This is a genomic window from Actinomadura spongiicola (genome assembly GCF_003432485.1).
Lineage (GTDB): Bacteria > Actinomycetota > Actinomycetes > Streptosporangiales > Streptosporangiaceae > Spirillospora > Spirillospora spongiicola.
Genome location: NZ_QVNQ01000009.1, coordinates 167,142 through 224,643 on the forward strand (window position 1 = coordinate 167,142; position 57,502 = coordinate 224,643).

At 71.2% G+C, this 57,502-nt stretch carries 50 protein-coding genes and 1 tRNA gene (2 of these 51 only partly in view); 22 read left to right on the forward strand and 29 right to left on the reverse strand.

From position 1 onward, the window contains the following. On the forward strand, positions 1-467 hold the final stretch of the coding sequence (locus D0T12_RS26865; protein WP_117402756.1) for a globin domain-containing protein. 817 nt of this gene lie to the left of the window's left edge; the window shows 467 of its 1,284 coding nt (coding positions 818-1,284); its start codon lies off the left edge, out of view; it ends in the stop codon at positions 465-467. Here D0T12_RS26865 and D0T12_RS26870 read toward each other — a convergent pair. Next, positions 382-1,176 carry a helix-turn-helix domain-containing protein gene (locus tag D0T12_RS26870; RefSeq protein ID WP_117402758.1) on the reverse strand — a complete coding sequence of 265 codons (795 nt, stop codon included), beginning with the start codon at positions 1,174-1,176 and terminating at the stop codon, positions 382-384. The two genes, D0T12_RS26865 and D0T12_RS26870, sit on opposite strands and share 86 nt — an antisense overlap. Before the next feature lie 142 nt (positions 1,177-1,318). On the opposite strand from D0T12_RS26870, the gene D0T12_RS26875 reads away from it, so the two are divergent. Beyond that, complete coding sequence (locus D0T12_RS26875; RefSeq protein WP_117402760.1) at positions 1,319-2,560, forward strand: DUF1266 domain-containing protein; 1,242 nt, start codon at positions 1,319-1,321, stop codon at positions 2,558-2,560. 17 nt (positions 2,561-2,577) lie between these two features. On the opposite strand, the gene add is transcribed toward D0T12_RS26875, so the two are convergent. Further along, a complete protein-coding gene (gene add / locus D0T12_RS26880) occupies positions 2,578-3,603 on the reverse strand; it encodes an adenosine deaminase (RefSeq protein ID WP_117402762.1) in 1,026 nt (341 codons plus the stop codon). A 108-nt stretch (positions 3,604-3,711) separates the two neighbouring features. Between add and D0T12_RS26885 the strand changes: the two genes are divergently transcribed. Further along, positions 3,712-4,683, forward strand: a complete 972-nt coding sequence (locus D0T12_RS26885) for a helix-turn-helix transcriptional regulator (protein WP_117402764.1) — start codon at positions 3,712-3,714, stop codon at positions 4,681-4,683. A gap of 39 nt (positions 4,684-4,722) precedes the next feature. On the opposite strand, the gene D0T12_RS26890 is transcribed toward D0T12_RS26885, so the two are convergent. The 4 genes from D0T12_RS26890 to D0T12_RS26900 form a co-directional block, all read right to left on the reverse strand. After that, complete coding sequence (locus D0T12_RS26890; RefSeq protein ID WP_117402766.1) at positions 4,723-5,127, reverse strand: ChaB family protein; 405 nt, start codon at positions 5,125-5,127, stop codon at positions 4,723-4,725. A gap of 58 nt (positions 5,128-5,185) precedes the next feature. After that, entirely contained in the window at positions 5,186-6,115 is a 930-nt protein-coding gene (locus D0T12_RS26895) for an SDR family oxidoreductase (RefSeq protein WP_407642115.1), read from the reverse strand. A gap of 74 nt (positions 6,116-6,189) precedes the next feature. Further along, positions 6,190-6,336: a GPGG-motif small membrane protein gene (locus D0T12_RS36025; RefSeq protein WP_170180695.1), complete on the reverse strand. Its 147-nt coding sequence runs from the start codon at positions 6,334-6,336 to the stop codon at positions 6,190-6,192. A gap of 236 nt (positions 6,337-6,572) precedes the next feature. Then, positions 6,573-8,732, reverse strand: a complete 2,160-nt coding sequence (locus D0T12_RS26900) for an anthranilate synthase component I (protein ID WP_117402770.1) — start codon at positions 8,730-8,732, stop codon at positions 6,573-6,575. Between the two features lie 321 nt (positions 8,733-9,053). Between D0T12_RS26900 and D0T12_RS26905 the strand changes: the two genes are divergently transcribed. The 3 genes from D0T12_RS26905 (at position 9,054) to D0T12_RS26915 (ending at position 13,951) form a co-directional block, all read left to right on the forward strand. Continuing rightward, positions 9,054-9,296 carry a DUF3311 domain-containing protein gene (locus D0T12_RS26905; RefSeq protein ID WP_199487724.1) on the forward strand — a complete coding sequence of 81 codons (243 nt, stop codon included), beginning with the start codon at positions 9,054-9,056 and terminating at the stop codon, positions 9,294-9,296. 4 nt (positions 9,297-9,300) lie between these two features. Beyond that, a complete protein-coding gene (gene mctP, locus D0T12_RS26910) occupies positions 9,301-10,911 on the forward strand; it encodes a monocarboxylate uptake permease MctP (protein WP_117402772.1) in 1,611 nt (536 codons plus the stop codon). A gap of 244 nt (positions 10,912-11,155) precedes the next feature. Beyond that, positions 11,156-13,951, forward strand: coding sequence for a family 20 glycosylhydrolase (locus D0T12_RS26915; RefSeq protein ID WP_158581642.1), 2,796 nt, complete (start codon positions 11,156-11,158; stop codon positions 13,949-13,951). A 122-nt stretch (positions 13,952-14,073) separates the two neighbouring features. On the opposite strand, the gene D0T12_RS26920 is transcribed toward D0T12_RS26915, so the two are convergent. The 6 genes from D0T12_RS26920 to D0T12_RS26945 all read right to left on the reverse strand — a co-directional run bounded on the left by D0T12_RS26920 (position 14,074) and on the right by D0T12_RS26945 (position 20,395). Further along, positions 14,074-14,457, reverse strand: a complete 384-nt coding sequence (locus tag D0T12_RS26920; protein WP_117402774.1) for a phosphomannose isomerase type II C-terminal cupin domain — start codon at positions 14,455-14,457, stop codon at positions 14,074-14,076. A 12-nt stretch (positions 14,458-14,469) separates the two neighbouring features. Further along, positions 14,470-15,129 carry a TetR family transcriptional regulator gene (locus D0T12_RS26925; protein ID WP_117403018.1) on the reverse strand — a complete coding sequence of 220 codons (660 nt, stop codon included), beginning with the start codon at positions 15,127-15,129 and terminating at the stop codon, positions 14,470-14,472. A gap of 22 nt (positions 15,130-15,151) precedes the next feature. Then, the gene (locus D0T12_RS26930) at positions 15,152-16,528 is read right to left on the reverse strand and encodes a UDP-glucose dehydrogenase family protein (protein WP_117402776.1); all 1,377 of its coding nucleotides are present in this window, start codon (positions 16,526-16,528) and stop codon (positions 15,152-15,154) included. Between the two features lie 141 nt (positions 16,529-16,669). After that, positions 16,670-17,863: a hypothetical protein gene (locus tag D0T12_RS26935; RefSeq protein ID WP_117402778.1), complete on the reverse strand. Its 1,194-nt coding sequence runs from the start codon at positions 17,861-17,863 to the stop codon at positions 16,670-16,672. A 70-nt stretch (positions 17,864-17,933) separates the two neighbouring features. Continuing rightward, on the reverse strand, positions 17,934-18,968 hold the full coding sequence (locus D0T12_RS26940; protein WP_117402779.1) for a Gfo/Idh/MocA family oxidoreductase: 1,035 nt from the start codon (positions 18,966-18,968) through the stop codon (positions 17,934-17,936). Beyond that, positions 18,965-20,395 (reverse strand): FAD-binding protein, encoded by a 1,431-nt coding sequence (locus D0T12_RS26945; protein ID WP_117402781.1) that lies wholly within the window; start codon positions 20,393-20,395, stop codon positions 18,965-18,967. The genes D0T12_RS26940 and D0T12_RS26945 overlap by 4 nt, the downstream gene beginning before the upstream one ends. Positions 20,396-20,686: 291 nt before the next feature. On the opposite strand from D0T12_RS26945, the gene D0T12_RS26950 reads away from it, so the two are divergent. Continuing rightward, entirely contained in the window at positions 20,687-23,839 is a 3,153-nt protein-coding gene (locus D0T12_RS26950) for an AfsR/SARP family transcriptional regulator (RefSeq protein ID WP_158581643.1), read from the forward strand. 89 nt (positions 23,840-23,928) lie between these two features. On the opposite strand, the gene D0T12_RS26955 is transcribed toward D0T12_RS26950, so the two are convergent. The 3 genes from D0T12_RS26955 to D0T12_RS26965 all read right to left on the reverse strand — a co-directional run bounded on the left by D0T12_RS26955 (position 23,929) and on the right by D0T12_RS26965 (position 27,187). After that, positions 23,929-24,573 carry a Clp protease N-terminal domain-containing protein gene (locus D0T12_RS26955; protein WP_158581644.1) on the reverse strand — a complete coding sequence of 215 codons (645 nt, stop codon included), beginning with the start codon at positions 24,571-24,573 and terminating at the stop codon, positions 23,929-23,931. 225 nt (positions 24,574-24,798) lie between these two features. Continuing rightward, entirely contained in the window at positions 24,799-25,782 is a 984-nt protein-coding gene (locus D0T12_RS26960; RefSeq protein ID WP_117403020.1) for an AraC-like ligand-binding domain-containing protein, read from the reverse strand. Between the two features lie 445 nt (positions 25,783-26,227). After that, positions 26,228-27,187: a NucA/NucB deoxyribonuclease domain-containing protein gene (locus D0T12_RS26965; RefSeq protein ID WP_117402787.1), complete on the reverse strand. Its 960-nt coding sequence runs from the start codon at positions 27,185-27,187 to the stop codon at positions 26,228-26,230. A gap of 995 nt (positions 27,188-28,182) precedes the next feature. On the opposite strand from D0T12_RS26965, the gene D0T12_RS26970 reads away from it, so the two are divergent. Further along, positions 28,183-28,587 carry a hypothetical protein gene (locus tag D0T12_RS26970; RefSeq protein ID WP_117402788.1) on the forward strand — a complete coding sequence of 135 codons (405 nt, stop codon included), beginning with the start codon at positions 28,183-28,185 and terminating at the stop codon, positions 28,585-28,587. A gap of 262 nt (positions 28,588-28,849) precedes the next feature. On the opposite strand, the gene D0T12_RS26975 is transcribed toward D0T12_RS26970, so the two are convergent. The 3 genes from D0T12_RS26975 to D0T12_RS26985 all read right to left on the reverse strand — a co-directional run bounded on the left by D0T12_RS26975 (position 28,850) and on the right by D0T12_RS26985 (position 32,668). Beyond that, positions 28,850-30,079, reverse strand: a complete 1,230-nt coding sequence (locus tag D0T12_RS26975) for an acyl-CoA dehydrogenase family protein (protein WP_117402790.1) — start codon at positions 30,077-30,079, stop codon at positions 28,850-28,852. A 52-nt stretch (positions 30,080-30,131) separates the two neighbouring features. Next, a complete protein-coding gene (locus D0T12_RS26980; protein WP_117402792.1) occupies positions 30,132-31,115 on the reverse strand; it encodes a glucosyl-3-phosphoglycerate synthase in 984 nt (327 codons plus the stop codon). Positions 31,116-31,231: 116 nt separating this feature from the next. After that, positions 31,232-32,668 (reverse strand): helix-turn-helix domain-containing protein, encoded by a 1,437-nt coding sequence (locus tag D0T12_RS26985; protein WP_117402794.1) that lies wholly within the window; start codon positions 32,666-32,668, stop codon positions 31,232-31,234. A 149-nt stretch (positions 32,669-32,817) separates the two neighbouring features. On the opposite strand from D0T12_RS26985, the gene aceA reads away from it, so the two are divergent. From aceA to D0T12_RS27010, 5 genes are all read left to right on the forward strand, one after another. Next, positions 32,818-34,116: an isocitrate lyase gene (gene aceA, locus D0T12_RS26990; protein ID WP_117402796.1), complete on the forward strand. Its 1,299-nt coding sequence runs from the start codon at positions 32,818-32,820 to the stop codon at positions 34,114-34,116. Between the two features lie 249 nt (positions 34,117-34,365). Beyond that, positions 34,366-35,841 carry a M1 family metallopeptidase gene (locus tag D0T12_RS26995; RefSeq protein ID WP_199487725.1) on the forward strand — a complete coding sequence of 492 codons (1,476 nt, stop codon included), beginning with the start codon at positions 34,366-34,368 and terminating at the stop codon, positions 35,839-35,841. 115 nt (positions 35,842-35,956) lie between these two features. After that, positions 35,957-36,745, forward strand: a complete 789-nt coding sequence (locus tag D0T12_RS27000; protein ID WP_117402799.1) for an ABC transporter permease — start codon at positions 35,957-35,959, stop codon at positions 36,743-36,745. A 44-nt stretch (positions 36,746-36,789) separates the two neighbouring features. Beyond that, entirely contained in the window at positions 36,790-37,593 is an 804-nt protein-coding gene (locus tag D0T12_RS27005; protein WP_325050846.1) for an ABC transporter permease, read from the forward strand. Positions 37,594-37,604: 11 nt separating this feature from the next. Then, complete coding sequence (locus D0T12_RS27010; RefSeq protein WP_117403021.1) at positions 37,605-38,585, forward strand: ABC transporter ATP-binding protein; 981 nt, start codon at positions 37,605-37,607, stop codon at positions 38,583-38,585. Between the two features lie 31 nt (positions 38,586-38,616). On the opposite strand, the gene D0T12_RS27015 is transcribed toward D0T12_RS27010, so the two are convergent. Beyond that, positions 38,617-39,087, reverse strand: a complete 471-nt coding sequence (locus D0T12_RS27015) for a hypothetical protein (protein WP_117402803.1) — start codon at positions 39,085-39,087, stop codon at positions 38,617-38,619. 224 nt (positions 39,088-39,311) lie between these two features. Here D0T12_RS27015 and D0T12_RS27020 point away from each other — a divergent pair, with 224 nt between their 5' ends. From D0T12_RS27020 to D0T12_RS27035, 4 genes are all read left to right on the forward strand, one after another. Next, positions 39,312-41,390, forward strand: a complete 2,079-nt coding sequence (locus tag D0T12_RS27020; RefSeq protein ID WP_117402805.1) for a DUF6077 domain-containing protein — start codon at positions 39,312-39,314, stop codon at positions 41,388-41,390. A 92-nt stretch (positions 41,391-41,482) separates the two neighbouring features. Continuing rightward, complete coding sequence (locus D0T12_RS27025; protein WP_117402807.1) at positions 41,483-42,079, forward strand: hypothetical protein; 597 nt, start codon at positions 41,483-41,485, stop codon at positions 42,077-42,079. A 540-nt stretch (positions 42,080-42,619) separates the two neighbouring features. Next, positions 42,620-42,901, forward strand: coding sequence for a hypothetical protein (locus tag D0T12_RS27030; RefSeq protein ID WP_117402809.1), 282 nt, complete (start codon positions 42,620-42,622; stop codon positions 42,899-42,901). 71 nt (positions 42,902-42,972) lie between these two features. Next, entirely contained in the window at positions 42,973-43,800 is an 828-nt protein-coding gene (locus D0T12_RS27035) for a helix-turn-helix domain-containing protein (RefSeq protein ID WP_117402811.1), read from the forward strand. Positions 43,801-43,809: 9 nt separating this feature from the next. On the opposite strand, the gene D0T12_RS27040 is transcribed toward D0T12_RS27035, so the two are convergent. After that, positions 43,810-44,139 carry a DMT family transporter gene (locus tag D0T12_RS27040; RefSeq protein ID WP_117402813.1) on the reverse strand — a complete coding sequence of 110 codons (330 nt, stop codon included), beginning with the start codon at positions 44,137-44,139 and terminating at the stop codon, positions 43,810-43,812. Next, entirely contained in the window at positions 44,139-45,017 is an 879-nt protein-coding gene (locus tag D0T12_RS27045) for an LLM class flavin-dependent oxidoreductase (RefSeq protein ID WP_199487726.1), read from the reverse strand. The genes D0T12_RS27040 and D0T12_RS27045 overlap by 1 nt, the downstream gene beginning before the upstream one ends. A gap of 158 nt (positions 45,018-45,175) precedes the next feature. Here D0T12_RS27045 and D0T12_RS27050 point away from each other — a divergent pair, with 158 nt between their 5' ends. Continuing rightward, complete coding sequence (locus D0T12_RS27050) at positions 45,176-45,970, forward strand: class II aldolase/adducin family protein (RefSeq protein WP_117402815.1); 795 nt, start codon at positions 45,176-45,178, stop codon at positions 45,968-45,970. 58 nt (positions 45,971-46,028) lie between these two features. After that, a complete protein-coding gene (locus D0T12_RS27055) occupies positions 46,029-47,081 on the forward strand; it encodes a Gfo/Idh/MocA family oxidoreductase (RefSeq protein ID WP_117402817.1) in 1,053 nt (350 codons plus the stop codon). 45 nt (positions 47,082-47,126) lie between these two features. Here D0T12_RS27055 and D0T12_RS27060 read toward each other — a convergent pair whose 3' ends face one another. The 8 genes from D0T12_RS27060 to D0T12_RS27095 all read right to left on the reverse strand — a co-directional run bounded on the left by D0T12_RS27060 (position 47,127) and on the right by D0T12_RS27095 (position 55,704). Beyond that, positions 47,127-47,720 carry an HD domain-containing protein gene (locus tag D0T12_RS27060; RefSeq protein WP_233526308.1) on the reverse strand — a complete coding sequence of 198 codons (594 nt, stop codon included), beginning with the start codon at positions 47,718-47,720 and terminating at the stop codon, positions 47,127-47,129. Positions 47,721-47,725: 5 nt separating this feature from the next. Then, complete coding sequence (locus D0T12_RS27065) at positions 47,726-48,715, reverse strand: coiled-coil domain-containing protein (protein WP_117402821.1); 990 nt, start codon at positions 48,713-48,715, stop codon at positions 47,726-47,728. A gap of 236 nt (positions 48,716-48,951) precedes the next feature. Further along, positions 48,952-49,392, reverse strand: a complete 441-nt coding sequence (locus D0T12_RS27070) for an HNH endonuclease (RefSeq protein WP_117402823.1) — start codon at positions 49,390-49,392, stop codon at positions 48,952-48,954. A 27-nt stretch (positions 49,393-49,419) separates the two neighbouring features. Next, positions 49,420-49,490: transfer RNA gene (locus D0T12_RS27075), tRNA-Asn, on the reverse strand. Positions 49,491-49,615: 125 nt separating this feature from the next. Continuing rightward, a complete protein-coding gene (locus tag D0T12_RS27080) occupies positions 49,616-50,596 on the reverse strand; it encodes a GNAT family N-acetyltransferase (RefSeq protein WP_117402825.1) in 981 nt (326 codons plus the stop codon). Between the two features lie 79 nt (positions 50,597-50,675). Further along, positions 50,676-51,659 carry a methylmalonyl Co-A mutase-associated GTPase MeaB gene (gene meaB, locus D0T12_RS27085; RefSeq protein WP_117402827.1) on the reverse strand — a complete coding sequence of 328 codons (984 nt, stop codon included), beginning with the start codon at positions 51,657-51,659 and terminating at the stop codon, positions 50,676-50,678. Further along, a complete protein-coding gene (scpA, locus tag D0T12_RS27090) occupies positions 51,656-53,881 on the reverse strand; it encodes a methylmalonyl-CoA mutase (RefSeq protein WP_117402829.1) in 2,226 nt (741 codons plus the stop codon). The genes meaB and scpA overlap by 4 nt, the downstream gene beginning before the upstream one ends. Then, the gene (locus D0T12_RS27095) at positions 53,878-55,704 is read right to left on the reverse strand and encodes a methylmalonyl-CoA mutase family protein (protein WP_117402831.1); all 1,827 of its coding nucleotides are present in this window, start codon (positions 55,702-55,704) and stop codon (positions 53,878-53,880) included. Before D0T12_RS27095 ends, scpA begins: the two co-directional genes overlap by 4 nt. Positions 55,705-55,858: 154 nt before the next feature. Here D0T12_RS27095 and D0T12_RS27100 point away from each other — a divergent pair, with 154 nt between their 5' ends. From D0T12_RS27100 to D0T12_RS27110, 3 genes are all read left to right on the forward strand, one after another. Continuing rightward, a complete protein-coding gene (locus tag D0T12_RS27100; RefSeq protein WP_117402833.1) occupies positions 55,859-56,068 on the forward strand; it encodes an HGxxPAAW family protein in 210 nt (69 codons plus the stop codon). 69 nt (positions 56,069-56,137) lie between these two features. Beyond that, positions 56,138-57,226: a carboxylate-amine ligase gene (locus D0T12_RS27105; protein WP_117402835.1), complete on the forward strand. Its 1,089-nt coding sequence runs from the start codon at positions 56,138-56,140 to the stop codon at positions 57,224-57,226. A 258-nt stretch (positions 57,227-57,484) separates the two neighbouring features. Then, a protein-coding gene (locus D0T12_RS27110) for a sensor histidine kinase (protein WP_117402837.1) crosses the window boundary here: on the forward strand, positions 57,485-57,502 show its 5' end (the start). It continues 945 nt past the right edge of the window; only the first 18 of its 963 coding nucleotides appear in the window; its start codon is at positions 57,485-57,487; the stop codon falls past the right edge of the window.

Below are 57,502 nucleotides of genomic sequence, written 5' to 3' on the forward strand. Positions count from 1 at the left end.
GCGACGTCCACCTGATCGTCGGCGCCCGCACCGAAGCGGACCTGTACGACCTCGCGGAACTGCGTCTCCTGGAGTCGGCCTGCGCGCGGCTGCGGGTGGTTCCGGTCCTGTCGGGTTCACCCGCTGCGGAGCCGGGCGACTCGCCGGGCGAACCGCGAGATGACTCGCGGGGTGACTCGCAAATCGAATGGCACGGTCGGCTGCCCGACGTGCTGCCCGGCCTCCTGGACGGCGTTCACCGGTGGCAGGACCGCGCCGCCTATGTGGCGGGCCCTCCCCCGTTCGTCCGGCACACGGTCACCGCGCTGCACCGGCACGGGATGCCGCTCACCCACGTCCACCACGACCCGCTCACCACGGAGGAGCCGGACGCCCGGGCGGTCACCAGCCCGCGCGTGCTCGGAGAAAGTCCGTCGTCCGAGCGTCGGCCGGATAGAACGACTCGATCGCCAGTTCCGCCACGGTGATGTCGACCGGCGTACCGAAGGTGGCGATGGTGCCGAAGAACGACAGCTCACGCCCGTCCACCCGCATCCGCAGCGGGACGAACACCTCATGGGTCGCGGGCGGCGCCATCGCCTCCCCCACGTCCCCGGGGAAGCTCCGCAGCTCCCGGTAGAGCTGGGCGAGCCCCGGGTCCGCGGTCAGCGCCACATGCCGCCGCACCCGGTCGATCATGTGGGCGCGCCACTCGGCCAAGTTCAGGATGTGCTTCGCCATGCCGTCGGGATGCATGCTGAGCCGCAGCACGTTCAGCGGTGGCTCCAGCAGTTCCGGCGCGGCGCCCTCCATGAAGAACCCGGCCGCGGCGTTGGCGTCGATCAGGTTCCAGAAACGGTCCACGACGACGGCCGGGTACGGCTCGTGCCCGTCCAGGACCTGTTTGATGGCCGCGCGCACGGCGTCCATCCTCGGCTCCTCGATCGGGGTCTCCGCGAACACCGGCGCGTACCCGGCCGCCACCAGCAGCAGGTTCCGGTCGCGCAGCGGGACGTCCAGGTGCTCGGCCAGCCGCAGCACCATGTCCCGGCTCGGCGCCGACCGGCCCGTCTCGACGAAGCTCAGATGCCGCGTCGACACGTCCGCCTCCGATGCCAGCTCAAGCTGGCTGAGCCTGCGCCGCTGCCGCCACGCGCGCAGCTGCTCCCCGATCGGTTTCACGTCACTCAGCGCCATCGTCACCGCACCGACGCTACCCGCGACCTCGCTGGGACGGCGATGACGTCGGAGGTAACGCCCACGCCCTTTACATTGTAGATTTTTCGTTGACGGGGTGGAGCCGGGGCCGGGGCCGGTACCGTTGCCCGCGGAGGGGACCATGACGTATCAGGCCATGCTCGACCGGGCCAGGAAGTTCGAACGGCAGGGCAGGTTCGGGGAGGCCGCCGCCGTCTTCGCCGACGCAGCCGAGGCCATGCGGGCGCACGGCGACTGGACGTCCGCCGTCGCGACACAGGCGCGGTGCGCACGCGCGCTCGCCGCCGCGGGGCGCACCGGCGAGGCGCAGCGCATGCTCGACACGATCGACCGCACCGCCGCGTCCATGCCCGTCGAGGTCCGCGCCGGGCTCGACGCGCAGGCCGCGCACATCATGGCGGCCGCGGGCCGCACCGGCGAGGCGGCCCGGCGCGCCTGGTCGGCGATGAGCGGGTTCTGGTCGCTGCATGACGCCAAGCGCGCCGACGCGGCCGGGGCGCACGCGGCGCGACTCATCGTCAAGGACGCCGGACCGCGCGGCGCGCTGCTGCCCCTGCGGGAGCTGCTGGCGCAGATGCCGCCGGGCGGCGACGGGCACCGGCAGGTCACCGCGCTGCTCGCCGACGCCGAACGGCGCCCCGACCGTGACCACGACGTCCTGGTCACCGACCCCGACACCGCCGCCTGGGGTCGTCTCGCGGCCGCGCTCGCCGTCGGCGCGCACCTGGCCGTCGGCAACGGGGTCGCGTGGAACACCCTCACCGACCCCGACGACGCCGCCGGCGACCGGGTCCTGCTGGAACGCGATTGGGGCGTCACCGACCACGACAGCTGGCGCGAGCAGACGGACGCGCTGCTGGACGCCCGCAACAGCGACCCCGCCATCCAGATGGTCCTCGACCGGCGGGTCCGTGGACGGGACAGGCGCGTCTGGCAGGCGGCGATCGTCGACTGGTGCCGGGAACGTGACATCGCGGACGAGACCGTCCGCGAGATCGTCGAGATGTCCGAGCTGATCCTGAGGTACGAGTCGCGGTTCAGGGCCGACGGCATCCTCCCGCCGGACGGCCTGGTCGAGAGCGTGTACGGCTACGACTTCGGCCGCGCGGTGAACATGGCCCGCTGGGGGCTCGGCGCCGGGTACTGCGAAGCCGAGGAGGCCGAGAAGTGCGTCCTCACCGCCGGGCAGCGCGCCAACCAGGTCTACACGTCGTGGCGGTCGTTCTCCGCCGGATACATCCTCGGCCGGATGCTGCGGTTCGACGACGGCGAGTTCGGCGAATGGTACGAGCGGTCGTTGACCGGCCATCGGGTCCTCGCCGAGGACCCGGACAGCCCCTGGCGCCGCATGGCCTGGGGCTGACGCCCCGGGACCAGGGCTCAGACGAGGGCGTCGATGTCGGCGATGACCGCGTCCCGGGCCGCCCGGTCCATGGACGAGGCGATCACGGCGTTGCGGGCCAGGGACGCCAGGGCGTCGCGGCCGAGCCCGAACACCTCGGCGGCGGCACGGTACTCGCCGGTGAGGGTCGTGTCGAACATCGGCGGGTCGTCGCTGTTCAGCGTGACGAACAGGCCCTCGTCCAGCATCCGGGGCAGCGGGTGCGAGGCGAGCGCGGCGACCTGACCCGTGCGCACGTTCGACGTCGGGCACACCTCCAACGGCACCCGCGCCTCACGCAGCCGCGCGACGAGACGCGGGTCGTCCAGGCAGCTGGTGCCGTGGCCGATCCGCTCGGCGCCGAGCCCGTCCAGGGCCTCCCAGATCGTCTCGGGACCGGTCATCTCCCCGGCGTGCGGGAGGCTGCGCAGCCCGGCGGCACGGGCGGCGGCGAACGCGTCCCGAAAGGCGTCCCGGTGCGGCGGGCGCATCTGCTCGATGCCGCCGAGACCGAAGCCGACGAGTTCCTCCGGCGGATGGCCGAGCGCGTGGTCGAGGGTGCCGCGGGCCGCGTCGGCGCCGAACTCGCCGGGAATGTCGAAGATGTAGGCGACGCGGACGCCGAACCGCTCGCGGGCCTCACGGGCGGCGATGTCCAGGGCCTCGGTGATCGCGGGCATCGGCATCCCGGCCCGCCGGTGCGTGTACGGGGTGACGGTCAGCTCGACGTACCGGACGTTCTGGACCGCGAGGTCGCGGGCGACGCCGAGCACGAGGGTGCCGACGTCCTCCGGCGTCCTGACCAGGCTGGACACCGCGTCGTACACCTTCGCGAAGTGCGGGAAGTCGCGGAACTCGTAGAAGTCGCGCAGCGCGTCCTCGGCCACCGGGACGGGCCCGTCGGGGTGACGGCGGGCGAGTTCCAGCACGGTCGGAACGGACGCGGAGCCCACGAGGTGGACATGGAGCTCGACCTTCGGCAGGGCGTCGATGAACGCCTCGATGGAGGGGGAAGGGTTCGGCATTCCGCGACGCTAACAGCCCACTTGTCCGTGGTGACAGGGCATTTCAGCGAATCTGCCACGATCTCGTTAGAAATGACCGGTCGTCCTCCGCCTTGGTAGACAGGGTCCGTGCGGGCGGCTCGGTTGATCTCGATGGTGTTGCTCCTTCAGTCGCGGGAGACGATGACGGCGGGCGAGCTGGCGCGGGAGCTGGAGGTGTCGGAGCGCACCGTCTACCGGGACATGGAGGCGCTGTCGGCGGCGGGCGTCCCCGTCTACGCGGAGCAGGGCCGTCGCGGCGGCTACCGGCTCCTCGGCGGCTACCGGACGCGGCTCACCGGGCTGACCCGCGAGGAGGCGGAGGCGCTGTTCCTGTCCGGGCTGCCCGGTCCCGCCGACGATATGGGGCGCGGCGGCGCGGTCGCCGCGGCGGAGCTGAAGGTCCTCGCCGCGCTGCCGCCTTCGCTGCGGGACGCGCCCGCGCGGGCGGGCCAGCGGTTCCATCTCGACGCGCCGGGTTGGTTCGGTGAGTCCGGGCCACCGCCGTTGCTGCGCGAGCTCGCGCGGGCCGTCTGGGAGGACGAGTCCGTCGAACTGCGCTACCGCCGCGGGGACACCGAGATCGTGCGGGCGGCGGAACCGTACGGGCTCGTGCTGAAGAACGGCACCTGGTACCTCGTCGCGCGTGTCGACGGCGGGCCGCGCACCTACCGCGTCGACCGGGTGACCGGCGTCCGTCCGACCGGCGTCGTGTTCGACCGGGACGAGGACTTCGACCTCGCCGCGCACTGGCGCGAGCAGGCCGAGGCGTTCCTGCGCTCGATCCTGCGGGAGCGGATCACCGTCCGTCTCTCCCCCGCGGGGATGCGGATCCTGCGGTACGCCGTCGAGCCGTACGCGGCGCGGCAGGCGGCGGAGGACGCCGGGGAGCCCGACGGGAAGGGGTGGGTGGTGACCACGCTTCCCGTCGAGTCGACGCGGGTCGCGGCGGCCGAGCTGATGCGGCTGGGCCCCGAGGTGGAGATCCTGGAACCGCCGGAACTGCGTGCGCGGATGGCCGAGGCCGCCGCCCGGCTCGCGGACCTGTACGCCCCCGGCTGAGGGAGGGCCGGCGCCGGACGGCACCCGACCGCCCGCGCGCTAGCCCTGCTTGCGGGCGATCGCCTCGGCCAGCTGCTCCTTGGTCATCTTCGAGCGGCCCTGGACGTCCAGGTCGGCGGCGCGCTCGTACAGCTCCTTCTTGCTGTTGCCCTCGACGTCCACGCCGCCGTAGCTCTTGCCGTGGCCACGGCGGGCCTGCGGGTTCTTCGCCCGCGGATCCGACGGGCCCTTGCTCTTCTTCGGGACCCACCGGTCGCCGCGCTTCTCGAACTTGTGCTTGAGGGCCGAGTAGGCGGTCCGGTGCGCCCGCTGCCCCTCGCCGTAGGTCTCCACCGCGGAGTCATGGGCCTTGGCGAAGGTCTCCTGAGCCTCCTTGGGGGAACGCTTGAGCGTGTCGGGAAGCTCGTCCTTCTTCGGCTTGCCGCTCTTCGTCGTCTTCGGCATGACTCCTCCTTCGTCACGTCTCCGATTGCGAATAACCGCCCAAGAGCGCCTCAAACCGCTACCGGTATCCGGTGACGTCGGCGGGAAGCCCCGCGTGCTCCACCTCGACGATGTAGCGCCAGGCGTCCGGACGGCTGCCGTCGGCGTCGGTGAACCCGTACTCCTTGGCGAGCCCGCCGCTGGACAGCGACGCGCCGTTCCAGCGAGCGCGGTCGGGGTCGGCGGCGAGCGCCGCGACGGCGCGGCCCACGAACGTCGGGGACTCGGAGATCGCGAAGTGCGGGACCTTCTCCGTGGCGTCGCGCCACGTCTCCTCCGTCACGCCGTAGTGGTCGAGCATCGCCTCCGAGCGCAGCCAGCCCGGCGTCAGCGCCACGGCCGTCGCCCCGTACGGCGCGATCTCCACGGACTGGGCGAGCGCCGTCCGGATCACGGCGCTCTTGACGAGGTCGTAGAAGTATCCGACGTCCTTGCGGTAGTTCGCGTTGTACTCGGCGGTCCCGTCGGTCATCTCGATCACGAGGCCGCCGGGTTCGCGGATCAGTAGGGGCAGCGCGCGGTGGCTGGTGATGGCGTGGGTCTCGATGCCGAGGCGCAACATCCGCAGCCCCTTTTCCAGGGAGTGCTCCCACAGCGTCTTGTCGAACTCGAGGAGGTGGTCGGAGCCCCACACGTCGTTGACGAGGACGTCGAGCCTGCCGCGTTCGGCGTCGATGCGCGCGACCAGGGCGGCGACCTGCTCCGGGTCGAGGTGGTCGACCGGGACGGCGATGCCCTCGCCGCCCGCGGCCGTCACCAGCTCCGCGGTCTCCTCGATGGTCTCGGGACGGTCCATCTCCGACCGACGCGTCCGGGTGGTGCGTCCCGTCACGTACACGGTCGCGCCGGCGGCGCCGAGCTCCACGGCGATGCCGCGGCCCGCCCCGCGGGTCCCCCCTGCCACCAGCGCGATCCTGCCTGTCAGCACACGGTCCATGACATGGTTCATGGGAGGGATGCTGGCACCTAAACCTGTCAGTCCGCGTCAGTGTTCCGTCCCGAGACCTGGAGATCGGGGGCGCGTCAGGTGAAGATGCTCACGCCTCCGGGGCCGACGAGGAGTCCGACCACGATGAGGACGATGCCCCAGATCAGCTCACGGCGGGCGAGGATCACATAGATCCCTGCGATCACCAGGACCACGGCGAGTAGCCAAAGAAGTGTCATCATGCCGTCCGGGATCCCCACGTCAGGCGCCCGGAAACTGGTATGTCGTTTCGGATGACCGAAATCACAGATTTGTGCCGTTGTGCGGAGAGGGGATCGCTCCCCTCTCCGCCGGGATAACGGCGATCACCACACCGCTGGAGCGGCGCCGTGGCCGGTCACCCAGTCTTCCGGCGCGCACCCCACCGCGAACAGCACCCTCGGTACCATTTAGGCCCGCACGATCTCCTGCCAAGGGACTAGAACCGGCTCAGCCTAAGGACGTTGGCGACGATCCGGTGCCCCGCCCCGCCCGCCGCGGTGAGGATCGACTCCGGGTGGAACTGCACGCCCCAGCGCCGCCGCGCCGGGTCCTCGATCGCCATCACCACGTCGCCCGTCAGCGCCGTCACCTGGAAGCCCTTCACCCGGTCGGGCGTGGTGTGCAGCGAGTGGTACCGGGCCGCGGTGAACTCGTCGGGAAGTCCCTCGAAGAGCGCGCCCCCGAGCACCTTGACCTGGCCGGGCTTGCCATGGGACGGCTCGGGCAGCAGCGCCAGCGCGCCGCCGTCGTGCTCCACCATCGCCTGCAGGCCGAGGCAGACGCCGAAGACCGGGAGGTTCCGCTCGTCCAGCGCGTCCAGGAGCGGGCCGGTCGAGAAGTCCTCGGGACGTCCCGGGCCGGGCGACAGCACGACGAGGTCGGGCGCGTGCTCGTCCAGCATCCGCGTCGGGAAGCCGTGCCGGAGCGTGACGACGTCGGCGCCCTGCTGGCGGAAGTAGTCGGCGAGGGTGTTGACGAACGAGTCCTCGTAGTCGACGAGCAGCACCTTCACGCCGTCCCCCGGCCGCTCGGGCGGCGCCGACTCCCGGGACGCGGCCTCCGCGCCGCCCTCCTGCGACTCGGCGAGCGCGCCCAGCAGCGCGCTCGCCTTGAGGTACGTCTCACGCTCCTCCTCGTCGGGGTCGGAGTCGTACAGCAGCGTCGCCCCGGCTCGGACGGTCGCGACGCCGTCGCGGATCTGCGCCGTCCGCAGCGTCAGCCCCGTGTTCATGGACCCGTCGAACCCGATGCAGCCGACGGCGCCGCCGTACCAGCGGCGCGGCGACTCCTCGTGGTCCTCGATGAACTGCATCGCCCACGCCTTCGGCGCGCCGGTCACGGTCACGGCCCACATGTGGGTGAGGAACGCGTCGAGCGCGTCGAAGCCGGGGCGCAGCCGCCCCTCGATGTGGTCGACGGTGTGGATCAGCCGCGAGTACATCTCGATCTGCCGGCGGCCGAGGACCCGGACGCTGCCGGGCACGCAGATCCGCGACTTGTCGTTGCGGTCCACGTCGGTGCACATGGTCAGCTCGGACTCGTCCTTGGCGGATGACAGGATCGCGCGGATCTGCTCGGCGTCCTCCAGCGCGTCGCCGCCGCGCTTGATCGTCCCGGCGATCGGGCAGGTCTCGACGCGGTCGCCGGTGACCCGCACGAACATCTCGGGCGACGCGCCCACCAGATACTCGCCGTCGCCGAGGTTGAACAGGAACTCGTAGGGCGCGGGGTTCGTCTCGCGCAGCCGCTCGAAGAACGCGGCGGGCGCGTCGCACCGCCCGTACATGGCGTGCCCGGGCGTCACCTCGAACAGGTCGCCGCGGACGAACTTCTCCTTGGCCTCCCGCACCATCCGCGCGTACACGCCGGGGACCGGTTGCGCGGGAACCTCCGCGGGCTCCACGACCGGCGTCGGCTCGGTGGCCCGGGACAGGCCCGCGGTGCTCCGGTCCCCGACCTCGAAGTCGTACGACATGCGGTGCGACGTCTCGCGCTTGCGGTCCACGACGACCAGTTCGTCGGGCAGGTGCAGGACGAGGTCACGCTGGTCGGACGGCCTTTCCAGTCTCGTCCGCAACGGCTCGAACTGGAGCGACAGGTCGTACCCGAACGCCCCGTACAGGCCGAGGTGCGGGTCGTCGCAGGCGAACAGGCCAACCACGGCGCGAAGGGCGGTGAACACGGTCGGCTGGCGGCTGCGCTCCTCCTCGGGGAAGAACTCCCGCGTGGGCGGGACGAACACCTCGACGACGCCCGGCTCGTCCACCCGGATCTCGCCGGTGTCGCGGAGGACGGCGGCGACGGCGGGCAGCAGGACGCGTCCCCGCCCGTTGAGGGCCCGCACCGTGACGGTCCGGCCGCGGGCGACGACCTCCAGACACGGGTCGACGTAGCCCATGTGCCAGCGGCTGTAGCGGCCCGGGTACTCCATGCCGGAGCTCAGCACGCCGCCGCGCCGCTCCCCCACGGCGGCGACGAGGGCGTTCAGCACGTCGGACTTGCGCTCGGGATCGACCGGTGTGGCGGTACGGGTGACCCGTACGCCCCCGGCGGTGACGAACTCGCTGGTCAGCTGCTGCTGTGAGACGGTGTCCACCGCGGTGGCCCCTCATGTCGGGCCCTCACCAGGCGGGAGCACGAAAAAGACCGCCGGTGAGGGCGGTCGCCTGGATCTGGTCGTGCACGAACCGGCGCCGCCTCAGCGACGCCACCACCACTGGGAGGAGGCCACGGTCCGCATGCCGCGAGGCTACCACCTGTGGATCGATCCGCGTACTCGTGCCATGGCCGAGATCACACCGTGACGCGCCCATGGGTACTCTCGCCCGGCCGCGCCCATGACGCCGTGCACACGACCGTGCACGCGACGGCGCGCTTGACGGCTCACTCGACCGTGCGCAAGACAAGGAGGAACCCGTTGGCTCCCGACGACCCGAACGACTCGCGCTCGCAACCGCCACCCGTGGACCGCTCCGACCGGAGCGTCTGGAATCTCCTGCTGATCGTCCCGATCGTGGTGCCGCTGCTGACGTTCCTGTACAACGGCGAGACGCCCCGCCTGGCGGGCTTCCCCGCCTTCTACTGGATCCAGCTGGCCTTCATCGCGCTCGGCGTCACCTGCACGCTCGTCGTGTACCGGATGACCAGGAAGCGGGGGTGAACCGATGGCGAGCGACCATGTCACCGAGATCGCCGTCTTCGCCGCCCTCTTCCTGCTGGTCAGCGGGATGGGCTTCGTCGCGGCCCGATGGCGCCGCGCCGCCACCATGGACAACCTGGACGAGTGGGGTCTCGGCGGCCGCAGCTTCGGCAGCTGGATCACCTGGTTCCTGATCGGCGGCGACCTCTATACCGCGTACACGTTCGTCGCCGTCCCGGCGCTGGTGTTCGGGGCGGGCGCGGCGGGCTTCTTCGCCGTCCCGTACACGATCGTCGTGTACCCGCTGGTGTTCCTGTTCCTGATCCGGCTCTGGTCGGTGTCGCACGTCCACGGGTTCGTCACCCCGGCCGACTTCGTCCGGGCCAGGTTCGGGTCGCCGACGCTGGCGCTCGCCGTCGCCGTGACCGGCATCGTCGCCACGATGCCGTACATCGCGTTGCAACTGGTCGGCATCGAGGCGGTGCTGAAGGCGATGGGCGTGCACGGCCACTGGCCGATCATCATCGCGTTCGTGATCCTGGCGGCCTACACCTACCAGTCCGGGCTGCGGGCGCCCGCGCTGATCGCGTTCGTCAAGGACGTGCTGATCTACCTCGTGATCATCGTGGCGGTGCTGTACATCCCGGCGAAGCTCGGCGGCTGGGGCGACGTCTTCGGCGCGGCGAGGGACAAGTTCGAGGCGACGCCCAAGCCGGACGACGGGATCGTGCTCGGCTCCGCCGGTCAGCTCAACTACGCGATGCTGGCGCTCGGCTCGGCGATGGCGCTGTTCCTGTATCCGCACAGCGTGACCGGCGTGCTCGCGGCCCGGAACCGCGACTGCGTCAAGCGGAACATGGCGGCGCTGCCCGCCTACAGCCTCGTCCTCGGCCTGATCGCGCTGCTCGGGTACATGGCGATCGCCGCGGAGGTCGTTCCGATCACCACCGACGGGAAGACGGACACCAACACCGTCGTCCCGGTGCTGTTCGACCAGATGTTCCCGGACTGGTTCGCCGGGGTGGCGTTCGCGGCCATCGGGATCGGCGCGCTCGTCCCGGCGGCGATCATGTCGATCGCGGCGGCCAACCTGTTCACCCGCAACATCTACAAGGAGTACCTCCGGCGGGACGCGACCGAGAAGCAGGAGGCCACGGTCAGCAAGCTGGTGTCGCTGGTCGTCAAGGCGGGCGCGGTGGCGTGCATCCTCGCGCTCGACCCCGAGTTCTCCATCGACCTGCAGCTCATCGGCGGCGTCATCATCCTGCAGACGCTCCCGTCGGTGGGGTTGGGCCTGATGACGCGCTGGTTCCACCGCGGCGCGCTCATCGCCGGATGGGCCTGCGGCCTGGCGGCGGGGCTGTGGATGCTGTACCAGATCCCGAATCCCGCGAAGGGCAAGGAGCACTTCGGCGGCTCCGCCTACCCGCTGAGCGACCTCGGCCTGGACACCTCGTCGACGATGTACGTCGGGATGCTGGCGCTCGCCGTCAACGTCGTCGTCGCGGTCGTCGGGACGGTGGCGTGCGGGGCGGCGGGAATCGCGGACGGCGCGGACGCGACCCGCGGGGCCGACTACACCGCCGACGAGGACGACCCGAAGATCAAGGAACTGGATCTCGCGGGCAGCACCTGACCGCGTTCCGTGCGGCATAGCCGGGACGTCCGGTCTCGTTTTTCGGGCGTCCCGGCGTTTTGTCACGGTCCAAAGAAAGGTACGGGACCAGCCTCCGCCGAACGGCGTTTCGATCACTCCGGAGATCGTCCCCGTCAAGATCCATAGCCTGACCGGAGGCGGCCACCGGTACTGTGCTGCGGATTTCCGGATGGCCTGATCAGGCGTAGGGATCTTGGCAAATTATTAGGATAGTTTCCTATTTATGCCGAATAGACAAGCGGCCGCGTTGACGGCCGCCGCGCTCACCGCCGCTCTTCTGACGGTGATCCCCGCGGGCGCGGCGTCGGCGGCCTGTACCCCGGACGCACGCGATCTCATGGTCACCCACCAGCCGGTCGACCACACCGTCGCCGACGCGAAGTACCACCTCGCGCGGCTGACCATCGACAACAACGACACAAGGTGCACCCTCGGCGAGGGTGGATGGGCGATGTACTTCAACGCCGTACGGCAGCCCACCGCCGTCCTCGCCGGAGAGGTCGGCGACATCGGTCGCAAGCACCTCGCCGACCAGGCCGTCTCCGTGACCCGCGCGGACGCGGCGCAGAGCGGCGACTTCTACACCCTGAAACCGCAGAGCGGGTTCAAGCCCGTCGGTCCGGGCGAGCGCCGCTCGATCGACATCTACTTCGAGGTGTGGGCGGTCCACAAGTCCGACGCCCCGGCCGGATGGACCATCGCCTACAACGGCGGAACACCGAAGTGGGTGCCCTCCAAGGCCCTGCTCGACCCCGCCGACCCCAAGCAGACCAAGGCGTTCTCCGGTGACAACCGTCCCGTGCAGACGGCGGCCACGAGGTACGGCGAGAACACCACGCCGAAGCTCGACCTCACGCTCCAGCAGAGCCTCGTCCCGCAGCCGCTGTCGGCGACCGCGACCGGCGGCTCGGTCGCGATCGGCGGCGGGTCCCCCGTCTCGGCGCCGGCCGAACTCAAGGGTGAGGCCGACTACCTGCGCTCCGCGCTGCGCGACGTCGCACGCGGCAAGGCGGCCTCGATCACGCTGCGGGTCAACCCGCGGCTGGACGTCGACAACGACGGAAAGGCCGACGCCGAGGGCTACACGCTCACCACGGCCGAGGACGGCGTCGAGATCGTCGGCACCGACCGGGCCGGGGTCCTGCACGGCATCCAGACGCTGCGGCAGCTCATCCCGACCGACGGCTACCGGGCCGCGGCGCAGGGCCACAAGTCCTCGACGGTGGCCGTCCCGCGCGCCAGGATCGCCGACGCGCCGCTGTTCGGGTACCGGGGTCTGCAACTCGACGTGGGCCGCCACTTCGAGTCCAAGCAGACCGTCCTGAAGTTCCTCGACCTGATGAGCTTCACCAAGCTCAACAAGCTGCACCTGGGTCTGACCAACGACGAGGGCTGGCGCCTGGAGATCCCGGGCCTGCCCGAGCTGACGGACTTCGGCTCCAAGCGGGCGCTCGACCTGAAGGAGACCGGCGCGCTGCACCAGGGCATGGGGTCGGTCAACGACCTCGGCGGCGGCGACGGCGTCTCCGGCAAGGCCCGGAACGAGACCGAGGCCAACCTGGGACGCGCCCCCGCCTACCAGGGCTTCGAGCAGAACACCCTGAACTTCGTCGGCAAGGGCAGCGGCTACTACTCGGTGAAGGACTTCGAGGAGATCCTGCGGTATGCCGCCGAACGGCACATCGACGTCATCCCCGAACTCAACTTCCCCGCGCACGCCCGCGCCGCCGTCCAGTCGATGGAGCGCCGCTACCAGCGGACCAAGGACGCCACCTACCGGCTGCTCGACCCCGAGGACAAGAGCCAGCACACCAGCGTCCAGTACTACACCGACAACCTCGTCAACCCGTGCCTCGGCAGCACCTACGAGTTCCTGAACAAGGTCGCCTCCGAGGTCGCGAAGATGTACCAGCGGGCCAAGGTCCCGTTCAACCGGCTGAACCTCGGCGGGGACGAACCGCCGGGCCCGCCGGAGGGCTGGTGGTCCGGATCGCCCGCGTGCAAGACCAACCCGGACACCGCGGGCAAGTCCGGTGAGGAGCTCAAGCAGCTGTTCTTCCGGGCCTGGAACACCATCGCGCTGAAGCACGCCGGCACCACGGCCGGGTGGGAGGACATCACCGACCCGACCCACGACTTCCGTCTCAAGAACTTCGCGCCTCTGCCGTGGCAGAACGTGTGGGGCTGGGGACGTGAGGACTGGGCGTACCGGTACGCCAACGAGGGCACGCCCGTGATCCTCGCCCACGCGACGAACCTGTACATGGACCTCGCCTTCAACAAGGACCCGGACGAGCCCGGCTACTACTGGGCCGCCTACGTCAACGAGAAGAGCACGTTCACGTACCAGCCGTTCAACGTGTACGCGAACGCGACCGAGGACCGCTGGGGCAACAAGATCGAACCGAACCCGTCCTGGACGAAGCTGACCCCCGAGGGCCGGAAGAACATCCTCGGCCTGGAGGCGCAGCTGTGGGGCGAGAACGGGAAGTCCGCCGAGATCCGCGAGTACCAGGCGTTCCCCAAGCTCCTCGGCGTGGCCGAGCGGGCCTGGAACCGCAACACACCGGCACCGGACAAGATGGAAGAGGCGTGGAAGGTCTTCTCCAACACGCTCGGGCAGAAGACGTACCCGCTGCTGTCGTTCTACGAGCCGGTGGGGCTGAGCGGCGCGGGCGTGAACTACCGCGTCCCGCCGCCCGGAGCGAAGATCACCGACGGAACGCTGTCGGCGAACGTCCGCAACCCGGGCCTGACCGTCGAGTACTCCACGGAGGGCTGGCGCTGGCGGCAGTACGACGGGCCGGTGAAGGTCGGCGCGTACGCGTTGACCCGCACCCGCGCCGCGGACGGTCGCACCAGCCGCATCTCGCACGTCGGTGTCCCCGCGTGGCAGAACGGCACGTCCTACAAGTCCGGCGCTCTGGTCCTGCACCAGGGTGAGCTGTACCGCGCGGCGCGCGGCGGCAGCGGCCACGAGCCCGGCCGCTCCGGCGGTCACTGGACGCTGCTCCAGTAGACCGGCGCACCGGTAGGTCCGCGCGCCGATGGACCGCGCTCCGTCGGGTCAGCGCGCAGTGACGGCCCGGTCGTCCGCTCCCCCGGACGGCCGGGCCGACATCCGTCCGGCGCCGGCGCGGCTCAGGCGCGCCCGTACTCGTCTTCGAGACGCTCGATGTCGTCCTCGTCGAAACGGCCGAAGGCGATCTCCATGACGCGCACCGCCGGTCCGGTGGAGGCGAGCCGGTGCGTGTCGCCGGCCCGGACGAAGACCCGCTCCCCCACCTCGGGCAGGATGCGGCGCCCGGCGACCTCGAACACGGCGCCGGGATCGAGCGCCACCCACAGCTCGTCGCGGTCGCGGTGCCGTTGCAGGCTGAGCCGCTGCCCGGCCGCCACGTGAATGATCTTCACGGTGGACGCCTCGTTGAGCGTGAAGCGCTCGAAGCTCCCCCAGGGCCGCGTCTCGGTCTCCACGGCGGGCTCGGGGCGTACGTGGGTGGGCGCGTCGCTCTGCACAGTCACCTCGGGTCGTGGTCAGTCGGACGGCTGTCCGGACGGCGGGTCGGTCGGCCGGGAGCCGCGGGCGCCTGACGCGGCCGCTGGCAGCCCGCCGAGGACGAGGTCGACGAGACCGTCCACGACGCACGTGCGCGGCACCTCGTCGTGGTCGAGCCACCAGTCGCCGGCCGTCTGCACCATGCCGACGATCGCGTGGCCCCACACGAAGGCGCGGGTCCGGTCCGTCATCGCGCCCTCGGCGAGCATCACCTCGGCCAGTTCCCGGCCCGCGTCGCGGATCATCGTGCTCATCGCGCTGTGCGTGGCCGTGTCCTCCGCGCTGGCCCGGTGCATCAGGAAGCGGTAGAGGTTGAGGTTCTTGGAGATCGTCGCCAGATAGGTGTCGATGGTGGAGCGGGTCCGCGCCCGGATCGGCTCGTCGCGGGAGAACTCCTCCCGGATCCCGTCGATCAGCTTGCGGGTGTGCCGTTCGGCCAGTGCCTGGTACAGGCCGCTCTTGTCGCCGAAATGACGGTAGAGGATCGGTTTGCTGATCCCCGCCTCGGCGGCGATCGCGGCCATGGACGCCTCGGGGCCCTCCCGCTGGATGACGCGGTCGGCGGCCTCGAGCAGGGCGCGTCGGCGCCCGGGATCGCGTCGCGACCCCGGGCGCCGCCCGCCCCCCGCTCTCGTCATGGACAGCACGGTATCGGCGGTGTTACCCCGCGACAACACCGCCTGGCCTGCGCGCCGCGAGGTCGGGGTCGCGCGGCGCGGGACGTCCGACGCCCCGGCAGGACAGGCCCGCCTCGTCCAGGACGGACGCGTCCAGCACGTTCCGCGTGTCGATGACGGACTCGCCGAGCAGCAGCCCGGCGATCCGCTTCCAGTCCAGGTCGCGGAACTCGGGCCACTCGGTCAGGACGACGAGCGCCGCCGCGCCGTCCGCCGCGGCGTAGGCGGTCTCCACGACGCGGATCCGGTCCCTGTCACCGGGCGGAGCATCGGACAGGGCACCGGGTAGGGGGCCGGGGACGGCGGGGTCGTGGGCGACGAGTTCCGCGCCCTCGGCGGCCATCCGCGCGGCGACGGCGAGGGCGGGCGAGTCCCGCACGTCGTCGGTTCCGGCCTTAAACGTCAGGCCGAGCAGGCCGACCCGGACCCCGGCGAACCGGCCGCCCACCGCCTCGCGGACCCGCTCGACCACCAGGTCCCGTTGCCTGGCGTTGGTGTCGATCGCGGCGCGCAGCAGCGGGAACTCCCCGCCGAGCGCCTCCGCGGACCGCAGCAGGGCGTGGGTGTCCTTCGGCAGGCACGGCCCGCCCCACCCCGGGCCGGGCCGCAGGAACGACGTGCCGATCCGCCGGTCGTGCCCCATGCCCAGGGTCACGTCGCCGATGTCGGCGCCCGCCCGCTCGCACAGCTCCGCGATGCTGTTCACGAAGGACAGGCGGGTCGCGAGGTAGGCGTTGGACGCGTACTTGGTGATCTCCGCGCTCGCCCAGCCGGTGCGCAGGACGGGCGCGCCGAGCCCCTCGTACAGGGCGGCGACGCGGTCGGCGGCGCCGGGGTCCCGCGCCCCGATCACGATCCTGTCGGGGTTCAGGAAGTCCTCGACCGCCGACCCCTCGCGGAGGAACTCGGGGTTGGAGGCCACGGCCACGTCCGCCCGGTCCAGCAGTTCGGCGGTGCGCGCCGCCGTGCCCACCGGGACCGTCGACTTGTTCACCACGACGCAACCGGACGGCAGCAGGCCGCGAATCTCCCGCACGGCGGCCTCCACCGCGGTGAGGTCGGCGGCCCCGTCGGTTCCCATCGGCGTCGGCACGCAGAGGAAGACGACGTCGGCGGTGGGGGCCGCGGCGGCCGCGCCGAACACGAACTTCAGCCGGCTGGTCGTGAGGCCGTCCGCGACGAGCTCGCTCAGGCCCGGTTCCCGGATGCCGGTCTGGCCGCGGGCGAGACCGTCGACCTTCGCGACGTCCACGTCGGCGCACACGACCCGGTGTCCCAGTGACGCCAGGCACGCCGCCGTCGTCAGACCTACATGGCCCGCGCCGACCACGGCGACATTGGACTCGAACACTTCAGTCATCCCTTCGTTGTTTCGCCGTCCCGCGACCGAGGGAAGGCCCGACCGTGCGTTCCGGTGGTGCGGCTCGGTGAGGGGGCCCGGGGAGGGGGCTCGGTCGCGGGGCGGCGCGAGTCGGGTGGGTTCGTCCGGCGCCGGGTGCGGCTACTCGTTCAGTGGAAGTGCCCGGATTCCCTCGTGCGGGGTGTCCTTTCCGAGGTAGTCGACCGTCTCGAAGAGGCCGATGGCGTCCATCGGGAACCGGGCGCCCTCCTCGGCGACGAAAATGCACGGAAGGATGCGCTTGCGCTCCGACGCCCCGGCCTCACCGCTCTTGCGGATGTGCTTGTGCGTGTGGATGAGAATGGGCATGAACCCGCCGCCGAGAAACGAGCCGCTCTGCAGGATGGCGCCGCCGACGCAGTCGATCACCAGTCCCTTGCCGAGAATCGCGTCGCGTCCCTGGTAGTAGTACGACGGCGTGGTGAGCGTCCCGTGCTCCACATGGAAGACCCCGGCGGAAAGGCCGATGATCGAGCGTCCGCTGATTCGCAGGACCGACCGGTAGAAGTCCACCAGGACGGGCCGCACCCTGGCGTCGGGGAGTTTGAACTCCGGGCACAGCAGAACGATGCGCATCAGTTCCGCGAGCGTGAGCGCGGCGGCGCCGTCCGCACCGGGGAATTCCTGGTCCCAGGGGACCAGGTAGTCCGAGGGCGAGATCATGCCGGTGCCGGCGTCGTCGAGGATGAGACGTTCCGCCTCGGACGCGGGCGCCTCCGCCCGGGGCGCGCGGCCGAGGACGCGCCGCGCGAGCAGGAAGCGGCTCTCCAGCGTCTTCGCCCGGCTGGCGGCGGTGAGGACGTCGATCCGTCCCGCGGCGGTGTCCGGAATCTCGAAGAGGTGGTCGATGCCGTCGGTGGTGACCCCGAGCTTGGTCTCGGTGGTGCGGTGCCCCAGCGGTTCGTAGGAGTCCACCGCCTCTTCGAGGTCTCCGGTGAACGGGCCGGGGCCGAAGCGCAGGAGCTCGTCCGCGGCGAGAGCCCGGTAGTCGTACGGGATGGCCGTCGAGGTGGACAGCACGATGTCGGCCAGCGTGGCGCGGTAGCGGTCGTCGTCCAGCTCCGCGGCGGCCAGTTCCAGCGACAGGTACGGGCATTTCTCGCCGGGGCCGTGGACCCAGCTCGCCACGTAGGGGCTCTCGAACCGGCACGCCCGGCCGAACTCCTCGTAGGCGGACTCGTCGGTTCCGATGCGGCCCGCGAGCCGGGTCCGGGCGGTCTGTTCGTCGGTGACCTCGCCCAGCGTGCCGGCGGTGAGCCGTAGCAGTTCGGCGCAGTTCTGGGTCATCTGCGTCATTACATGTTTCCCATCGTCTGAATTCTGATCGATTTTCGTTGTTTCCTCGGGCGCCGCCGTGCCGGCGTCGTTAGAGGGAATGGCAGAGAACGGTGGACGTGGCCCACCCGAGTCCGGCGAGGAAACGATGCTCGGGCAGTCGCAACAGGGCGGTTCCCTCCATCGCCCTACCGAGCAGGTCGAGTTGCAGCAGCAACGCCTCCTTGAAGTGGTTTCCCGAGATCAGGAAGTGCCGCCATGACACGGCGTCCCTGATATGGACGGCATGTTTGTTCTTGTATTCGGCGTCCGCGCCGTAATGAACCTCGAAGACGAGCGTTATGTGTTTTCCCGACATGAGTTCCACGTCCGCGAACCGGTATCTGAGGTTCTCCCCGTAGGGAATGAGCGAACGGGTGATGTGACGCTTCGCGGCGGGGTCGGAGAAGGCGAAGCCCGCGAGTTCGGGATGGCCGATGACACCGGTCGAGGACGCGTACAACTCGATCTCCGGAAGGTTCTCCGCCGACGTTTTGACCCGCATTTCGGGGGTGACCTGGGCGGGAACCGTCCGCAGGTACGTCCCGTAAAGGTCGGCCGGGAGAATCGAACGGAGCAGGCTGAGCATGTGGAAGTACTCGTAGCCCGCCTCGCCGTACTGGGTGTCGACGAATCTGCCGTTGGCGACGTCGAGCTCCCGGTTCTTGGTGAACTCGACGGTCACCTTTCTGATCGGGTCGGCTCCGCCGTGCAGCCGCACCGACTCCGCGAACCGCCGCACGGCCCCGCTGTGGCCGTAGATGTCGTTGACCACGGTCCGGGACCTCGGGTGCCGGCGGACCAGCCGCGCGAGATCGGCGATCTCCGTCGGATAGCAGGCCGGCTTCTCCAGCAGGACCCGCGCGTCAGGTCGGCGCCGCAGGATCTCGCCGAGCACCGGAAGGTGGGCGGCGGTCGGGGTGGCGACGATCCAGGCGTCGACACGTGCCGGATCGGGCACCCGCGACGTCCGGTCGTGATCCGCGCCGCCCGCGGGGTCGACCGTGACGACCTCGTGGCCCGCCTCCCGGAGGTAGGTCGCGTGCCGCGATCCGATCGTCCCGTTCCCGACGACCACGACCCTCACGCCGACCTCACCGCCCGGAGCGCGTGGGCGGCGGCCGAACTTCCGGCCGCGCGGCCCAGGACGGCGCCCGCCATGAGGCCCGTGCCGGCCGGGTAGCCCTCGTCGTAGAGCCCGCCCACGATCACTCCGGCGGCGTACAGGCCCCCCATCGGCTCTCCCCCGCCACGGACCTCGGCGTTCGGGGTCACCGACAGCCCGCCGTAGGTGAACGTCAGGCCGCTCACCACGGGAACGAACAGGAACGGGGGCGAGTCCAGGCGTCTGTGCGCCCGCACGGCCCCGGCGGGCGCGGTGTTCAGCCGGTCGACCTCGGCGGTGAGCCGCTCGGCGTCGATGCCGAACCGCCGGGCGCCCTCGTCGAGCGACCGCACGGTCACCGCGGCGGGGTCGCTGAGGTAGCCCGCGGGCAGCGCATCGGTGTCGAGCACCCGCCGGTCGAAGACCTGGAAGGCGATCTTCCCCGGCTGGTCCATGATCTTCTGTCCCAGCGAGACGTAGGTGAGGTTGCTGAACCCCGCCGACTCGTCGAAGAACCGGCGCCCGTCCCGGTTGACGACGATGCCGAGGGTGTGGGCGTAACGCGCCAGCCCGTGCGACTGGTGCATCTGCCCGGGGAGCACGTGGTCGGGCAGCCCGACGCCCTGCGGCGTGGCGTGGCACTTCGTCCAGTTCCCCGCGGTGTCCGCGCCGAGCGCGAGCGCCGCCTCCAGCGGTGCGCCGTCGTTGAACGGCACGCCCCGCAGTTTCACGTCCCGCCACCGGTCGCCCAGATGACGTTCGCGCTTCTGCGGGTTCCCCTCGAAGCCGCCGGAGGCCAGCACCAGCGCGTCACAGTGGAGGGGAAGCGCCTCCCCCGACCCCTGGACGAGATAGCCGCCGCGGGCGTCCCGCTCGATGTGGGTGACGGTGTTGTCGTGGTGGACGGTCCCGCCGAGCCGCTCGAACTCGGCGAAGTTGCGGGACTGCAGGCCCTGCCCGCCGCCCTCGAAGACCACGGGCACGTCGCCCGGCAGCGGGTTCGACCTCGGTTCCCACCGCTGTCCGAACTCCCGCATCCACGCGGTGGCGCTGTTCGAGCGGCGGATGATCGACTCGATCAGGGGACGGTCGACGCGCTCGCCGGACACCCCCAGCCAGTCGTGGAGATACTGCTCCTCGCCGTATCCCGACCATCCGGCCAGGATCTCGTCGAGTCGGTGTCTGTCCGGATCTCGGAGCAGCGTGCCGACGAACGCTCTGTCGTCCCACGAGAAGCGCATGCTCTTCGTCAGCGCGCTGTTCCCGCCGCGGAGCCGCAGTGGCGCGGAGTCGACGACCGCGACTCCGCGCGCCCCCGCCTGCAACGCCGCGATGCCCGCGCAGAGGCCCGCGTTCCCCGCCCCGACGACGAGCACCTGCCACCTGTCCGATGTGCGCTGATGTGTCATGTGGGAAGCGTGGGGCGTCCGGTCCTCGTCCCGTCCCGGTCCCGTCCTCGCGGCGTCCCGCTCCGGAAGGACGACACCGGAACGGAGGCGGCGCGACACACGTCCGCACGTTCGGTGCCCGGGCGCCTACGCTCCGCCGTATCCGGTCGTCGCACCGGTGCCTTACGGGAGGTATTCGTCCGCCGGACGCCGCCGGATGACTCTCTGGCAGCAAACGGCCAGGAAATCTGTTCCGCTTGCTGCGGTCATGGCACAGGTGTGGGATGGGGAAATATCAAGACCCATGGAGGAATGACCTTGAATTTCAAGATCCTCGGCCCGCTGGAAATTCGGGACAAAGGAAATTCGGTCGACCCCGGGCCGGCGCGCCACCAGAAAGTTCTCACCGCTTTGTTGCTGTCCGCCGATCGTGTCGTGCCGCTGCCCCGCCTGATCGACGCGGCCTGGGGCGAGAACCCGCCCGCGACCGCGCGGAAACAGGTCCGCAACATCGTCTCCGATTTGCGGCGGACGTTGAACGGGGTCGGCGAGGCCGGGCTCCTACCGGTCGGGCAGGACGGTTACCGCCTGCACGTCGCCGCCGACGCCCTCGACGTGTCCGTGTTCGACGACAGGGTCGCTCGGGGCCGCCGGTACGTCGCGGAACAGCAGCTCAACGAGGCCTCCACCGAGTTCCGCGCCGCCCTTTCGCTGTGGCGCGGCCCGGCCCTCGCCGGTCTGGAGAGCCCCGCGCTCGACCCGCAGCGCGCCGTGCTGGAGGAGAGGCGCCTGACCGTGCTGGAGGAGTTCGCCGACCTGGAACTCACCATCGGCCGGCACCACGAACTCTCCGCCGAACTCGCTCAATGGGTGGCGGAATATCCACTACGAGAACGGCTCATCGGCTTTTACATGCTGGCCCTGTATCGTGCCGGACGCCAGGCCGAAGCGCTTCAGGTGTTCCAGGACGCCCGGCGCGTCCTGATCGACCAACTCGGCATCGAACCGGGCGCCGATCTGCAACGGCTGCATCAGCGGATCCTCACCGGCGACGAAGAACTCTCCGCACCGCGAATTTCCACCACCTGCCCCCAGCATTTCCTGCCGCGCGACATCTGCGACTTCACCGGCCGCGCGGCCGAGCTGGAGCGCATCCGGGCGGCGCTGCCCGCCGGCGAGGACCGGGCGGGCGCCGTGGCGGTCATCGCGATCGACGGCATGGCGGGCGTCGGGAAGACGGCCCTGGCCGTCCATGTCGCCCACGACCTGACCGACCGCTACCCGGACGCCCAGATCTACATCGATCTGCACGCCCACACCGCCGACCAGGAGCCCCTCGGCACGGCCGCCGCGCTGGACGCGCTGCTGCGCGCGGTGGGCGTCCCCGGGGACAAGGTCCCCGGGCGGGCGGAGGAACGGGCCGCGCTGTGGCGTTCCCAGCTCGCCGGGCGCCGGGTCCTGGTGGTGCTGGACAACGCCGCCGGCTCCGCCCAGGTGCGGCCGCTGCTGCCGGGCACGCCCGGCTGCCTGGTTCTGGTCACCAGCCGTCGGCGACTCCCCGACCTGGAAGGCGCGCACACGCTGTCGCTCGGCGTCCTGCCCCCGCGGGACGCGACCGAGCTTTTCACGCGGGTCGCGGGCGAGGCGCACGCCCGGGCCGACCTCGCGGCCGTCCAGGAGGTGGTGCGGGTGTGCGGGTACCTGCCGCTGGCGGTCCGCATCGCCGCGGCGCGCCTGCGCACCCGTCCCGTCTGGAGCGTCACGCACCTCATCGAGCGGCTGCGGGAGGAGCGGCGGCTCACCGAGCTCACCGTCGGGGACCGCGGCGTCGCCGCCGCGTTCGCCCTGTCGTACCGGCACCTCACCGCCGACCAGCGGCGCGTGTTCCGGCTCCTCGGCCTGTACCCGGGCGCCGACTTCGACCTCCACACCGCCGCCGCCCTCGCGGACATGGCGTTGGAGGACGCCGACCGGCTGGTGGAGCAGCTCGTCGACTTCCACCTCCTGGAGCAGCCCACCGCGGGCCGGTACCGCTTCCACGACCTGCTCCGGCTGCACGCCGTCCACCTCGCGGGCCGCGAGGTCGGCGAGGACGACCGGCACGACGCCCTGGGCCGGGTGCTGGACCACTACCGCCACACCGCCGCCCTCGCCATGAACGCGGTCGTCTGCTACGACAAGGCGTACCTGCCCTGCGTCCCGGCCTCCACGACGCCCGCCCCGGCGTTCGCCGACTCCGAGCAGGCCATCGCCTGGCTGGAGACCGAACGGCCCAACCTGCCCGCCCTCGTGGCGCACGCCGCCGAGCACGGCTGGCCGACCCACGTCACCGACCTGTCCAACACCCTGTGGTGCTTCTTCGAGCACCGCGGCAGCCACGACGAGACCCTCGACGTGTACACCAGGGCGCTCACCACCGCACGCGGCATCGGCGACCGGGACCTCGAAGGCCAGGCCCTGCACTATCTCGGGCTCTTCCACCGGCACCACGGGCGCAACGACAAGTCCCTCGCGCACTACGAGGCGGCCCTCGCCCTGGCCCGCGAGACCGGCAACCGCGTCCTGCAGGGCCGGATCCTCGGCAACCTCGGTCCGACGCTGTGGCATCTGGGGCGCGGTGACGAGGCCCTCACGCACTACCGGCGTGCGCTGGCTGCGGCGCTGGAGACCGGCGACCTCACCCTCCAGTGCCGGGTGTCGGAGGGACTCGGTTCCATCCGCCGCGGGCAGGGACGCTACGACCAGGCCCTCGGCCACTACAAGCAGGCCCTCGCGCTCGCCCGCGAGACCGGCAACTTCAGGCGCGACCCGTTCGTCCTGGCCGAGATCGGCGGCGTCTACGGGCGGATCGGACGCCATGACGAGGCGATCGACCACCTCCAGCGGGGCCTCGACTCCGCCTGCTCCACCGCGAGCCGTCTCTTCGAGGGCTTCGCGCTCTACGAACTCGGCGCCCTGCACGGACGGATCGGACACCATCACGAGGCGATCGCCCACCTCGACCAGGCGCTCGACCTGGCCCACACGACCTCCAACGGCGTGCTCCGCGCGTCCGCGCTCTGCGGGCTCGGCACCGTCTACATGCGGCTCGGGCTCCACGACGAGGCGATCGGCCATCTTCACCGGGCCCTCGACCTCGCCCGTTCGACGACGAACCGTCCGCTGGAGAACGAGGTCCTCAACGGCCTGGGCGAGACCGCCCGCCGCGCGGGCGACCCGCGCCGCGCCCTCACCCATCACCGCGAGGCCTTCGTCCTCGCCACCGAGATCGGAACCGGATACGAACTGGCGCGCGCCCTCGACGGCATCGCCCACGTCCACCACGACCTCGGCCACGACCGCGAGGCCGCCGCGAACTGGCGGCAGGCCCTGACCGCCTACACCGACCTCGGCGTCCCCGACTCCGACGACGTACGCGCCCTCCTTGACGGCCTCGGCAGCGTCAGCGGACACGGAGGCCGGTAACGATCACCGCTCCCCCGCGACCGGGCCTCCTGGACGACCGAATTGTCCACCGCAACCAGGAGGCCCGTCTCCGCGCAGGCCCTGCGCCGCTACGCTCCCGGCCCCCTCTGCGTGGGCTGGTCGTGGTAGCGGCTGATCACTCCCATGGCGTTCAGCCGGTCGACGACCTCGGTCCTGACGGCCTTGGAGGTGATCCCCATACCGGAGAGGATCCGGCAGGCGCGGCAGTCGCCGAGAGCGAGCAGGGCGAGCAGGATGTGCTCGGGCCCGACGTGACCGTGCCCGGTCTTGTCGCGCTGCCGGTCGGCGCCTCGCCCCAGCACGAACGCGGCGTTCTCGCTCCAGGGAACGTCCTTCTCCGAGGTCGCCGGCCGCGGGGGTGTCGCGGCGACGACCGCCGCCCGCACGGCCTCCGCCGTGCCCGCCAGGTCGTCCAGAATCTGGAAGGCCAGGTCGCCGGCCCTGTCATCGGTCAGCCCGAGCAGCAGATGCTCCGTGCCGACGGCGTCGTGCCCGGACGACCGCGCGTGTTCGCGCGCCCGCTCGACGACTTCGTGCGCGAGCCCGCTGAACCACTCGAAGATGATGACCGGCTGGCGCCGACGGCGGGCGGCCTCTTGATCCAGCTCGCGGGCGGCGTCGGTGTAGCTCTTGCCCGTTTCCGCCATGCGCGCCCTGATGGTCCTCTTGCGGGCGGAGTCCTTGACCATGGTCTCGGTCCTCTCAAGCGGCACCCTACGCACACCGCCGGAATGAGACGGACGGTCAGGAGTCGGGAACGCTGATCCGGTGGACCTTGTCCTCGTCGCCGGGTGGCGTAGGCACCTACGGCTCGGAGCGGGCGGAACGTCCAACCGCCACTACCGGCCAGCCTAACCGCCCACGGCAAGTTCGGCACCAGCCCGCCCACAAGTTCCGGAACCGGCTACCGGGCTGGCGTTGCGGGTGCGTCCACCTGTTCAGTTCGCGCGCACGGCCGCGCTCTGCCGGCGGTACTCGCGCGGTGAGATGCCGTAGGCGCCGCGGAACGCCTGACTGAAATGGGCGGCGCTGGTGAACCCCCACCGGGCCGCGATCGTCTGGATGGGACGGTCGGCCTGCCGGGGATCGGCCAGGTCACGCCGGCACCGCTCCAGGCGTAGTTCGCGTACCAGGCCCGCGACGGTACGCCCCTCCTCCTGGAACAGCCGGTGCAGGTAGCGCAGGGAGATGTGGTGAGCAGCGGCGATCGCATCCGGCGTCAGCCCCGCATCACCCAGGTTGTCCCGGATGAAGGCGTGGATCCGGGTCATCCGAGCCCGCCGCCTGGTGTGGGGTGGCACCGCGCCGTGAACGTCCAGCGCATCGGCGAGGGCGGTGGTCAGCAAATCGAGTGTGAGGGTCGACAGGCGCGCGGTGTCCGCCGGGCTGAGTTCGTGCATGTGCCGGGCGAGCTGCAGGAGGAACTGGGACGACAGCGCCCCGACGCCGCGGGCGCCCGGGATGCGCACGGCGCTCAGCCGCCGCAGTTCTCGCGGCGGTAACGGCAGCAGCGAGCGCGGGAACCGCAGAAGCAGCAGTTGCTGGCCCCCGGGAACGTCCGACGTGAACTCGGCGACGTAGGGGCGCGACGGGTCGTACAGGATCAGATCTCCGGCCGCGAACTCCACCTGCCGGTCGTCCTGAGTGATCGTGGCGCCGCCGCGCACGAGGCAGCCCAGTTTGAACACCTCGGGATCGGCCTGCCGGATGAGTTTGGGCGTCCGGTGGACCGAGTGCGGCACCGTGGTGATCAGTGTCGCCTGCACGGAGCCGAACTCGCTGACGCCGACCTGCGCTCGAAAGTCGCTTTCCAACCCCGGGTCGCAGCGCAACTCGTAGGGCGCCCAGAGCTTCGCGTTGAGTTCGCGCCAGAAGGCGAACCGCTCCCCCGCCCCCACCTCGGCGGTGCTGATCACGTCCATGACCCACCACATTGTCGTCGCCACGGGACCGATCCAGCATCCCCCGACAAGATCGCCAAAGCAAACCGCCTGTGGACGTCGACGTTCGTGCGGCGGTCCGCGACGACGGCGCGTCATGTCGGCGCCTTCTCCTGGCCATGCCGTTCGGATAATCGTTCGACAGTGGCAGTTCTCGATGGCTTATCGACAACGAAGTGCGCGTGGAAGCGGACCGCGGTGATTCCAAGGGGGTCGCGGACCTGGGGAGGGCCATCCGCCGTACGGGCCTGGATCAGGTGGCGCACTGGACACCGGGCGACACCGGCGCGAAAGGCTGGCCGCCCGCCGAACAGGTCGTCACCGGGAGGTTGACCGCTTCTCAATGGACCCTGGTGGTGAACTTTGCAATCCGAAAGTGGGCGGGCCGGTCACCGGCGAGCGGTGACCGGCCGTTCGGTGGAAGTGGTCAGGGGGTGCGGACGTGGAACCAGTCCTTTTCCAGGACCCGGTTCTCACGGTAGAAGGTGTTCAGCGCGCTGCCGCCGAGTTCGTTCTGTGTCGCATCGATCATGCGGGCGCTGGTGGGGTTGGTTCCTGTGGCGGCTCCTTGCCATGTGGAGGCGAAGGGATATTCGTCGCAACTCTTGCCCGGGGGGCGAGGTTGGCTGGGTGGGCAGGAGACCGCACGGTTCTTGTCCTTGAGGGTTTTGTCGGTCAGGCGTTCCAGAGCGTTGGGGGCTCCTGCGTTGACCGCGTCGGCTATATGCCGGGCGACCTCCGGAAGGGGACCTGCCATCGGGTAGTACAGGGTCGGGGTGTACTCGCGGACGACGCAGCCGGGCGAGGTGTTGTTGTCGGCAGGAAGTGCGTCGTCACACCGGAGAAAGATCCTCCCCTCGATGCCGGTGCCGCTCGCGACCCCTGGCTTCTCGACTGCCCAGAAGAGGCTGGTGTTATGGGTGAGCTTGGTTCCGTAGCCGCCTTGCCGGATGCGGTCGGAGGTGTCGAGACCGATATGCCCACCGACGGTAGTACCTGCCCTCAGCGGTTGGTCGGGGAAGTCGTGATGGATGACCTTGCAGAGGGTGAAGGGGCTGCAAGAGGCGTTGGCCGAAAGTTTTGCTCCGCTGGCTGCTTCACCCCACGCGTCGAGCACACCCATTTGCATCTGGAACTGATAGTTGGTCAGGGAAGCGGAGGTGTAGAGGTAGCTGAACTGGTTCACCGTCATCCCGCCCCGCACCGTGACCCCGGAAGTGTCCCGGTAGACCAGGTCGATCTTGAGGCGGACGATGCGGCAGGCCTGGGTGCGGGTGAACCACCACTTGCCGTCGTTGTAATGCTCATAGCACCAGCTCGGCAGCGGCTGGATGGCCTTGATCCCCGGACGGGGGGTTTCACCGGCGCGTGGCGCGGGTGAGGGCACTGATGAACGGGCGGAAGGGCGTTGAGCCTGTGGCAGGGCACGCTGCCCGGGGGTGCGGACGGGAGTCACACAGAACGCCCGAGCGTCAGCGCCACCCCTCGACGACACCGCGCGTTCTGCGAGGTCCCGCTTGACCTCGGGGCAGGTGTCGGTGGACGAGACGGGCCGAGACTGGGGCGGCCCCGAAGGCGGCAAGGACGGGCGGGTCGGCGCGGGCGCCGAGACCGGGGTCTGGGCGGTGGCGGGCGGGGCGGCCAGACACAGTCCGGCGACCAGCGCCACCACCGCGCCGATGGCCGCCCGTCTCTCGATCCGGCGCCGAACGCGGGCGAGTACACCAAGGGTCGTCACGATACGCAGTACTCCTCAAAGCGGGGATCGAAATAGCGGAGAACAATCGCCACGGCAGGGGCTGGGAACGCGCGCATATCTCACGGCGTCCGCGATCACACTGCCCGCGCGAATCTCCAGTGATCTAAGGTCGAATGAGCATCAGCGGATCGGAAGAATCGTCAATCCGCGGTAGACCAGAGGTAGGACCCGGCCGTTCACACGATGCCTACCGGGCCTCTACACGACAACGAGCACTCCCATCGCGAGGAAAACGCTCAAGCGCCATTCTTGGCCTTGTCATTCGCGTCTTTCTCATCAGAGGATGCAGGAGGCGGCCGAGCATGTCGTTACGGGAGAGCGCACACCTGTTTAGTCCGCGCGCACTGTCGCGTTCGGTCGGCGGAATCGGCACGACGAGAGACCGTGGGCAAGCTCGGTCATGCTGCTCGCACCGGAACGGGCGGCGGCGGACGAGACGGTGCCCCGCATCGAACGGCTCACAAACCTCCCGACGACCTGCGACGCGGACCGGGGCCTGCGCGACCGTCGCCTTAAGGTTGTCGTAACGGATCTCGCCGAACCGCTCCGCTCCAATATGCGGGTCTCGGTCAAGCCCTCGTGTTCGGTTGACGCGCTGGTCTTGGGGCGACGACCATCAACCGATGGACTCTTCCTCGGACCGGGCCGGCTATCGGGTGCAGATGGAGACTCGGCAATGGTTGATCATCGATGCCACGATGGACAACGAGGTGATCACCGAGGCCCAGGAAGGCGACCCGAGGGGTGTGGTCGACCTCGGGTCCAGCATCCGCCAGGCCGGCTGGGATCAGATCCCGGGCTGGCCGCACGATGCGAAGGGCTTCGAGAGCTGGCCGGCTCCCGGCCAGAAAACGACGATGACCATGACTGGTGCCCAGTGGGAGCTTGTGCTGTCGGCATTGGAGACCTGGTCGGCCGTCACTGCCGGCAGCGGCGATCCAGACAGCGCGGACGAGGTCCAGGAGGATCGAGCCATCATCGCGCTCATCCGAACTCAGCTGGCCGACCAGGGATGGTCACCCCGCTGACCGAGCCGCCGAAGAGACCGCTCGGCCCGCTTCCCCTTCGCAGTCTGTGCTCCAGGTAATGCCGCATCGTCGCGACCATCACGGCGGGGACGCGGAACTACTCCACCGCTCGAACCTCGGCCCGGTTCGGTGTCCGTCGCCGCGGCAATTCATCGGACGACCCGGCGTGGAACAGGGTGACCTCGACGGCCCGTAGTCGCGGAGTTCGCGTGGATGCCCGGCGAGGGTGACCGAGGTCCTGGTTATTCGTGCAGGTCAACCGCTAACGGATGGGGAGGTTGGTGAGGGTGCGGGCGATGACCAGGCGTTGGATTTCCGAGGTGCCCTCGAAGATGGTGAAGATCTTGGCGTCGCGGTGCATGCGTTCGACCGGGTAGTCGCGGGTGTAGCCGTTGCCGCCGAGGATCTGGACGGCCTCCTCGGTGACGTTCACGGCCATCTCGCTCGCCATGAGTTTCGCCATCGAGCCCTCGGCGTTCTCGAAGTCCTTGCCGGTGCGGGCCATCCACGCCGCGCGCCACACCATGAGGCGGGCGGCGTCCAGGCGGCATTTCATGTCGGCCAGTTTGAACGCGACGGCCTGGAAGTCGCCGATCTTGCGGCCGAACTGTTCGCGTTCGCGGGCGTACCCGAGGGCATAGTCGTAGGCGGCGCGGCCGACGCCGAGGGCCATCGCGCCGACGGCCGGGCGGGTCGTCTCGAACGTCTTCAGTGCGGCCTGTCCCTTGGCGCTCCTGCCCTCGCGGGTTCGCGCGACGCGCTCGTCGAACGCGTCCTTGCCGCCGATGATGTTGCGGCCGGGGAGGCGGACGTCGTCCAGGACGACCTCGGCGGTGTGGGAGGCGCGGATGCCGTGTTTCTTGAACTTCTGGCCCTGCCGCAGGCCCGGGGTGTTCGGCGGGACGATGAAGCTCCCCTGGCCGCGGCTGCCGAGTTCGGGGTGGACGGAGGCGACGACGATGTGGACGTCGGCGATGCCGCCGTTGGTCACCCAGGTCTTGGCGCCGTTCAGCACCCACTCGTCCTTCGCCTCGTCGTACACGGCGCGGGTGCGGATGGCGCCGATGTCGCTTCCGGCGTCGGGTTCGGAGGCGCAGAACGCGCCGAGGCGGACGTCGTCCGGGGTGCCGAACATCTGCGGGGCCCACTCGGCGACCTGTTCCTCCGTGCCGGTCGCGGCGACGGACGCGGCCGCGAGGCACGTGCCCACGATGGACAGGCCGATTCCGGCGTCGCCCCAGAACAGTTCCTCGAACGCCACCGGGATGCCGAGACCGGTCGGCTCCAACCACTGGGCGGCGAAGAAGTCGAGGGAGTAGAGGCCGATCTTGGACGCCTCCTGGATCAGCGGCCAGGGGGCCTCCTCGCGTTCGTCCCACTCCTGCGCGGCGGGACGGATGACGTCCCTGGCGAACTCGTGGACCCAGTCCCTGACCTCGCGGACGTCCTCGCTCGGCTCCAGCGAGAACGGCGTCGGCTCGGCACCCGTCATGACTCGTCGACCCCTTTGTCCAACAACACTGTTACCAACGGTAGCACCACGGTCATCCGCGACCGGACGAGTACGAGCGCGCGGCCGTGTAGGCGGGGATCCCGACCATCGGGGGCCGTTCGCCGACGGCGACGTCGACGGTGCGGGCGTCGTGACCGTCCGGGCCACGGCGGAAACGGGTGAGCGCCGTCGCCGGGGCCTCCAGGGGGATCATCCGGCCGTGGCGTTCCAGCCGCGACCAGGCGGTCAGCATGATCTGGCCGGACATCGCGCCGAGCGCCTCGGTGGACTGGTGCGCGTGGACGCGGCGGCCGAGGTCGACCTGGGCGATGGCGTCCAGGCCGGAGTCCTGGAAGACGTCCAGGAGCAGGCCGAGCTCCACTCCGTACCCCGTGACGAACGGGAGCCGTTCCAGCAGGCCGCGGCGCCCGGCGTACTCGCCGCCGAGCGGCTGCATCACTCCGGCCAGCAGCGGCCAGTGCAGGTTGATCAGCGGCCTGGCGACCAGTTCGGTGACGCGGCCGCCGCCGTCCTCGACGCGCCGGTCCCCGTCGATCAGCGGACGGTCGTAGCAGCCCTTGACGTAGCCGACGGACGGGTCGGTCAGCAGCGGCCCGAGCAGTCCCGTCACGTACGAGGAGGTGAACTCGCGCAGGTCGGCGTCCACGAAGACGATCAGGTCGCCGGAGGTGACGGCGAGGGACTTCCACAGCGCCTCGCCCTTGCCGGACATGCGGCCGTGCTCGGGCAGGACGTCGTCCTGCGCGACGACGACGGCGCCCGCGGCGGCGGCCACGGCCGCGGTCCGGTCGGCGGATCGGGAGTCGACCACGACGATCTCGTCCACCAGCGGGATCCGCTCGACCAGGTCGGTCCGTACGGCCGCGACGATCGCGCCGACCGTCGCCTCCTCGTCGCGGGCGGGCAGCACGACGCTGATCCTGGTGTCGCTCTTGGCTGCGAGCAGCAGGCGCGGCGGCCAGTCCGCGGCCGTACTCGTGCGGCGGGCCGACCACGACGCGACCTCGGGCAGCACGCGCTCTCCTCCCGTGCGGATCGTCCCGATTCGGACGTCCGTAACCGGACGTCCTCCTCTAGGGAAGGAACGCCAGATCCTCCCAAAACATTCACCCGGGTGGTTTCACCGGGCGGTCATTCGGCCGCGTGCCGGTCCAGGAACTCGTACACGTCCGCCTCGTCGACGCCGGGGAACGCGCCGGGCGGCAGGACGGACAGCACGTGCGAGTGCGCGCGGGCGGACGGCCAGGCCATGCCCTCCCACCGGTCGGACAGCTCCTTGGGGGGCCGCTGACAGCAGTCGCCGTCCGGGCAGGACGACCGGCGGCGCCGGGTCGACTCGCGGCCGCGGAACCAGCGCGAGTCCTCGAACCGGACGCCCAACGTGATCGCGAAGTCGCGTTCATGGCTGGGGTCGATGTGCGACAGGCACCAGTACGTCCCGTTCGGGGTGTCGGTGTACTGGTAGTAGACGGAGAACCGGTCGGCGGCGCCGAACACGTGCCGTCCGGCCCATTCGCGGCACATCCGCTGGCCCTCGATCGCGCCGTCCTCGTCCTGCGGGAAGGCGAGGCCGTCGTTGGCGTAGGCCTTGTAGATGGTGCCGTTCTCGTCGTTCTTGGTGAAGTGCAGTTGAAGGCCGAGATGGTGGGTCGCGACGTTGGTGAAGCGGTGCGCGGCCATCTCGTAGGAGACGGAGAAGACGTCCGCCAGGTCCTCCACGGACAGTTCCCGCGCGGCCTTGGCCTCCTCCAGGAACGGGACGACGCTGCGTTCGGGCATCAGGATCGCGGCGCCGAAGTAGTTGGCCTCGACGCGCTGGCGCAGGAAGTCGGCGAAGTCGCGCGGCTGGTCGTGGTCGAGCGCGATGTGCCCGAGCGTCTGCAGCAGGATCGTCCGGGGGGTGTGCATGCCGAGCTGTTCGCGCTCCAGGTAGATGCGCCGGTTGCGCAGGTCGGTGACGGACCGGACGGAGCGCGGCAGGTCCTGGACGTACTGGAGGCTGAAACCGAAGTGGCCGACCAGCGTCATCAGCAGCCCCTGCGACACCGCGCCGCGCCGGTAGCCGACGGAGTCGAGGGTCTGGGACGCGATCCGCTCGATGTCCGGGAAGTGGTTGCCCCGCTCGTGCATCTGGCGGCGCAGTTCGGCGTTGGCCTTGCGCGCCTCCTCGGGGCTCGCGGTCGGCTTGGTCCGGCTGCGGCGCAGTTCACCGTAGAGTGCCAGAATGTGCTCGATCGCCTCATTCGGCAGGCGTTTGCCCGCCTTGAGGTGTGACAGCCCGAGCGTCCGGTACAGCGGGTCGCGCTGCGCTTCCTCCAGCTCGATCTCCAGCTGTGCGCGGCGGCTCGGCGGCTGGCGGCGTAGCAGCTCCTCCACCGGGCATTCCAGCGCGGTGGCGAGGGACTGCAGCAGCGACAGCTTCGGCTCACGCCTGCCGTTCTCCAGCAGCGACAGCTGGGACGGGGCGCGTCCGACGCGGGCGCCCAGCTCCGACAGCGTCATCCCGCGGGCGCGGCGCAGATGCCGGAGCCGCTGGCCGAACGTGACGAGATCCACGTCTCTCGTCAAGTTGAGGGGTTCTTCTGGCCGCAAGGTCGTCACAGATTCATGATAGCGGAAATATCGCAGTTCTTCTGTAACCGACCGGTTAGTCGGAAGGTTTCGGTCGGGGCATAGTCGACCACAAGCACCCAGGGGACGACACGGAAGGGCATGTGATGACTGACAGTCGCCTCAAGGGCACAGCGGAAGAGCTACAACGCCAGTGGCAGACCGACCCGCGGTGGAAGGGCGTCGAGCGGACCTACACGGCCGAGGACGTCGTGCGGATCCGCGGCTCGGTCCAGGAGGAGCACACCCTCGCGCGTCGCGGCGCCGAACGGCTCTGGAACCTGCTGCACGAGGAGGACTACGTCCACGCGCTCGGCGCGCTGACCGGGCTCCAGGCCGTCCAGCAGGTGAAGGCGGGCCTGAAGGCCATCTACCTGTCGGGCTGGCAGGTCGCCGCGGACGCCAACCTCGCCGGCCAGACCTACCCCGACCAGAGCATCTACCCGGCGAACTCGGTTCCGGCCGTCGTGCGCCGCATCAACAACGCGCTGCTGCGCGCCGACCAGGTCCAGTGGGCCGAGTCGGACGGGCGCGAGGACGAGGACCACATCGACTTCCTCGCGCCGATCGTGGCCGACGCCGAGGCGGGCTTCGGGGGCGTGCTGAACGCCTTCGAGCTGATGAAGAGCATGATCGCCGCCGGTGCGGCGGGCGTGCACTGGGAGGACCAGCTCGCCTCCGAGAAGAAGTGCGGTCACCTCGGCGGCAAGGTCCTCATCCCGACCTCCCAGCACGTCAAGACCCTCAACACCGCCCGGCTCGCCGCCGACGTCTCCGGCGTGCCGTCAGTGATCATCGCGCGGACCGACGCGGAGGCCGCGACCCTGATCACGACGGACGTGGACGAGCGCGACCGCGCCTTCATCACCGGCGACCGCACCGCCGAGGGCTTCTACCGGGTCCGGAACGGGATCGAGCCGTGCATCGCCCGCGCCAAGGCGTACGCGCCGTACTCCGACCTGATCTGGATGGAGACCGGCACCCCGGACCTGGAGCTGGCCCGCCGGTTCGCCGAGGCGGTCAAGGCCGAGTACCCCGACCAGATGCTGGCCTACAACTGCTCGCCGTCCTTCAACTGGAAGGCGCACCTGGACGACGCGACCATCGCGAAGTTCCAGCGTGAGCTCGGTCACATGGGTTACACGTTCCAGTTCATCACCCTCGCCGGGTTCCACGCGCTCAACTACGGCATGTTCGACCTGGCCCACGGCTACGCCCGGGAGGGCATGACCGCCTACGTCGACCTGCAGGAGCGCGAGTTCGCGGCGGCGGAGAAGGGCTTCACCGCGGTCAAGCACCAGCGCGAGGCCGGCACCGGCTACTTCGACCTGGTCAGCACCGCGATCAACCCGGACTCGTCCACCACGGCGCTGAAGGGTTCCACCGAAGAGGGCCAGTTCCACTGACCTCCGGCCCTTCTGGCTCCTCTCCCGACGGAGGCCCCCGCGTCCACATCCGCGGGGGCCTTCCGGGCTTCACGGCACGATCCGAGGTTCCGGCGCTGGAAGATCATTAATTTCGGCCACATCCGGCAATGTCCTCGACATCAGCCGGAATCAGGCGCATGGTTGGCGCGCTAGATGATCTTTCGAGGGAGAGGATCTCTGATGGCGCGTCACTCCCGGAACGTTCCACGCCGGGCGACCCCCGGCCGAATGCTTCCGATCGCCGTCGCCGCCGTGAGCGTCGTGGCGCTCGCGCCCGCCGCGTCCGCCGCCGACCAGGGACGGGGACACGGCCAGCAAGGGCGTTTCACCCCTGGCGCCGACGGTGTCGGCGACCCCTACTTTCCGCTTGAGGGGAACGGCGGCTACGACGCTCTCCACTACTCGCTCGACCTGAGCTACGACCCCGACCACGACCAGCTCGACGGGACGGTGACGATCACCGCGCGGGCCACGCAGAACCTGTCGAGCTTCAACCTGGACCTGTCCGGAATGGACGTCGAGCGGGTCAAGGTCGACGGGCGCAAGGCCGACTACAAGCGCCGCGGCCAGGAGCTGACCATCACGCCGCGCAAGGGCCTGAAGGAAGGGTCGCGGTTCAAGACGACCGTCACGTACGGCGGCGTGCCGCAGACGATCGTCGGGTCGCCGATCGTGTTCGGGTCCCCGTACGGGTTCCTGCACACGCCCGACGGCGCGTTCGTCGGCGGCGAGCCGAACGGGCCCAGCACCTGGTTCCCCGTCAACGACCACCCGATCGACAAGGCGACCTACGACTACACCCTGACGGTCCCGGCGGGCCTCACCGCCGTCGCCAACGGGCGGCTCACGTCGCACCACGGCGCCGTCACCTCGTTCAGCCGTCGTCAGGGCCGCACTCGCGCCGAGGTGTTCAAGTGGCGCGAGGACAGCCCGATGGCGAGCTACCTCACCACGATCGACATCGGGAAGTGGGAGGTCAAGGACGGCAAGACGCCCGGCGGTGTGCCGAACTACACCGCCGTCGACCCGGTCCTCCTGGCGAGCCAGCCGGACGCGGTGGACTTCTTCTACAACACCACCAGCCAGGTCACCGACGGCCTGGCGAAGATGTTCGGGCCCTACCCGTTCAGCAGCACCGGCGCGATCGCCGACGACGCCCGCTTCAACGGGCAGCCGCTCGGCTTCTCGCTGGAGACCCAGAGCAAGCCGGTGTACTCGGCCGTCCGCAGCACCGGCACGATCGTCCATGAGCTGGCGCACCAGTGGTTCGGCGACTCGGTGTCGCCGAAGCAGTGGGACGACATCTGGTTGAACGAGAGCTTCGCGACGTGGGTCACCTGGTACTGGAACGAGAAGAACGGTGGCAGGTCCGCCGCCGAGCAGGCACGCGCGACCTACGACGCGCGGCCGTTCCCGGACCGTGAGGGCCGTCCGTTCTGGTCGGTCGTCCTCGGCGACCCCAAGCGCGACACGATGTTCAACGACCGCGTGTACAACGGCGGCGCCCTGATGGTCCAGTTCCTCCGCGAGAAGATCGGGGACGAGCACTTCCTGACCCTCCTGCGGACCTGGCTCAAGCAGCACAAGTACGGCAACGCCGAGACCAAGCAGTTCACCGACCTGGCCGAGAAGATCTCCGGTCAGGACCTGGACGCGTTCTTCAAGGACTGGCTCTACTCGCCCATCAAGCCCGACCTGCCGTAACACCGGCCGGAACGTGCCGGGCCCCGGGGGACTCCCCCGGGGCCCGTTTCCGTGTCGCCCTTTCTGTGGGAAATTACGTGGTGAGGACCGGCTCGCCTATTTAGGCTCTCGGCAAGTGGGTGTTCTTCCGTGGGTGTGGTGGTACGGCCTGCGCCGGCACGCGGCGTATCCGCTCGGGTCCGCCACCGAGGCTCTGACCAACACCGTCTTCGGCTTCATGCGCGCTTACGTGTTGATCGCGCTGTGGCAGGTGCGTCCGTCCCTCGGCGGGTACGACGCGACCGACGCCGTCACCTTCTGCTTCATCACGCAGGCGCTGATCGGGCCCGTCCAGATCTTCGGCGGGATGGACCTGGCCGAGCGCATCCGCAACGGCGACATCGCGATCGACCTGCACCGGCCCGCCGGGTTGCAGGGCTGGTGGCTGGCCGACGACCTCGGCCGCGCGGCGGGGTCGCTGCTGCTGCGCGCCGGGCCGCCGCTGCTGGCCGGGGCGCTGGTGTTCCCGTTCCGCGCCCCGGCCCCCGAGAACGTCGCCGCGTTCGCGGTGGCCCTGCTCCTCGCGGTGACCGTGAGCTTCGCGCTGCGTTACCTGGTGGCGATGGGGATGTTCTGGCTGCGCGACGACCGCGGGTTGAACGCCGTCACGCTCGTGATGTCGCTGTTCTTCTCCGGGATGATCCTGCCGCTGGTCGTGTTCCCCGGGACGCTCGGCACCGTCGCGCGGACGCTGCCGTGGGCGGCCATGATCCAGGTGCCGGCGGACGTGTTCCTCGGCCGGTACGACGGCGTAGAACTGGTCGGCGCGCTGGCGTTCCAGGCGGCGTGGGCCGCCCTGCTGCTCGGGACGGGCGCGCTGGCGACACGGGCGGCGCGGCGGAAGCTGGTGGTGCACGGTGGCTGACGGCACGATCGACGGAACCGTGGCTCACGGCGTGGTGGCCTACGGTGATTGACGCGGGAAGGATGTACGGGCTGCTCGTCTGGACCTGGGTCCGGGCGGCAGCGCAGTATCCGGTGTCGATGGTGCTGCTGGCCCTCGCCACCGCCGTCGTCACGGGGCTGGACGCCGCCGCGATCGTGCTGCTGTTCTCGCAGGCGCCGCGCATCGCGGGATTCGGCTCGTCGGAGGTGCTGTTCCTCTACGGGACGTCCGCGCTGTCGTTCGGGATCTCCGACATCCTGTTCGGCACCACCGAGCGGCTCGGGTACCACGTGCGGCAGGGGACGCTCGACGCGATGCTGGTGCGCCCGGTGAGCCCGCTGATCCAGATCGCGACGGAGGAGTTCTCGCCGCGACGCTTCGGCAAGCTCGTCCCGGCGGCGGCGGCGCTCGCGTTCGCGCTGGCCCGGGTGGAGGTGGCGTGGACGCCGGGCCGCGTCGCGATGATCCCGGTCATGGTGCTGTCCGGCGCGGCGATCTTCGGGGCGCTGTGGGTGCTGACGGCGGCGGTGCAGTTCGTGATCGTCGACATCCACGGCGCGAGCAAGTCGCTCACCTACGGGGGCGGGTTCCTCACCCAGTATCCGATGACCATGTTCGCCCGCGACTTCGTCCGCGGCGTGACGTTCGTCGTTCCGCTGGCGTTCGTCAACTGGCAGCCCGCGCTGTACGTCCTGGACCGTCCCGACCCGCTGGGGTTGCCGGGCGCGGCGCGGTTCGCGTCCCCGCTGGTCGCCGCGGCGCTGTGCGGGGCGGCGGCGCTGGCGTGGCGGGCGGGGTTGCGGCACTACCGATCGACAGGGAGCTGAGGCCGGTGACGATGATCGAAGCCGAGAACGTCGTGAAGTCGTTCACCGTGCGGTCCAGGTCGGGTCTCCTGCGGCGGACGCGGACGCCGCTGGTCGCGGTGGACGGGGTGTCGTTCACGGTCGCCAAGGGCGAGTTCGTCGGGTATCTCGGCCCGAACGGCGCCGGGAAGTCCACGACGATCAAGATGCTGACGGGGATCCTGACGGCGTCGTCGGGCACGCTGCGGGTGTGCGGGCTCGACCCGTCGCGGCGGCGCACCACGCTGGCCCGCCGGATCGGGGTGGTGTTCGGTCAGCGGACGACGCTGTGGTGGGACCTGCCGCTGCGCGACAGCCTCACGCTCGTCCGGCGGCTGTACCGGGTCGAGGCCGCGGCGCACCGGGAGCGGTTCGCCGAGCTGACGGCGCTGCTGGAGCTGGGGCCGTTCCTCGACACGCCGGTCCGGCAGCTCAGCCTGGGGCAGCGGATGCGCGGCGACCTCGCCGCCGCGCTGCTGCACGACCCGGAGCTGCTCGTCCTGGACGAGCCGACGATCGGCCTGGACGTGGTGAGCAAGGCGACCGTCCGCGATTTCCTGGAACGTATCAACGCCGAGCGCGGCACCACGATCCTGCTGACCACGCACGACCTCGGCGACATCGAGCGGCTGTGCCGCCGCGTCCTGATCATCGACCATGGCCGGCTCGCCTACGACGGCGCCCTGGACGAGCTGCGCCGCACCGTGGACGCCGACCGGCTGCTGGTCGTCGAACTGGAACGGCCCGGTCCGCCGATCACGCTGGACGGCATCCAGGCGGAGCGGGTGGAGGGGCCGCGGCAGTGGCTGCGGCTGCCGCGCTCGGCGAACGCGGCTACGGTCGTGGCGGAGCTGACCCGCGTCCACCAGGTCCGCGACATCTCGCTGCGGGAGGCCGGGATCGAGGACGTGCTCGCCGCCCTCTACCGGGGCGACCGCGCGTACCGGCGCCCTGGACGTCCCGTGGCCCCGTGACGAGCGGCTCCGGGAGAGGGGCGTCGCCCGGTCAGCGTTGGGCGCCGGAGTAGAAGTCGAGGTCGGCGGCGGCGTCGTCGCGGTCGGAGCTCCAGCGGCGCGGCGCCCACGCGGGCATCAGCAGCGCCAGGCCCATCATCGCGTACACGCCGGAGCCGAGCAGCATCCGGAGGCCGAAGTCCATGTCCCCGGCGGGCGGCACCTTGCCGGGCAGGTCGAGGACGCCGTCCGGGTCGACGAGGAACCAGGTGGAGAAGCCGAGGAGCGCCAGCGCGGGCACCAGTGAGACCAGCGGCGACGCCCAGCGCGCGACGATGATCACGCCCATCACCAGGCCCACGGCGGCGAGCAGGGCGAACGCCCCGTAGATGCGGGTGCGGTCGGTGATCTCCTGGCCGGTCCCGTCGAAGGACTGCCCGGCCTGCACGTATCCCCAGGCCGCGCCGTACACCAGCCCGGGCGTCAGCAGGACGCCGAGGAAGAAGCCGAACGCATGACGCACCGCGCATCACATCCATTCGTTCCGAGGCCGCCCCAATTGCAACATGTGCATCGGGCATAGCGCAGTAAAACCGCCCAATAACGGACTCGAAGAACTGGTTGCGCACGGTGACCATGGATCTACTGGGAGCATGGGATCGGCCTTCGCACATAACGGAATCGATCCAGGGCACCGTGCTCTCGACCACCTCGGCGAGAGCCCGGAACGCGCACGGGGGGAACCAGGTGATCCAGTTTCTGGACCGCACCGCCGCGACGGGCGAGCGGACGACGCGGACGCGGGCGACTCGGCTCGTGGACGCGTTCACCGACCAGGTGGTGCTGCTGTTCGCGGCGTGGACCGTCGTCTTCCATCTCGGGCTTCTGTTCCATCCGTCCACGTCCGGGCTGCTCCTGATGTGGCTCGTCGGCGCGGTCGCCATCGCCCTGCTGTACGCGGCGCGGCGCGGCTGGTGGGCCGGGCCGGTGTGGCGGGAGCCCTCCGGCGCGACGGTGTCGGGGGCGGCGCCGCGTGCGCCGGTGGTCGTGGCCGTAGGCGCGGGCGTCGTGGCGGGGACGTGCGCGGGGCTGCATCCGTCCGGGGTTCCCTGGTGGTGCGCGTGGGTTTCGGGGATCGTGAGCGTCGCCGCGTCGACCGCGGCCCTGCTCTCCCGCCGCGCGGAACCGGACCTCGCGGGCCGGACCCGTCCGGTCGAGGACCGCCCGGCCGGAGATCGCCAAAACGGGGACCGCCAGAACGGAGACCGCCGGGACGGGGAGACCCGTTGGGGGACGCCGCTCGCGCTCCTCACCGGCGCCGGGTTCGCCGTGGCGTCGCTGTTCATCGTCAACACCGACGGCGACGACGCCTACTTCGTCTCACGTTCGGTGGCGACCGCCGCGACCGGCGAGATCCCGGTCAAGGACGTCATCTTCACCCCCGGAACGGCGGACGAGATCTCCGGCGAGCCGCCGGTGGCGTCGATCGAGGTCCTCGCCGGTGCCGTCGCGCGGATGCTCGGCGTCCACGCGGCGTCCTTCGTCTGGTACGCGCTGCTGCCCGCGGTGACGTTCCTCGCGGTGTGGGCGCTCTGGCGGCTGGTCCGGGCCTGGGCGCCGCGCCACGCCGTCCTGTGCTTCGCGGTCGGGGCGGTCTACCTGCTGTGGAGCGGGACGAGCCGGGCGTCGCTCGGCTCGTTCCATCTGCTGCGGATGTGGCAGGGAAAGGCGGTGCTGGTGTCGGTGCTGGTGCCGCTGCTCCTGGTGTACCTGACCCGGTGGGCGGAACGGCGGTCCCGCGGCGACCTCGCGCTCCTCGGCGCCGCCGGGATGGCGGCGACCGGGTTGACGTCGTCCGCCGCGTTCGTAGTGCCGCTGGTCGTCGGGGCCGCCGCCGTGGCGTTGGTCGCCGCCGGCCGCGTCCGGACCGGGCTGGCCGCGTGTGTCGCGACCGTCTACCCGATCGGGTCGGGCCTCGCCGTGAAACTGTTCTACGGCGACACGACCGTGCCCGGAACGGTGCACGACGCCCCGGGGAGCTACCGGTGGGTCCTGTTGCACGGCGCGCTCGGGGTGATCGGCGGGTGCGCGGTGTGGCTGTCGCCGTGGACGGCCCGCCGCGGCGTCCCCGCGCTGCTGGCCACCGGGGTGGCGGCGGTCCTGACGGTGCTGATCGTCCCCGGGGTCTTGGAGACGGCCGCGGACCTGTCGGGCGCGGGACAGGTGCTCTGGCGGACGATGTGGGTCGTCCCCGCCCCGGCGCTGATCGGGCTGCTCGCCTCGGTGCGGCTTCCCACCGGGCGGTGGCCGGGGCCGGTGCGCGCCGGCGCGGCGGGCGTCCCGGCCGTCGTCCTGGTCGTGGCGCTGGTCGCGGGCGGAAATCCGGTGTGGTCCGACTCGAACGGCTCCACGGTGGCGTCGCGTCCGGCGTGGAAGGTCCCGGCGGGCTCCGTCGGCACGGCGCGGGACGTGGTCGAACTCGCCGGGCCGGGCGGCCTGGTGCTGATGCCGACCGGGGTGATGCGGGTGGTGCCGCTGCTGACCGTTCGCACCCAGGCCGTCAATCCGAACAGCCATTATCTGAAGCTGTTGCCGGTGGATCCGCAGGTCATCGATGACCGGCAGGTGCTGTCCGCGGCGGTGCGCCGGTCGTCCGGCGGCAAGCCGGAGACGGCCGAGGTCGCGGCGGCGCTGTCGCGGGCCGGGGTGGACGTGGCGTGCGCGTACCACGGAGACGAACGTGGTCTCGCGCTACTGGAGAGGGCCGGATACGGCGGGGAACGGCGCGTCGGAAATCTTCGTTGCCTCTTCCCTCCGCGGAGCTGACCTCACCTGACCATTTCATGGCGGTTTGTTTTGGCTGTCGCTATTTGGGCATCGGCGTTCCAGTCGATCCGACGCACGTTGGAGGGAACACCATGTCGACCGCGATATTGGTCGTCATCATCGTCATCGTCGTCGCCGCCATCGTCGCGGCGGCGTATCTCGCTCGGAGCGGAGCGCGGACGCGGCAACTCAAGCAGCGGTTCGGCCCCGAGTACGACCGGGCCGTGGAGAAGCACGGCGGTCGCGCCGCCGCCGAGCGGGAACTGCGCTCGCGCGAGGAGCGCCACGAAGAACTCGACCTGCGCGAGCTGGACCCGCAGCGGCGGGAGCGGTACCGCGAGCAGTGGGTCGGCGTCCAGGAACGCTTCGTCGACAACCCCGGCGCGGCGGTCGAGCAGGCCGACGGCCTCCTCACCGTGGTGATGGGCGAGCGAGGCTACCCGACGCACGGCTTCGAGGAGAAGGTCGCCCACCTGTCGGTGGAGCACGGCCGCACGATGGACCACTACCGGCGCGCCCACACCATCAGCAGCCGGGCCAAGGCCGGGGAGGCGTCCACCGAGGACCTTCGGCAGGCCATGGTGCACTACCGGGCCCTCTTCGAGGAACTGCTGGCCGCCCCCGCCGCGTCCACCGGCGGCCCCGCTCAGCGGGCGGGCCACGCCGACGGCCGGACCCCTAGGAGCTGACCCCCGATGGAGCACAGACGACCCGACACCCGCGCCGCGGAGACGGGCGAACCCGGCGGCGCCGCCGACACGCACGTCGCCGGGCCCGCCCCGAAACCCCCGACCATGGACGCCCCGGGACGCGCGGCCCCACCACCCCGCACTTCCACAGAACAGCGCGCCCTGGAGGCACGACGCACCCCAGCGCGAACGCGCGCCCCAGGCGAACAGCGCACCCCGGGAGAAGGCCAGACCACAGGTGAACAGCGCACCGCAGGTGTAGAGCGCATCCCGGGTGTAGGGAACACCCCGGGTGAGCAGCACACCTCGGGTGCGGGACACACCTTGGGCGCAGGGAAGACCCCGGCTGGACAGCACACCCCAGGCGTTGGGCCCACCCCGGGTGAACAGCACGCCCCGGGCGCAGGGAAGACCCCGGCTGAACAGCACACCCCAGGTGTGGGGTCCACCCCAGGCGAACAGCACATCCCGGGCGTAGGAAATACCGCGGGTGAGCAGCACGCCCCAGGCGGTGGGCGCGGTGCGGGAGATCGGTCCGCCGTGGAGGGGCAGCGGGGGAAGCTGCTCGGCCCGGATGAGGCGGGGCGGTTCCGGGAGCGTTGGCACGAGGTTCAGGCGGGGTTCGTCGACGACCCGAGCGCTTCCGTCCGGGAGGCGGACGACCTGGCGTCCGACGCCGTCGAGGCGCTCGGACGCGTGCTCACCGCGCAGCGGCGGACGCTCGCCGAGGGGCTGGAGCAGGGGAACGGCGCCGACACCGAGCGGCTCCGCCAGACACTGCGCGACTACCGGGAACTGCTGAACCGAGTCATCGACGCATGACGACCCACCCGGCCCGGACGGTCCGGCGGACGAGGCGCCGGACCGTCCGGGCCGGGTGGTAAGACTGGCTTATGGGCGACAGGCCGGTCGAGTTCGACGACCAGGGCGGATGGTGGCTGGCGCGGGGCCGGCCGCATCCGGCGCTGCGCCCGTTCCTGCGCTCCTATGACGGGTACTGGGAGCCCGCGGTCGTCCCCACCCGGATGCGGACGCTACCCACCCGCGCCACCGTCGTCCTCATCAACCTCGGGCCCCCGCTCTACCTGGAGGTCCCCGGCGATGTCCGCGGCCGGGAGTACGGCTCGTTCGTCGCCGGGATGCACGACGGTCACGGCATGTACGTCAGCCCCGGCGGGCAGCGCGGCATCCAGCTCGACGTCACCCCGCTCGGCGCCTACACCCTGTTCGGCGTCCCGATGTCCCATCTCACCAATGTCGCCGTGGAGTGGTCCGGGGTGCTCGGCCGCGGCGCGGACGCGCTGGTGGAGCGGCTCGGGAACACCCCGTCGTGGGGCGAGCGGTTCGACGTCCTCGACCGGTTCCTGCTGCGGCGGCTGGAGACCGGGCCGGTGCCCGACCCGGAGGTGGCCAGGGCGTGGCGGCTGCTGAACGCCGATTTCACCGTGTCCGTCGCCGACATCGCCGCCGACGTCGGCTGGAGCCGCAGGCATCTCACCCACCGGTTCCGGGAGCAGGCCGGGCTGCCGCCCAAGGTGATGGGCCGCGTGCTTCGTTTCCGTCGCGCCGTGGAGCTGCTGACCGGCGGCGCCGGGCTCGCCGACGCCGCGTCCGCCTGCGGCTACTACGACCAGGCGCATCTCAACCGCGAGTTCCGCGCCCTGTCGGGCTGTACCCCGACCGAGCTGCTCGGCGGGCAACTGGAGTTGCAGCCGCTGTGACGGCGCCGCTCAGCCCTGGTGCACTCCCCCGCCCAGGTTGATCACGATCACGCCCACCACGACGATCACCGCCCCGGCGATGGTGACCGGTTTGACCGGCTCGTCGAAGAGCAGCACACCGCCCGCGAACGCGCCGATCGTGCCGAGCGCGGACCAGATCGCGTAGACGGGCCCGACGTTCAGCGACGTCAGCGCCTTCGCCATGAACACGAACGAGATCACGTAGCCGGCCACCACGATCACTGACGGCCACGGTTTCGTGAACCCCTCGGAGGCGCGCATCGACAGCGTCGCGGTGACCTCGAACGCGATCGCGAACGCCAGCAGGACGAACGGCATCAGCGACGCTCCCCTCGCTCGGCGTGGTTCGCCGCGATCGTCTCGAACACCTTCATGTCGGCGTCGAACGCGGATCCGGGCCGCGGCCAGTGCAGCGCGATCTCGGTGACGCCGAGTTCGGCGTAGCGGCCCGCGAGGTCGTCGAACGAGCCGGGCGACTCCAGCCACGGTTCGCCGCTGAAACCGGTCAGCAGGATACGGTCGTCGATCTTGCGGCCGGCCGCCTCGCACGCGGCGTCGAGGGCGTCCAGCCGGGAGCGCACCACATCCCACGGCTCCCCTTCCCCGGCGTTGGGGCTGGTCACCCAGCCGTCCGCGTGCCGGGCGGCGAGTCGCATCCCGCGTGGGCCGTCACCGGCGATGACCAGGGGCACGCGGGGTCGCTGCACGCAGCCCGGCTCCTGGACGACGTCGCGCGCCGTGTAGTACGTCCCCTCTAACGTGGTCTCCGGTCGCCGCAGCAGCAGGTCGAGGAGCTCCACCCATTCGGCGAGACGGGAGGCGCGTTCGCCCGGCGTCCAGTCGTCCCCGCCGAGGACCCCGGCGTCGGAGTCGCGGTGGGTTCCGCCCGCCCCGACCCCGATCGTCAGCCGCCCGCCGCTGACATGGTCGATCGTCCTGATCGCGTGCGCGGTGGGGACGGGGTGCCGGAAGTTCGGCGAGGTGACCAGGGTGCCGATCCGGATCCGCGCGGTGACCGCGGCGGCCGCGGCCAGCGTCGTGTACGTGTCGTACCAGGGAGTCGTGCCCCGCCACGCGAGATGGTCGTACAGCCAGGCGTGCCGGAACCCGAGGTCCTCGGCGCGCCGCCACAGCTCCCCCGTCTCCGGCCACGACCGCATGGGCCACATCACCGTGCCGATCCTCGGTACGGTCACCGGTCCCCTCCGTTCCTCGTCCCCGTACGTCCCCCCAACCGGGACGTGTCCCCAAATAGACCACGGTCTCGCACGCGCCGGCCACCGGTTCGGAGGAGGCCCTGGCCGGACACCGAAGAATGGTGTTCGGTGGTCATAGACGAGCGGAGGAGTACGCGATGTCCGACGAGGACGAGTTCCTGGAGAAGCTGCCCACCGACCTGATCTTCCGGCTGCCGCCGACGTTCGACGACGTCGAGGACGAGCGCCGCCATCGCAAGGAACGTCTCGCGGCCGCGTTGCGCGTCTTCGGCAGGTTCGGCTTCGAGGAGGGCGTGGCCGGGCACATCACGGCTCGTGACCCGGAGCGCGCCGACCATTTCTGGGTCAACCCGTTCGGCATCTCGTTCAAGCACGTGCGGGTCAGCGACCTGATCCTCGTGAACCACGAGGGCAGGGTCGTCGAGGGCCGGTACCCCGTCAACGAGGCCGCGTTCGCGATCCACTCGCAGATCCACCAGGCTCGGCCGGATGTGGTCGCCGCCGCGCACAGCCACTCCACCTACGGGCGTGCCCTCTCGGCACTCGGACAGCGATTGGAACCGATCACACAGGACGTGTGCGCCTTCTACCAGGACCACGGGCTGTTCGACGACTACACGGGCGTCGTCACCGACCTGGAGGAGGGCAAGCGCATCGCGGCGGCCCTCGGCGCGACCAAGGCGGTCATCCTCCGCAACCACGGCCTGCTCACCGTGGGCGACACCGTCGACGCCGCCGCCTGGTGGTTCATCACGATGGAACGCTCCTGCCAGGTGCAACTGCTCGCCAAGGCCGCCGGGCCGGTCGTCCCGATCGAGCACGACAACGCCGTCCTCACCCACGGCCAGATCGGCAACGATCTCGTCGGCTGGATCAACTACCAGCCCCTCTACGACCAGATCACCCGCGAGCAGCCCGATCTGTTCGACTGACGCCGCTCCGGGCCGCCCGGGTCCCCGCCGCCACCACGGCATCGGTAATGATCTGGGGATGGACCTGCGTGTTGCGCTGATCGGATACGGCACCGGCGGCTCGGTGTTCCACGCTCCGCTGATCTCGTCGGTTCCCGGGATGCGGCTCGCCGCGGTCGTCACCGGGGACGCGGAGCGGCGGCGGGCCGTCCGGGAGCGGTATCCGGACACCGAGGTCGTCGACGGTCCGGACCGGCTGTGGGGTTCGGCGCGCGCCTACGACCTGGTCGTGGTCGCCGCGCCGAATCGATGGCACGTTCCACTGGCCCGGACGGCGCTGACCTCGGGCCTGCCCGTCGTCGTGGACAAGCCGGTGGCGGCGTCGACGGCGGACGCCCGGTCGCTGGCCGCGCTGAGCGCCGTCCGGGGCCTGCCGGTGTTCCCGTTCCACAACCGCCGCTGGGACGGCGACTACCGGACCGCGCAGCACCTGATCACCTCGGGAACGCTGGGCGACATCCGGCGTTTCGAGTCGCGCTTCGAGCGCTGGCGTCCCAAGGTCACGGAGAGCTGGAAGGAGAGCGCGGACCCGCGGGACGCGGGCGGCGTCCTGTTCGACCTCGGCACCCACCTGATCGACCAGGCGGTCGCCCTGTTCGGCCGTCCCACCACGGTGTACGCCGAGATCGACACGCGCCGCCCCGCCGGGACCTCGCCCGACGACGTGTTCGTCGCCCTGGCGCACCGCGGCGGCGTCCGCTCCCACCTGTGGACGAGCGCGACGGCCGCGCGGCCCGGCCCGCGGCTGCGGGTGCTGGGCAGCCGCGCCGCCTACACGGTGACCGGGATGGACGCGCAGGAGGAGCGGCTGCGCGGCGGCCTGACCCCGGCGGACGCCGGCTACGGCGCCGTCCCGGCCGAATCGTACGGGGTGATCGGCACGCCCGGCGACGAGCGTCCCGAACCGACCCTGCCCGGCGCCTACCACGACTTCTACGCGGCCGTCGCCCGTGCCCTCACGGGCGACGCGCCCCCTCCGGTCACGCTCGCCGACGCGATCACGGGCCTGGAGGTCGTCGAGGCCGCCGCCCGCTCCGCCGCCGAAGGCACCGTCATCGACCTGACCTCCTGATTCGGCCGTCCGGTGAGGAGGCGCACGGCACCCGTGCCGGGCCCCTCACCCGTGGATCGGGTAGGCGGCCTGGAAGGTCAGCCGCAGGTCGGCGGCGTCGCCGATGTCGGTGAGGAGGTCGTCGAGGGCCGCGTACTCCTCCCACGGCCGCCCGCCGGTCGCCCGGGTCATGTGGGCCACGACGAGGTCTTCGAGGTCGGGGACGCGCCTGTTCTTCCACGCCTTGTCGGCGAGGCTCACCAGCAGGTCGTCGAGGGTGACGCCGGGCTCCGTCCAGGACGCGTGCGTGGCCGCGAAGCGGGCGAGGTCGTCGTCGAACCCGTGGCGCAGCAGCAGGTCCCGGCCGGCCGGCTCGTGGGCCGAGCCGGGCCCGGACAGTTCGGCGACGTGCACGGACTTGCCGATGTCGTGGGTCGCGGCGCCGAACAGCACGGCCCGCCGGTCGACGCGCAGGCCGGGGTGGCGCCGCTGGATCCAGTCGGTGATCTGCCAGGCGACGTCGTGGACGAGCCGCAGGTGGGCGGCCAGCCGGGGCGGACAGTCCAGCGACCTCAGCAGCTCGGCCACCCGGTCGGGCAGCGGGCGCAGCGGAGGCTCGGCGGGATCGTTCAGAGCGTGGGCCAGCGCGGCGGACTCCACGGAATTCAGAGGACGGAGATGTGGACGTGGTCGTAGTGGTTCTGGGTCACGCTGCCGCGGTTCTCCATCGTGCGCCAGCCGCCGCCGCTGCGCATGTCGTAGATGCGCTGCTTCCAGATGACGTACTTGATGCCGAGGCGGGACCCGTTGGCGATCACGTACTGGGCGACGCGGTCGCCGTGGGCCTGGGCGGACGCGCTCGGCATCCTTCCGCCGGTGCTCTCCATGAAGTCGCAGGCGCGGCCCGAGCCGTGGTCCTGCGGGTCGCCGGGACGGGCGCAGCCGATGGCCGGGAACGGCCCGAACCTGCCGTCGACCGCCAGCAGGACCGTGCGCATCCGCGGGGTCATCGAGTTCCCGATGATCGTGGACTTGGAGCCGCTCACCCCGTCGGGGCGGCCGCTCGGCGCCCGGGTCCGGGTGGCCTCGGGCTTGTACTTGGCGAGCAGCTTCTTCACGCGGGCGCGCTGGCCCTCCAGGTCCTCGATCTCCTTCTCGACGGCGTCCATCTTCTTCGCCGCCTCCTCCTGCGCCCGGGTGGCTTTGACCTTCAGGGCCTGGAGACTCTCTAGGCGGCGGCCGTTGTTGCGGCTGATGTGCTCGACGACCGCGGCGTCGTGGACGGCGCTGCCCGGCTCGGCCGAGGTGATGAGGGGGACGACGTCCAGTCGGCCGGTCATGTAGGCGCTGGACGCGAGGCGGGCGACGGTGGCTCGGGCGGTGTCGTACTCCCGTTGCGCCCAGGCGGCGTCCGCGGCGGCGCGTTCGGCGGCCTTCTTCGTCTCCTCCAGAAGGACGAGCTCGCCCCGGTACTCCTTCGACAACTTCGCGGCGCGCTTCTGGAGTTCGGCGTACTTCTTCTTGGAGTCCTTCGGTTCCTGCGGGAGACGCGCGGCACTCCCGGACGCCGGTGGAAGCGCGGCGGCGACTCCGACCGCTAGGGCGAGCGCCGCGAGGCGCCGTGCCGTCGTGCGTCCGCGCGAAGGGCGGGCCATGCCTGCGCGGGGATCGAGGGCCGCCAAAGATCTCTCCTAGATAACAACGCTCAAGATTGGCCGCACGCTACCACAAACGCCAATTAAGCCTCACAAGCTTCACGAAATTACACAGAGTGATGCAAATACTACCGAAGCCCGGCACGCGAACGCGGGGGCCGGGCCGCCGTGTGGCGGTCCGGCCCCCGAGTCCGGCCTTGAGTCCGGCCGTGAGTCCGGCCTTGAGTCCGGCGCCGTCAGGATCCGACGAGCTCGTCCCAGCGCGGGATCCGCGGCGCGCTCAGCAGCCGCAGACCCGCCTCGGCGACCGTGCGGTCGCCCTTGCGGTTGTTGCACTTCCCGCAGGCCAGGACGGTGTTCTCCCACGTGTCGCCGCCACCGCGCGACTGCGGGTGCACGTGGTCGATCGTGTTGCCGCGCCCGCCGCAGTAGCAGCAGCGGCCCCGGTCGCGCAGGTACACGCCGCGCTTGCTCCAGGGCGGACGGCGACCGTGCCGCCAGCGCATCGCGACGTACCGGACGAGCCGCAGGACGCGAGGAACGGGGAAACGGCCGAAGGTACGGCCTTCCTCCGCCTCCTCGACGACCGCCACCTCGCGCACCAGCATGCGAATGGCGTGCCGCAGGTCCACCTTCTGCAGTGGCTCGTACGACGCGTTCAGGACGAGCACGTTCACCGGGTCACCTCCCTAGCCCGCGTGCCGCTTCCCCGCCAGGATTCGAACCTGGACACCCGCATTAACGGTGCGGCGTTCTTCCGTTGAACCACGAGGAAATGCTTCGGCAATTATCGGCTTCCGAGCATTTCCCGGAAACCTCCATAAGAGTGCCGATACGGCCGGGTTCGGGGCAACGCATTTTCGGGTCCCCGCGCGGGCCTCCGGCGCGGGGGCGGTGCGCTCAGCGGGTGGGGAGGGCGGCGACGTCCGCCAGGTATTCCCGGGACTCGCGCTCCACGCGGAAGCCGAGCTCCTCGTTGACGGCGAGCATGTGGGCGTTGTCGCCCGCGTTGTCGGTCTCGATCTCGCGGATCTCGGGCCGGGCGTCGGCCAGCCACCGCAGCATGGCCGCCTTCATCCAGATGCCGACGCGCCGGCCGCGGTGCTCGGGCACGACGGCGGTGTCGTACTGGGCGGCGCGTCCGGCGGCGCCGTGCGGCACGACGACCTCGGTGAATCCGGCGACGACGTCCCCGCACAGCGCGGCGACGGTGTACAGGTCGTCGCCGCGTTCGGCGACGACCTCCTCCGTCTCGCGGACGAGGTGCGCGTCCCAGGGCTTGCCCTCGTACTCGGCGAAGTCGGCCATGGCGTGCTTGGCGCGGGCGAGGGCCGCGGCGTGCTCGTCGGGCACCACGCCGCGCCAGCGGACGAGCCGGTACCCGGCGGGCCCGTCGGCGAGCAGCCACGCCAGCCGTTCCGCCGGGACGTCGTCCATCCTCAGCACCATGCCCCGCAGGGTCAGGACGCATTCGAAGCCGTGCGACTCCAGGAACGGGACGGCCGGGGTGCCCGCGAGGACCTGGGAGATCACGCTGGTGCGGCCGTCGGCGCGCAGCCCCTCCGCGGCGGCGGCCAGCAGCCGCCCGCCGAGCCCGCGGCGGCGCAGCGCGGGCCGGACCTGGATGTCGACCTCGCCCGGACGTCCGGCGCCGGGCTCGCCGGGCAGCCGGACCGCGGCCACCCCGGCGAGGCGGTCGCCGTCGACCACCGCCCACAGCCGCCGCCGCGATCCGTCCTCGCCGGCGAGCAGGTGCCGCGCGGTGAGCCCGGGGTCGGGGGCCGGGTCGCCGGCGGGGCCCACGGCGTGGGCCACGGTGAGCACGTCGTGCCACTCCCGGAGCTGCGCGTCCGTCGGATCATCGATCGCGATGACGTCCATCCGACTGTTGTACCTGATCGCCGTCCGCCGTGACCCGGCCCCCCGGCAACCCGCTATTTCGGTCGTGCGGGAACACGGGTCAGCGGTCCCGCGAGAACGCCTCCAAGATCCGCTCGGCGGCGAGTGCGGGGGTGAGGGCGCCGGCGGCGACGTCGCGCTCCAGCCCCGGCGCCACCCTGCGGACCTCCGGGTGCGCGTACAGGTCGCCGAGCAGGCGTTCGCGGACCATCGCCCAGGTCCAGCCGACCTGCTGGCGGCGGCGCCGCTCGTCCAGCTCCCCGGACTCGCGGAGCCGGTCCTGGTGTTCGACGAGCCGGGCCCACACCGTGTCCAGGCCGGTGCCCTCCTTGGCGCTGCACGTCAGGACGGGCGTGTCCCGGACGCGTTCGTCGCTGCGCAGCAGCCGCAACGCCCCGGACAGTTCGCGGGCGGCGCGTTTGGCCTCCAGCTGGTGCTCGCCGTCGGCCTTGTTGACGGCGATGACGTCGGCCAGCTCCAGGACGCCCTTCTTGATGCCCTGGAGCTGGTCGCCGGTGCGCGCGAGGGTGAGGAACAGGAATGAGTCGACCATTTCGGCGACGGTCGTCTCGGACTGGCCGACGCCGACCGTCTCGACGAGGACGACGTCGTACCCGGCGGCCTCCATGACGACCATCGCCTCGCGGGTGGCCCTGGCGACGCCGCCGAGCGTCCCGGCCGTGGGCGACGGGCGGATGAACGCGTTCGGGTCGCCGGCGAGGCGCTGCATCCTGGTCTTGTCGCCGAGGATGCTGCCGCCCGTCCGGGTCGAGGACGGGTCCACGGCGAGGACGGCGACCCGGTGCCCCGCGCCGGTGAGGCGGGTGCCGAGCGCGTCGATGAACGTGGACTTCCCGACCCCGGGCACGCCGGTGATCCCGACGCGGCGGGCGTCCCCGGCGTACGGGGTCAGCTCGACCAGCAGCTTCTGCGCCAGCTCCCGGTGGTCGGGACGTGTCGACTCCACGAGCGTGATCGCCCGCGCGATCCAGGCCCGCGACCCGTCCCGCACGCCCGCCGCGTAGTCGTCCAGGCCGGGCTTCACCGCGCCGAATGCCCCAGTTCGGCGGTCAGCTCGTCCAGGAGCCCGATCGCGGCGTCGGCCAGCACGGTGCCCGGCGGGAAGATCGCGGCGGCGCCCGCGGCGCGCAGCGCGTCGAAGTCCCCGGGCGGGATGACGCCGCCGACGACGATCATGATGTCGGAGCGGCCGAGGGCGGTGAGCTCCTCGCGCAGCGCGGGCACCAGCGTCAGGTGCCCGGCGGCGAGGCTGTTGACGCCGACGATGTGCACGTCCGCCTCGACGGCCTGCCGGGCGACCTCGGCGGGGGTCTGGAACAGCGGGCCGACGTCGACGTCGAAGCCGAGGTCGGCGAACCCGGTCGCGATGACCTTCTGGCCGCGGTCGTGGCCGTCCTGCCCCATCTTCGCGACGAGGATCCGGGGGCGGCGGCCCTCGGCGGCCTCGAACGCGGCGGTCGCCGCGCGGGCCTTCTCGATGGCGGTCACCCGTCCCGCCTCCTCCCGGTACACACCGGAGATCGTACGGATCTGCGCGGCGTGCCGCCCGTACGCCTTCTCCAGCGCGCCGGAGATCTCCCCGACGGTGGCCTTGGCACGGGCCGCGTCGATCGCGAGGGTCAGCAGGTTGTGCTCCAGGCCGTCCGGGCGGGCGCCGTCCTCGGCCGCGGCGGCGGCGCGGGTCAGCGCGTCCAGCGCGGCCCGCGCCGCGGTCTCGTCGCGTTCCTCCCGCAGCCGCCGCAGCTTCTCGATCTGCCGGCCGCGGACGGCGGCGTTGTCGACCTTGAGGACGTCGATCGGCTGCTCGGTGTCCGGGCGGTACTTGTTGACGCCGATGACGGGCTGGCGGCCGGAGTCGATCCGGGCCTGGGTGCGGGCGGCGGCCTCCTCGATGCGCAGCTTCGGCAGGCCCTCGTCGATGGCCCGCGCCATGCCCCCGGCCTCCTCGACCTCGGTGATGTGGCCCCAGGCGCGGCGGGCGAGGTCGTAGGTGAGCCGTTCGACGTAGGCGCTGCCGCCCCACGGGTCGATCGTGCGGGTCGTCCCCGACTCCTGTTGCAGGACGAGCTGCGTGTTCCGGGCGATCCGGGCCGAGAAGTCGGTCGGCAGCGCCAGGGCCTCGTCCAGGGCGTTGGTGTGCAGCGACTGCGTGTGGCCCTGCGTGGCGGCCATCGCCTCGATACAGGTGCGGGCGACGTTGTTGTAGGCGTCCTGCGCGGTCAGCGACCAGCCGGACGTCTGGCAGTGCGTCCGCAGCGACAGCGACTTCGGGTTGCTCGGATCGAACGTCCTCACGAGCTTGGCCCACAGCAGCCGCGCGGCGCGGAGCTTGGCCATCTCCATGAAGAAGTTCATCCCGATCGCCCAGAAGAACGACAGGCGAGGCGCGAACGCGTCGATGTCCAGGCCCGCCTCGCGCCCGGCGCGGATGTACTCGACGCCGTCGGCGAGGGTGTAGGCCAGCTCCAGGTCGGCGGTCGCCCCGGCCTCCTGGATGTGGTAGCCGGAGATGGAAATGGAGTTGTACTTCGGCATCCGCCGCGACGTGAACGCGAAGATGTCGGAGATGATCCGCATGGACGGCCGCGGCGGGTAGATGTAGGTGTTGCGGACCATGAACTCCTTGAGGATGTCGTTCTGGATCGTCCCCGCGAGCGCCTCGGGCGCCACCCCCTGCTCCTCGGCCGCCGCGATGTAGAGCGCGAGGACGGGCAGGACTGCGCCGTTCATGGTCATCGACACGCTCATCCGGTCCAGCGGGATGCCGTCGAAGAGCTGCCGCATGTCGTAGATGGAGTCGATCGCGACGCCCGCCATGCCGACGTCGCCGGAGACGCGCGGATGGTCGGAGTCGTAGCCGCGGTGGGTGGCCAGGTCGAACGCGACCGACAGGCCCTTCTGCCCGGCGGCGAGGTTGCGCCGGTAGAAGGCGTTGGACTCCTCGGCTGTGGAGAACCCGGCGTACTGGCGGATCGTCCACGGCTGTGTCGCGTACATCGCCGGGTACGGGCCGCGCAGGAACGGCGCGATGCCCGGGTAGGTGTCGAGGAAGTCGAGGCCGGCCAGGTCGTCCCCGGTGTACAGCGGTTTGACGCCGATGCCCTCGGGCGTGTCCCAGTCCTCGACGGCGTCGCGTGTCGAGGAGGCGCTACCGACTCCGCCGCCCACCGCGGCGCGCCACCGTTCGGCGGCCTCGTCGGCGGGGGGAGGCGTCCCGAGGCCGATCTCGCTGAAGTCGGGGATCATTCGTTCACTCCCAGGTCACGGAGGGTGGTCTCCAGCACGTCGATCGCGTCGCACCCCGCGTACAACGTGCGGTCGACCCCCTCGTAGGTTCCCTTACCCGCGAGCCAGACCTTCACCGCGCCCGCTTCGCGCAGGATCCGCGCCGTCTCCGCGGCCCGATCCTCGTACAGGTCGTCGCTGGAGCAGATGCAGGCGACGGTCGTCCCGGACGCGCCGAACTCCTCGGGCGCGCCGGTGACCGTCTCGACGCCGCCCGCCTGGAACAGGTTCGCCGCGAACGACGCGCGTGCCGTGTGGACGGCGATGGGCCCGAGCGTCGCGAGGAAGACCCTGGGGCGGGCGCCGGTCACCTCGGTGTGGGCGTCGGAGCGGTCGCGGAGGGCCTCGAAGTCCTGCGCGTAGGCGACGACGGGGAGCCCCCCGCCGGGCGCCGGCGGCGCCGGGACGCGGGCGGGGAGCGTCTCGGCGAGATGGGGGAACTCGCTGACCCCGGTGAGCGGAGCCCTGCGCCGCGCGATGTCGGCGCGGCGCCGCGCCCAGGTCGCGGCGATCCGGTCCGCGACGAGGCCGGAGGCGAGGGCGGCGGCGAGACCGCCGGCCTTCTCGATCTCGGTGAACCACGCCCATGCGGCCCGCGCGAGCCCCTCGGTGAGGCTCTCGACATACCAGGACCCGCCCGCCGGGTCGACGACCCGGGCAAGGCTCGACTCCTCCAGCAGCAGGGTCTGGGTGTTGCGGGCGATGCGGCGGGCGAAGTCGTCCGGCAGGCCGAGACGGGCGTCGAACGGCTGCACGGTCACGGCGTCCGCTCCCCCGACCCCGGCGGCGAACGCGGCCAGGGTGGTGCGCAGCATGTTCACCCACGGGTCGCGGCGCGTCATCATCGCCGACGACGTCACGGCGTGGATCCGCGCCGACGTCCCGGCGGCGGCGCCGCAGACCTCGGCGACCCGCGCCCACAGCCGCCGGGCGGCGCGGAGCTTGGCGATCGAGGCGAACTGGTCGGCGTGCACGGCGAGACGGAACTCGATCTGGCCGAACGCCTCGTCCACGCTCAGTCCGGCGCCGGTGAGGGCGCGCAGGTAGGCGACTCCGGCGGCGACCGCCGCGCCGAGCTCCTCTGCGTCGGCGCCGCCCGCGTCGTGGTACGGCGTGCCGTCGGCGACGACCGCGCGCAGCCGCGGGAACTCCCGGACGCATCGCGCGGCCAGCGTGGCCGCCTCGTCCAGGGACCCGGGCGTGCCGGTGCGGGCCGCCAGCCCGAGCGGGTCGGCGCCGAGGTTGCCGGACGCCTCGGCCGTGTTCCCGCGCTCGGCGGCGAGGGCGAGGAACGCGTCCGCGGCCTCGGCCGTCCGTGTTCCCGCGTCCAGCGCGACGGGCGCGAGGTCGAGCAGGACGCCGCGCAGCGCCTCCGGCAGCGCGGCGACGGGCAGTCCGCCTTCGCCGCCGAGTCGCAGCCAGACCGACGTGGCGCCGTTCTCCAGGTCGGCGAGGATCGCGTCCCGGGTGACGGCGGGATCGGGATGCGCGTGGAGTTGCCGGACGTCCCATCCGGCCACCCCCTCCCCGTCCGGGCGGACCTCTCGCAGGTACGGGGCGAGCCCGGGACGGCCCGGCGGGGCGTCCTCCCGGGTGTAGAGCGGGGCGATCGGAACCCCGTCGTAGGAGTCACGGGTCAGCAGGCCCTCGATCTCGTCGAGCGGCGTGTCGTCCGTCGCCGCGCCGGACTTGCGCAGCACCCCTTTGACCATCTCCCGCCACCGGTCACGTTCGGCCGGGGGGAAGGCGGCGGCCAGTTCGAGTCGCTCAGGCGGCACCGTCATGTCCCGGATCGTAGGCGAGAGACCGAATGCGACTCTAAAGTGGGCCCGCCGATCCGTCGTCGAATGGGGGGACCGCCGATCACCGCGCGGGGGCGCGTTGCTAGAGTTCGGCGTCGTAGCCCCCACCGGAACCTCGTAGAGGGAAGACGAACGCATGTCGACTGGCAGCCACGCCGGGCGCCCCAAGTCCTGGGTCGCGGTGACCATCATCTTCGCCGGATTCATCGTCGGCGGGGTGGGCATCACCCTGGGCCCGAACTGGGCGGTCTTCGGGGCGGGCGCCGCGCTGGCCGTGCTCGGCGGGATCGTCGCGCTGGCCGTCGACATCATGACCGACGTCGTCGTGGACGACCCCCGGCAGTAGCCCTCGGCGCCGCGGCGACGTACCTTCGAAGAAGGCCGCCTGCGTCGCTCCCAAGTCCGAGGTGGTGGGATGGCCCCGCGATTCGGCATCGAGGAGGAGTACTTCGTCGTCGATCCCGTGTCCCGGGAGGTCGTCCCCCGGGCCGCCGCCGTCGTGCGGCGGGCCACCGCGGCACTGGGCGAGCGCGCCTCCACCGAGCTGGTCGACTTCCTCGCCGAGGCGAAGACGCCGCCGTGCGACGATCTGGGCAAGCTGGAGGAGCAGGTCCGCGCGATGCGGTCGGCGATGGCGGCCTGCGCGGCGGCCGAGGGCGTCCGGCTCGCCGCGACCGGGACGCCGGTGCTGGGGGAACTGATCCCCGCGCCGATCGGCGCCGGGGCGCGTTACGCGAAGAGCCGCGCGACCTACCGGGGTCTGGACGACGAGCAGAGCATCTGCTCGTGCCACGTCCATGTCGAGATGCCCGACCGTGAGCGGGCCGTCCAGGTCAGCAACCACCTGCGTCCCTGGCTGCCGACGTTGCTGGCGCTGGCGGCGAACTCGCCGTACTGGGCCGGGCGCGACACCGGCCACGCCTGCTGGCGGGCGATGACGTGGGCGCGGTGGCCGGTCGCGGGACCGCCGCCGTTCTTCGCGTCGACCGCCCACTACGAGGACCTGGTCGCGACGTTGCTGCGCTGCGGCGCGCTGATGGACACCGGCACGATCTTCTGGGACGTGCGCCCGTCGGCGCGGCTGCCGACCGTGGAGATCCGGCTCGGCGACGTCGCCCCGACCGCCGCGGACGCCGCCGTGTTCGCCGCGCTGATCCGGGCGCTGGTGCAGGTCTCGTCCGCCGCGGTGGAGGCGGGGGAACGGCCGCCCGACCCGCCGCAGGAGCTGCTGCGCGCGGCGTACTGGCTGGCCGCGCGGGACGGCCTGGCCGGGACGGGCCTGGACGTGCGCACGGGACGGGCCGCCGGGTTCCGGGAGCTGACCGGCGACCTGCTGGCGCATGTGCTGCCCGCCCTGCGCGACTCCGGCGATCTCGGCACGGTCACGCGCGGCGTCCAGCGTCTCCTGACGGGCGGGACCGGCGCGGAGCGCCAGCGCGACGCCTACCGGAGGCGCGGACGGCTCACCGACGTGGTGGACGCCGCGCTCCTTCCCGACCGGTGAGCCCCGCCGACGGCCCAGGATGAGGTGAAATCGGTGACCTGTGGCCGCACGTCGACGGCCGCGAGTATAATTTGAAGGTCTTCGCCCGTTTTCATTGGTCATCGGCGGGTAATCGTCGCCGTGACCATTGTTCAGTCGGAGTGACGCCCGGCGCGGGGGACACGGTCCACGGGTCGCCTCGCCGCAGCGTTCTCCGGCGCGTACGCTCGACCCGATGCACGTGCAGATGACCATCGTTCTTCATGGAGCGACCGCGCGATGAGTCCCAGCTCCGGG

What these genes read in the sequence shown, in the direction of transcription:
- D0T12_RS26870 (WP_117402758.1), bottom strand. Translation starts at nt 1,176, where the DNA reads ATGGCGCTGAGTGACGTGAAACCGATCGGGGAGCAGCTGCGCGCGTGG.
- D0T12_RS26875 (WP_117402760.1), top strand. Translation starts at nt 1,319, where the DNA reads ATGACGTATCAGGCCATGCTCGACCGGGCCAGGAAGTTCGAACGGCAG.
- add (WP_117402762.1), bottom strand. Translation starts at nt 3,603, where the DNA reads ATGCCGAACCCTTCCCCCTCCATCGAGGCGTTCATCGACGCCCTGCCG.
- D0T12_RS26890 (WP_117402766.1), bottom strand. Translation starts at nt 5,127, where the DNA reads ATGCCGAAGACGACGAAGAGCGGCAAGCCGAAGAAGGACGAGCTTCCC.
- D0T12_RS26895 (WP_407642115.1), bottom strand. Translation starts at nt 6,115, where the DNA reads ATGAACCATGTCATGGACCGTGTGCTGACAGGCAGGATCGCGCTGGTG.
- D0T12_RS36025 (WP_170180695.1), bottom strand. Translation starts at nt 6,336, where the DNA reads ATGATGACACTTCTTTGGCTACTCGCCGTGGTCCTGGTGATCGCAGGG.
- mctP (WP_117402772.1), top strand. Translation starts at nt 9,301, where the DNA reads ATGGCGAGCGACCATGTCACCGAGATCGCCGTCTTCGCCGCCCTCTTC.
- D0T12_RS26915 (WP_158581642.1), top strand. Translation starts at nt 11,156, where the DNA reads ATGCCGAATAGACAAGCGGCCGCGTTGACGGCCGCCGCGCTCACCGCC.
- D0T12_RS26925 (WP_117403018.1), bottom strand. Translation starts at nt 15,129, where the DNA reads ATGACGAGAGCGGGGGGCGGGCGGCGCCCGGGGTCGCGACGCGATCCC.
- D0T12_RS26930 (WP_117402776.1), bottom strand. Translation starts at nt 16,528, where the DNA reads ATGACTGAAGTGTTCGAGTCCAATGTCGCCGTGGTCGGCGCGGGCCAT.
- D0T12_RS26935 (WP_117402778.1), bottom strand. Translation starts at nt 17,863, where the DNA reads ATGACGCAGATGACCCAGAACTGCGCCGAACTGCTACGGCTCACCGCC.
- D0T12_RS26945 (WP_117402781.1), bottom strand. Translation starts at nt 20,395, where the DNA reads ATGACACATCAGCGCACATCGGACAGGTGGCAGGTGCTCGTCGTCGGG.
- D0T12_RS26950 (WP_158581643.1), top strand. Translation starts at nt 20,687, where the DNA reads ATGACCTTGAATTTCAAGATCCTCGGCCCGCTGGAAATTCGGGACAAA.
- D0T12_RS26960 (WP_117403020.1), bottom strand. Translation starts at nt 25,782, where the DNA reads ATGGACGTGATCAGCACCGCCGAGGTGGGGGCGGGGGAGCGGTTCGCC.
- D0T12_RS26970 (WP_117402788.1), top strand. Translation starts at nt 28,183, where the DNA reads ATGGACTCTTCCTCGGACCGGGCCGGCTATCGGGTGCAGATGGAGACT.
- D0T12_RS26975 (WP_117402790.1), bottom strand. Translation starts at nt 30,079, where the DNA reads ATGACGGGTGCCGAGCCGACGCCGTTCTCGCTGGAGCCGAGCGAGGAC.
- aceA (WP_117402796.1), top strand. Translation starts at nt 32,818, where the DNA reads ATGACTGACAGTCGCCTCAAGGGCACAGCGGAAGAGCTACAACGCCAG.
- D0T12_RS26995 (WP_199487725.1), top strand. Translation starts at nt 34,366, where the DNA reads ATGCTTCCGATCGCCGTCGCCGCCGTGAGCGTCGTGGCGCTCGCGCCC.
- D0T12_RS27010 (WP_117403021.1), top strand. Translation starts at nt 37,605, where the DNA reads ATGATCGAAGCCGAGAACGTCGTGAAGTCGTTCACCGTGCGGTCCAGG.
- D0T12_RS27025 (WP_117402807.1), top strand. Translation starts at nt 41,483, where the DNA reads ATGTCGACCGCGATATTGGTCGTCATCATCGTCATCGTCGTCGCCGCC.
- D0T12_RS27035 (WP_117402811.1), top strand. Translation starts at nt 42,973, where the DNA reads ATGGGCGACAGGCCGGTCGAGTTCGACGACCAGGGCGGATGGTGGCTG.
- D0T12_RS27040 (WP_117402813.1), bottom strand. Translation starts at nt 44,139, where the DNA reads ATGCCGTTCGTCCTGCTGGCGTTCGCGATCGCGTTCGAGGTCACCGCG.
- D0T12_RS27050 (WP_117402815.1), top strand. Translation starts at nt 45,176, where the DNA reads ATGTCCGACGAGGACGAGTTCCTGGAGAAGCTGCCCACCGACCTGATC.
- D0T12_RS27055 (WP_117402817.1), top strand. Translation starts at nt 46,029, where the DNA reads ATGGACCTGCGTGTTGCGCTGATCGGATACGGCACCGGCGGCTCGGTG.
- D0T12_RS27065 (WP_117402821.1), bottom strand. Translation starts at nt 48,715, where the DNA reads ATGGCCCGCCCTTCGCGCGGACGCACGACGGCACGGCGCCTCGCGGCG.
- D0T12_RS27080 (WP_117402825.1), bottom strand. Translation starts at nt 50,596, where the DNA reads ATGGACGTCATCGCGATCGATGATCCGACGGACGCGCAGCTCCGGGAG.
- scpA (WP_117402829.1), bottom strand. Translation starts at nt 53,881, where the DNA reads ATGATCCCCGACTTCAGCGAGATCGGCCTCGGGACGCCTCCCCCCGCC.
- D0T12_RS27095 (WP_117402831.1), bottom strand. Translation starts at nt 55,704, where the DNA reads ATGACGGTGCCGCCTGAGCGACTCGAACTGGCCGCCGCCTTCCCCCCG.
- D0T12_RS27100 (WP_117402833.1), top strand. Translation starts at nt 55,859, where the DNA reads ATGTCGACTGGCAGCCACGCCGGGCGCCCCAAGTCCTGGGTCGCGGTG.
- D0T12_RS27105 (WP_117402835.1), top strand. Translation starts at nt 56,138, where the DNA reads ATGGCCCCGCGATTCGGCATCGAGGAGGAGTACTTCGTCGTCGATCCC.